Annotated in this window: 50 protein-coding genes, 1 tRNA gene and 1 pseudogene; 38 read left to right on the plus strand and 14 right to left on the minus strand. The window is 71.8% G+C overall.

The window, feature by feature from the left end:
- Positions 1-78: 78 nt before the first annotated feature.
- Positions 79-339, minus strand: a complete 261-nt coding sequence (locus tag ABZ809_RS13610; protein ID WP_357562766.1) for a hypothetical protein — start codon at positions 337-339, stop codon at positions 79-81.
- 459 nt (positions 340-798) lie between these two features.
- On the opposite strand from ABZ809_RS13610, the gene ABZ809_RS13615 reads away from it, so the two are divergent.
- A complete protein-coding gene (locus ABZ809_RS13615; RefSeq protein WP_357562767.1) occupies positions 799-993 on the plus strand; it encodes an AlpA family phage regulatory protein in 195 nt (64 codons plus the stop codon).
- Positions 994-1,095: 102 nt separating this feature from the next.
- On the opposite strand, the gene ABZ809_RS13620 is transcribed toward ABZ809_RS13615, so the two are convergent.
- On the minus strand, positions 1,096-1,785 hold the full coding sequence (locus ABZ809_RS13620; RefSeq protein ID WP_357562768.1) for an HAD-IA family hydrolase: 690 nt from the start codon (positions 1,783-1,785) through the stop codon (positions 1,096-1,098).
- Positions 1,782-2,624, minus strand: a complete 843-nt coding sequence (locus ABZ809_RS13625) for a winged helix-turn-helix domain-containing protein (protein WP_357562769.1) — start codon at positions 2,622-2,624, stop codon at positions 1,782-1,784. Before ABZ809_RS13625 ends, ABZ809_RS13620 begins: the two co-directional genes overlap by 4 nt.
- A gap of 136 nt (positions 2,625-2,760) precedes the next feature.
- Here ABZ809_RS13625 and ABZ809_RS13630 point away from each other — a divergent pair, with 136 nt between their 5' ends.
- The 12 genes from ABZ809_RS13630 (at position 2,761) to ABZ809_RS13685 (ending at position 14,377) form a co-directional block, all read left to right on the plus strand.
- Positions 2,761-3,156: a transcriptional regulator gene (locus ABZ809_RS13630; RefSeq protein ID WP_357562770.1), complete on the plus strand. Its 396-nt coding sequence runs from the start codon at positions 2,761-2,763 to the stop codon at positions 3,154-3,156.
- A gap of 304 nt (positions 3,157-3,460) precedes the next feature.
- On the plus strand, positions 3,461-5,053 hold the full coding sequence (locus ABZ809_RS13635) for a cell division protein FtsK (RefSeq protein ID WP_357562771.1): 1,593 nt from the start codon (positions 3,461-3,463) through the stop codon (positions 5,051-5,053).
- The gene (locus ABZ809_RS13640) at positions 5,050-5,304 is read left to right on the plus strand and encodes a hypothetical protein (protein WP_357562772.1); all 255 of its coding nucleotides are present in this window, start codon (positions 5,050-5,052) and stop codon (positions 5,302-5,304) included. Before ABZ809_RS13635 ends, ABZ809_RS13640 begins: the two co-directional genes overlap by 4 nt.
- A gap of 5 nt (positions 5,305-5,309) precedes the next feature.
- The gene (locus ABZ809_RS13645; RefSeq protein WP_357562773.1) at positions 5,310-5,501 is read left to right on the plus strand and encodes a hypothetical protein; all 192 of its coding nucleotides are present in this window, start codon (positions 5,310-5,312) and stop codon (positions 5,499-5,501) included.
- On the plus strand, positions 5,498-6,055 hold the full coding sequence (locus ABZ809_RS13650) for a DUF2637 domain-containing protein (RefSeq protein ID WP_357562774.1): 558 nt from the start codon (positions 5,498-5,500) through the stop codon (positions 6,053-6,055). The genes ABZ809_RS13645 and ABZ809_RS13650 overlap by 4 nt, the downstream gene beginning before the upstream one ends.
- On the plus strand, positions 6,052-7,806 hold the full coding sequence (locus ABZ809_RS13655) for a replication initiator (protein ID WP_357562775.1): 1,755 nt from the start codon (positions 6,052-6,054) through the stop codon (positions 7,804-7,806). Before ABZ809_RS13650 ends, ABZ809_RS13655 begins: the two co-directional genes overlap by 4 nt.
- Entirely contained in the window at positions 7,803-7,985 is a 183-nt protein-coding gene (locus tag ABZ809_RS13660; RefSeq protein WP_250100979.1) for a helix-turn-helix domain-containing protein, read from the plus strand. The genes ABZ809_RS13655 and ABZ809_RS13660 overlap by 4 nt, the downstream gene beginning before the upstream one ends.
- Positions 7,985-9,187 carry a tyrosine-type recombinase/integrase gene (locus ABZ809_RS13665; RefSeq protein ID WP_357562776.1) on the plus strand — a complete coding sequence of 401 codons (1,203 nt, stop codon included), beginning with the start codon at positions 7,985-7,987 and terminating at the stop codon, positions 9,185-9,187. The genes ABZ809_RS13660 and ABZ809_RS13665 overlap by 1 nt, the downstream gene beginning before the upstream one ends.
- A gap of 216 nt (positions 9,188-9,403) precedes the next feature.
- A complete protein-coding gene (locus ABZ809_RS13670; RefSeq protein WP_357562777.1) occupies positions 9,404-11,104 on the plus strand; it encodes an ATP-binding protein in 1,701 nt (566 codons plus the stop codon).
- A 314-nt stretch (positions 11,105-11,418) separates the two neighbouring features.
- Complete coding sequence (locus ABZ809_RS13675) at positions 11,419-11,973, plus strand: GrpB family protein (RefSeq protein WP_357562778.1); 555 nt, start codon at positions 11,419-11,421, stop codon at positions 11,971-11,973.
- A gap of 358 nt (positions 11,974-12,331) precedes the next feature.
- Positions 12,332-13,816, plus strand: coding sequence for a tagaturonate reductase (locus ABZ809_RS13680; RefSeq protein WP_357562779.1), 1,485 nt, complete (start codon positions 12,332-12,334; stop codon positions 13,814-13,816).
- Between the two features lie 60 nt (positions 13,817-13,876).
- Positions 13,877-14,377 (plus strand): immunity 51 family protein, encoded by a 501-nt coding sequence (locus ABZ809_RS13685; RefSeq protein ID WP_357562780.1) that lies wholly within the window; start codon positions 13,877-13,879, stop codon positions 14,375-14,377.
- A 167-nt stretch (positions 14,378-14,544) separates the two neighbouring features.
- On the opposite strand, the gene ABZ809_RS13690 is transcribed toward ABZ809_RS13685, so the two are convergent.
- Positions 14,545-16,086 carry a hypothetical protein gene (locus ABZ809_RS13690; protein ID WP_357562781.1) on the minus strand — a complete coding sequence of 514 codons (1,542 nt, stop codon included), beginning with the start codon at positions 16,084-16,086 and terminating at the stop codon, positions 14,545-14,547.
- A 122-nt stretch (positions 16,087-16,208) separates the two neighbouring features.
- Here ABZ809_RS13690 and ABZ809_RS13695 point away from each other — a divergent pair.
- The 6 genes from ABZ809_RS13695 (at position 16,209) to ABZ809_RS13720 (ending at position 23,850) form a co-directional block, all read left to right on the plus strand.
- Positions 16,209-16,336: transfer RNA gene (locus ABZ809_RS13695), tRNA-OTHER, on the plus strand.
- Positions 16,337-16,390: 54 nt separating this feature from the next.
- Positions 16,391-18,550: a hypothetical protein gene (locus ABZ809_RS13700; protein WP_357562782.1), complete on the plus strand. Its 2,160-nt coding sequence runs from the start codon at positions 16,391-16,393 to the stop codon at positions 18,548-18,550.
- Between the two features lie 189 nt (positions 18,551-18,739).
- The gene (locus ABZ809_RS13705; protein WP_357562783.1) at positions 18,740-19,150 is read left to right on the plus strand and encodes an SCP2 sterol-binding domain-containing protein; all 411 of its coding nucleotides are present in this window, start codon (positions 18,740-18,742) and stop codon (positions 19,148-19,150) included.
- A 13-nt stretch (positions 19,151-19,163) separates the two neighbouring features.
- The gene (locus tag ABZ809_RS13710) at positions 19,164-21,242 is read left to right on the plus strand and encodes a glycogen debranching N-terminal domain-containing protein (protein WP_357562837.1); all 2,079 of its coding nucleotides are present in this window, start codon (positions 19,164-19,166) and stop codon (positions 21,240-21,242) included.
- Between the two features lie 219 nt (positions 21,243-21,461).
- Positions 21,462-22,805, plus strand: a complete 1,344-nt coding sequence (locus tag ABZ809_RS13715) for an LPXTG cell wall anchor domain-containing protein (protein ID WP_357562784.1) — start codon at positions 21,462-21,464, stop codon at positions 22,803-22,805.
- Positions 22,806-22,983: 178 nt separating this feature from the next.
- On the plus strand, positions 22,984-23,850 hold the full coding sequence (locus tag ABZ809_RS13720) for an AraC family transcriptional regulator (RefSeq protein ID WP_357562785.1): 867 nt from the start codon (positions 22,984-22,986) through the stop codon (positions 23,848-23,850).
- A 30-nt stretch (positions 23,851-23,880) separates the two neighbouring features.
- Here the strand turns inward: ABZ809_RS13720 and ABZ809_RS13725 are convergent, their stop codons facing one another.
- A complete protein-coding gene (locus tag ABZ809_RS13725; RefSeq protein ID WP_357562838.1) occupies positions 23,881-24,771 on the minus strand; it encodes a nucleotidyltransferase domain-containing protein in 891 nt (296 codons plus the stop codon).
- Between the two features lie 374 nt (positions 24,772-25,145).
- On the minus strand, positions 25,146-26,306 hold the full coding sequence (locus tag ABZ809_RS13730; RefSeq protein ID WP_357562786.1) for a hypothetical protein: 1,161 nt from the start codon (positions 26,304-26,306) through the stop codon (positions 25,146-25,148).
- Between the two features lie 18 nt (positions 26,307-26,324).
- Here ABZ809_RS13730 and ABZ809_RS13735 point away from each other — a divergent pair, with 18 nt between their 5' ends.
- The 3 genes from ABZ809_RS13735 to ABZ809_RS13745 all read left to right on the plus strand — a co-directional run bounded on the left by ABZ809_RS13735 (position 26,325) and on the right by ABZ809_RS13745 (position 29,241).
- Positions 26,325-27,758 carry an RNB domain-containing ribonuclease gene (locus tag ABZ809_RS13735; RefSeq protein WP_357562787.1) on the plus strand — a complete coding sequence of 478 codons (1,434 nt, stop codon included), beginning with the start codon at positions 26,325-26,327 and terminating at the stop codon, positions 27,756-27,758.
- A 136-nt stretch (positions 27,759-27,894) separates the two neighbouring features.
- Positions 27,895-28,593 carry an NADPH-dependent F420 reductase gene (gene npdG, locus ABZ809_RS13740; protein WP_357562788.1) on the plus strand — a complete coding sequence of 233 codons (699 nt, stop codon included), beginning with the start codon at positions 27,895-27,897 and terminating at the stop codon, positions 28,591-28,593.
- 396 nt (positions 28,594-28,989) lie between these two features.
- Positions 28,990-29,241: a VOC family protein gene (locus tag ABZ809_RS13745; protein ID WP_357562839.1), complete on the plus strand. Its 252-nt coding sequence runs from the start codon at positions 28,990-28,992 to the stop codon at positions 29,239-29,241.
- Positions 29,242-29,284: 43 nt separating this feature from the next.
- On the opposite strand, the gene panB is transcribed toward ABZ809_RS13745, so the two are convergent.
- Both panB and ABZ809_RS13755 read right to left on the minus strand, forming a co-directional pair.
- Positions 29,285-30,130 carry a 3-methyl-2-oxobutanoate hydroxymethyltransferase gene (gene panB / locus ABZ809_RS13750; RefSeq protein ID WP_357562789.1) on the minus strand — a complete coding sequence of 282 codons (846 nt, stop codon included), beginning with the start codon at positions 30,128-30,130 and terminating at the stop codon, positions 29,285-29,287.
- Between the two features lie 134 nt (positions 30,131-30,264).
- Positions 30,265-32,025 (minus strand): NAD+ synthase, encoded by a 1,761-nt coding sequence (locus ABZ809_RS13755; protein WP_357562790.1) that lies wholly within the window; start codon positions 32,023-32,025, stop codon positions 30,265-30,267.
- A gap of 189 nt (positions 32,026-32,214) precedes the next feature.
- Here ABZ809_RS13755 and glnA (ABZ809_RS13760) point away from each other — a divergent pair, with 189 nt between their 5' ends.
- From glnA (ABZ809_RS13760) to ABZ809_RS13775, 4 genes are all read left to right on the plus strand, one after another.
- Positions 32,215-33,564, plus strand: a complete 1,350-nt coding sequence (gene glnA, locus ABZ809_RS13760) for a type I glutamate--ammonia ligase (RefSeq protein ID WP_357562791.1) — start codon at positions 32,215-32,217, stop codon at positions 33,562-33,564.
- An 89-nt stretch (positions 33,565-33,653) separates the two neighbouring features.
- Positions 33,654-34,079: a DUF350 domain-containing protein gene (locus ABZ809_RS13765; protein WP_357562792.1), complete on the plus strand. Its 426-nt coding sequence runs from the start codon at positions 33,654-33,656 to the stop codon at positions 34,077-34,079.
- 35 nt (positions 34,080-34,114) lie between these two features.
- Positions 34,115-34,810 (plus strand): WYL domain-containing protein, encoded by a 696-nt coding sequence (locus tag ABZ809_RS13770; protein WP_357562793.1) that lies wholly within the window; start codon positions 34,115-34,117, stop codon positions 34,808-34,810.
- Positions 34,811-34,997: 187 nt separating this feature from the next.
- Positions 34,998-35,375: a VOC family protein gene (locus ABZ809_RS13775; protein WP_357562794.1), complete on the plus strand. Its 378-nt coding sequence runs from the start codon at positions 34,998-35,000 to the stop codon at positions 35,373-35,375.
- Between the two features lie 86 nt (positions 35,376-35,461).
- Here the strand turns inward: ABZ809_RS13775 and ABZ809_RS13780 are convergent, their stop codons facing one another.
- A complete protein-coding gene (locus tag ABZ809_RS13780) occupies positions 35,462-35,965 on the minus strand; it encodes a hypothetical protein (RefSeq protein WP_357562795.1) in 504 nt (167 codons plus the stop codon).
- Positions 35,966-36,178: 213 nt separating this feature from the next.
- On the opposite strand from ABZ809_RS13780, the gene ABZ809_RS13785 reads away from it, so the two are divergent.
- Positions 36,179-37,057: a virginiamycin B lyase gene (locus tag ABZ809_RS13785; protein ID WP_357562840.1), complete on the plus strand. Its 879-nt coding sequence runs from the start codon at positions 36,179-36,181 to the stop codon at positions 37,055-37,057.
- Positions 37,058-37,204: 147 nt separating this feature from the next.
- Here the strand turns inward: ABZ809_RS13785 and ABZ809_RS13790 are convergent, their stop codons facing one another.
- On the minus strand, positions 37,205-38,080 hold the full coding sequence (locus tag ABZ809_RS13790; RefSeq protein ID WP_357562841.1) for an LD-carboxypeptidase: 876 nt from the start codon (positions 38,078-38,080) through the stop codon (positions 37,205-37,207).
- 175 nt (positions 38,081-38,255) lie between these two features.
- Here ABZ809_RS13790 and ABZ809_RS13795 point away from each other — a divergent pair.
- Positions 38,256-38,511 (plus strand): annotated as a pseudogene (locus ABZ809_RS13795) (hypothetical protein); the annotation flags it as partial.
- Between the two features lie 3 nt (positions 38,512-38,514).
- Here ABZ809_RS13795 and ABZ809_RS13800 read toward each other — a convergent pair.
- Positions 38,515-39,321 carry a glucose 1-dehydrogenase gene (locus tag ABZ809_RS13800; protein WP_357562796.1) on the minus strand — a complete coding sequence of 269 codons (807 nt, stop codon included), beginning with the start codon at positions 39,319-39,321 and terminating at the stop codon, positions 38,515-38,517.
- Positions 39,322-39,528: 207 nt separating this feature from the next.
- Between ABZ809_RS13800 and ABZ809_RS13805 the strand changes: the two genes are divergently transcribed.
- The 5 genes from ABZ809_RS13805 to ABZ809_RS13825 all read left to right on the plus strand — a co-directional run bounded on the left by ABZ809_RS13805 (position 39,529) and on the right by ABZ809_RS13825 (position 46,593).
- Complete coding sequence (locus ABZ809_RS13805) at positions 39,529-39,969, plus strand: SgcJ/EcaC family oxidoreductase (protein ID WP_357562797.1); 441 nt, start codon at positions 39,529-39,531, stop codon at positions 39,967-39,969.
- 8 nt (positions 39,970-39,977) lie between these two features.
- A complete protein-coding gene (locus ABZ809_RS13810) occupies positions 39,978-41,360 on the plus strand; it encodes an FAD-dependent oxidoreductase (RefSeq protein ID WP_357562798.1) in 1,383 nt (460 codons plus the stop codon).
- A 16-nt stretch (positions 41,361-41,376) separates the two neighbouring features.
- Positions 41,377-42,612, plus strand: a complete 1,236-nt coding sequence (locus ABZ809_RS13815) for a cytochrome P450 (RefSeq protein ID WP_357562799.1) — start codon at positions 41,377-41,379, stop codon at positions 42,610-42,612.
- A gap of 112 nt (positions 42,613-42,724) precedes the next feature.
- Entirely contained in the window at positions 42,725-43,540 is an 816-nt protein-coding gene (locus ABZ809_RS13820; RefSeq protein ID WP_357562800.1) for a type 1 glutamine amidotransferase, read from the plus strand.
- Positions 43,540-46,593, plus strand: coding sequence for a bifunctional [glutamine synthetase] adenylyltransferase/[glutamine synthetase]-adenylyl-L-tyrosine phosphorylase (locus ABZ809_RS13825; protein ID WP_357562801.1), 3,054 nt, complete (start codon positions 43,540-43,542; stop codon positions 46,591-46,593). Before ABZ809_RS13820 ends, ABZ809_RS13825 begins: the two co-directional genes overlap by 1 nt.
- Before the next feature lie 36 nt (positions 46,594-46,629).
- Here ABZ809_RS13825 and ABZ809_RS13830 read toward each other — a convergent pair whose 3' ends face one another.
- Together ABZ809_RS13830 and ABZ809_RS13835 are read right to left on the minus strand one after the other, a co-directional pair.
- Positions 46,630-47,367 carry a methyltransferase domain-containing protein gene (locus ABZ809_RS13830; RefSeq protein WP_357562802.1) on the minus strand — a complete coding sequence of 246 codons (738 nt, stop codon included), beginning with the start codon at positions 47,365-47,367 and terminating at the stop codon, positions 46,630-46,632.
- Between the two features lie 105 nt (positions 47,368-47,472).
- On the minus strand, positions 47,473-49,068 hold the full coding sequence (locus ABZ809_RS13835; RefSeq protein ID WP_357562803.1) for a hypothetical protein: 1,596 nt from the start codon (positions 49,066-49,068) through the stop codon (positions 47,473-47,475).
- A gap of 268 nt (positions 49,069-49,336) precedes the next feature.
- Between ABZ809_RS13835 and ABZ809_RS13840 the strand changes: the two genes are divergently transcribed.
- From ABZ809_RS13840 to mptB (ABZ809_RS13855), 4 genes are all read left to right on the plus strand, one after another.
- Complete coding sequence (locus ABZ809_RS13840; protein ID WP_357562842.1) at positions 49,337-50,386, plus strand: LacI family DNA-binding transcriptional regulator; 1,050 nt, start codon at positions 49,337-49,339, stop codon at positions 50,384-50,386.
- A 102-nt stretch (positions 50,387-50,488) separates the two neighbouring features.
- Positions 50,489-52,135, plus strand: a complete 1,647-nt coding sequence (locus ABZ809_RS13845; RefSeq protein WP_357562804.1) for a DUF4127 family protein — start codon at positions 50,489-50,491, stop codon at positions 52,133-52,135.
- 103 nt (positions 52,136-52,238) lie between these two features.
- Positions 52,239-53,639, plus strand: a complete 1,401-nt coding sequence (gene mptB / locus ABZ809_RS13850; protein WP_357562805.1) for a polyprenol phosphomannose-dependent alpha 1,6 mannosyltransferase MptB — start codon at positions 52,239-52,241, stop codon at positions 53,637-53,639.
- A 14-nt stretch (positions 53,640-53,653) separates the two neighbouring features.
- The gene (gene mptB, locus ABZ809_RS13855) at positions 53,654-55,180 is read left to right on the plus strand and encodes a polyprenol phosphomannose-dependent alpha 1,6 mannosyltransferase MptB (RefSeq protein WP_357562806.1); all 1,527 of its coding nucleotides are present in this window, start codon (positions 53,654-53,656) and stop codon (positions 55,178-55,180) included.
- Between the two features lie 353 nt (positions 55,181-55,533).
- Here the strand turns inward: mptB (ABZ809_RS13855) and glnA (ABZ809_RS13860) are convergent, their stop codons facing one another.
- Entirely contained in the window at positions 55,534-56,958 is a 1,425-nt protein-coding gene (gene glnA / locus ABZ809_RS13860; RefSeq protein ID WP_357562807.1) for a type I glutamate--ammonia ligase, read from the minus strand.
- Between the two features lie 325 nt (positions 56,959-57,283).
- Between glnA (ABZ809_RS13860) and ABZ809_RS13865 the strand changes: the two genes are divergently transcribed.
- Positions 57,284-57,622, plus strand: coding sequence for an RDD family protein (locus tag ABZ809_RS13865; RefSeq protein ID WP_357562843.1), 339 nt, complete (start codon positions 57,284-57,286; stop codon positions 57,620-57,622).
- Positions 57,623-57,671: the final 49 nt, after the last annotated feature.

Below are 57,671 nucleotides of genomic sequence, written 5' to 3' on the forward strand. Positions count from 1 at the left end.
CGGATGCCCTGATGCCGTGACCTGCGTTTTCGTCGGATATCTGACGCATATTCACATGCCTGTTAAATGGTGTAATGCCTAATTCTGAGCTGGCTGTCGTCGCGGCGCTTGTGGCTGTGAGATAGAGGGCGCGTCCACCAGCCTCACTCCTGCTGCAAGGACGTACACCTCTCTGCGAGCTACGGCGTCGCCCCGCGCATCGAGTTGGTAGCCGTCCAGCCACACCCAACCTTCGTAGGTGTGTAGCTCTGTGCGGATCTTGATTAGGCGGAAGGAGATTGGGCGTGTGAACTGAGGGCTTGCCGCACGGGTCAGGTGCAGCACGTCACCGGCCTTCACGTCGGCTCTTCCTGTCTCGCCAGGCGCGTAGGGTCTCGCCGGCCTCTGTCAGGCGTGGGCATCCATCGCCTGAGCACTGCGAGCAGGTAGCGCGGTTGTGGAAGTCGACGACGTTGCCGGCCATCAGAACGAGGAACGGGGGCTCCGGTCGCTGCTGCGGGATCGACATGGCCTACCTCTGGTTGAGGCGCGTCGCGGCGTTCCTGGAGCGCCAGAGTCCTGCCTTGGTCATCAGGGGAGGTTCTGGTGCGGGGACGGCGGCGCGACCAGTCCATCTCTGCGGCTCCCGGCCGTACCTGGATGGGGCTGGCTCGCCGGCCACGTAGTCGACAGGTTGGTCGGGGCGTTGGAACCACTTGAACCTAGTCATGCGTAAAGGGTAAGCGACTAGTGCATCCGCTAACTAGGTGTCCATCAACTTGACTCATGCCTAGTCGGCAGGTGCCTAGCGTCAGCGTCATGGGCAAGAAGCTGCGGTTGGTGGGTTCGGGGGAGATCCGGATCATGCTCGGCGGCGTCTCGCGCCAGCGCGTCTACCAGATCACCAACCGGCGCGACTTCCCGGAACCCGTGGCCACGCTCCAGATGGGCAACGTCTGGCTTGCCGAAGACGTTGAGGCGTGGATCGCTGCCAAGCGCGGGGACCTGGACTAGCTCCAAGGTGGCTCCACCGCGACCCCGGGCCGGGGTGAACCGACGACACGAGAAACGCCCCGGTGATGATCTCCCGGGGCGCTCGCGTGCGAAGTGGTGGTGCTACAGCTCGTCGACGGCGAAGGCGGTCACCAGTTCGGCCATGCTGTCGATGACGACATCAGCGGCGGCGAACCGCTCGCGCTTGCCGGGCTTGTTGGCGTATCCGATGGCGGCGACTCCGGCGGCGTGGGCGGCCTCGATGTCGCTGACCGAGTCACCGACCAGGACGCATTCCGCCGGCTCCGCGCCCAGCTCCCGTACGGCTGCGAGTACAGGGAACGGGTCCGGCTTCATCCGCTCGGGCGCTGCCTCGGGGCGTCCGATGACCGGGTGCACGTAAGAGGTGAGGCGTCGGGTGCTCAGGTAGGCGTGGACGGAGGCGGCCGAGTTGTTGGACACCACGGCGATCCGGCGGCCGGTCTGGTGGGCGGCGACGATGACTTCCCGGCCGTACGGGGTCGGCTCGGCGGTGCGGGCCGCGGTGATTTCCTCGCGGGTCATGGCCTCGTCGACCAGGCGGACGACGGCAGGGCGTCTAAGGGTGGCGGTGAAGCGGAGCACGGCGAGCGGGTCGCGTTCGGCCAGGATCTCGGGCGGCAGGGTGACGGCCTGGTCGACGAGCAGCCGGCGCAACGCATGGGCGACGGTCGACGCGGAGTGTTGGGCGAAGATGCTGCACACAGGGCCGTCGAAGTCGAGCAGGATCACGCGGACGCGATCGATCACCTTGGCCAGGTCGACGGCGGTCACGAGGCGTACTCACGGGCGATGGTCCCCCACATGCTGTCGAACCAGGCGCGGGCCTGCTCGACGTAGAGGGCGTCGTTGCTGGCGTCCTCGTCGCTGGGCGTGAACGGGAAGAGGATCGCGTCCTTGCCCATCGCGTCGTAGATCGCCATCGGCTTGCCCTCGACGGAGACGGTGTGCTCGACGACCGGGTAGAAGCCGAAGAACGCTTCCTGCTCGTTGATGATGAACAGCTTGAACAGCGGGGCGGCCCTGTGGACGCGTACCTCGGTGGTGGCGGTCTTGACCAATCCGAGGTCGGCAAGTTCCTGGACGGCGTCGGTGAGGGCGTGGATCGAGCGATCGGTGATGCGGCGGGCTCGGGCGCGGATGCCGGGGTCGTCGGCCTGGTCCTCGGCGCGGCAGGGGATCGCCATCGGTGACGTCATGTCGGAGATCAGGACCCGCACCCGGATCGACTCCGGGGTGAGGCGCCCGATGCGGACCTTGTCCAAGGTCTCCTGGATCGCGTTGTACATCGTCTCTCCTGAGAAGCCGGCGAAGTCGATCGTGACGTTCGTGGCCTCGAAGGCTCGTTCGATGTGCGGCCGTAGTCCGACCGGGCGTTCCGTGTTGGCGCGGACGAAGGTGCCGCTGCCCTGACGGGTGACGATCAAGCGTTCATCTTGCAGCTTCCGTAGCGCTGCCTTGATCGTCTCGCGGGCGACGCTGAACCGCTCGACGAGGTCGTGTTGCGACGGCAACTTCTCGCCCGGTGTGAACTTCCCTGTCTTGATCTCTGCGCGAAGTGTGGCCGCGATCTGTTGCGACGGCGTGCGCGGGTCGTCTGGGTCAAGAGCCATGAAGGGACGGTACCGCTGACTAGCCAGGCTAGGAAAGTTTCGACACTGTCGTTGACATGACTAGCCAAGCCGGCCTACCTTTGATCCACACCACCTGACTAGTCAGGACAGTCAGGTGAAGTCAGGAGGTTGAGCTATGGCTCTGCGTGGCGGTACGAGGTTCGCCGTGCGTTGTGAGGACGTGTTCCCGGCGGGGTGCGCGTTGGTGCCCGAGTCACTGGGTGAGGTGGAGGACTACGACGAGAAGACGGGCCGTCGCTCGCCGGCGAAGGACAAGCTGACCGGCCAGCGGGTGTGGCAGGTCCGCGTGATGGACCTGGACCCGGAACTCGGGAAGCGGTCGCGGGAGACGACGGTGAAGATCTCGGCGGACTACCAGCCGGTTCCGCCGACGGGGGCGCCGTTCGAGGGCGTCGAGTTCGAGGGCATGACGGTCACGCCGTACGTATCGAACAACGGTCGGATGGCGTACTCGCTGCGGGCGACCGGGATGCGTGCCCCGGCGGGCGTGGCCGGCAAGGCGGCGGCGTAGCTGCTTCGAGTGTGGGCGGGGCTGTCTGATCTTGGCGGACGGCAGCCCCGCCCTTCTCTGTCTCTTCCCCCTGCTCTGTCGAGAGAGGTAGTGACGTGTCCAAGGGTAGGCGTCGGGCTGGCCGTGGCTGGCCCCGGTGTGGTGTGTGTCAGGTCCGAGTCGACCCGGTCAGTGGTGCTGACGGCCGCTGCGGTGTCTGCGTCGGGCAGCTCGTTCTTCCGTTCCCTCCGGTCCGCGACGCATCGGGACGGTTCGTGTCGCTGCGGGGTGCCAAGTGATCGGGCGGCCTCGCGGTGAAGTGGTGATGACCTCGGCCGGGGATCTGCTGGTGATCCGGCCCAAGCGGTTCGAGTTGCCAGTCTGGGCGGCGCTGCTCTGGCTGGTGCTGCGTTGGTCCGGGCGGGTGCTCTGGTGGTGCCTGCGTCACCCGGTGGCCACCGTCTCGGCCGTGCTGGCGCTCTGGCTGTACGTCGAGTTCGGCTGGTCCGGCCTGGTGGTGCCGCTCGTCCTGGCGTCGGCGGTCGCGGCGGTGTGGCGCTGGCGGGATGAGTCGTCCTGGTGGTCTTGGCTGGCGGGTCCGCTGCTCGGCTCGTTCCGGCGGGTGTTCGTCTACCGGCGGGTCTGGCGTGAGGCCATGACGCTGTGCGGGCTCGCCGAGACGTACGACCACCGCAAGGTTCTGCCCGAACTCCTGCGGGTCCGCTCGGACCAGGCGCTCGACGTGCTGACCGTCCGCATGGTGCGGGGGCAGACGCCGGAGCAGTTTCAGAAGGCGAGTGCCCACCTGGCGTACGCCTTCGGCCGGCGGCACGCCCGGGTATACGCGGAACGTCCCGACGAGGCGCCGACCCGGATCGGCCGGGGTGCCTGGCTGCTTCGGCTCGTCGACCGGGTGCGGTACCGGGACCGGCCGACCGTCGTCTACCTGGCGCTGGTGCGTACCGATGCGCTGCGGACGGTGGTTCCGCCGTTCCCGGTGCCGGCGGTGCCGGACTTCACCGCGCTGCCGCTGGCCCGGCGGGAGGACCTGCGTACCTGGTCGCTTCACCTGCTCGCCACTCACGTCCTGGTGGGCGGTGCCACCCGATCGGGGAAGGGCTCGGTGCTCTGGTCGCTCGTCCGGGTCCTCGGTGGCGGGATCGCCTCCGGTCTGGTGCGGCTCTGGGTGATCGACCCCAAGGGCGGCATGGAGTTCGCGCTTGGTCGGCCGATGTTCGCCCGGTTCGCCTGCAAGTCGTTCGAGGCCATGGCGGACCTGCTCGACGAGGCCGTGACCGTTCTGCGCGAGCGTCAGACCCGGTTGGCCGGAACGGTCCGGGTGCACACCCCGACTGAGGCTGACCCCCTGGTCGTGGTCGTCGTCGACGAGATGGCGGCGCTGACGGCGTACCTCCAGGATGCCGACCTGCGGAAGCGCATCGCGTCCTCGCTGGGGCTGTTGCTGTCGCAGGGTGCCGGCGTCGGTGTCCTGGTCGTGGCGGCGTTGCAGGACCCGCGCAAGGAGGTGCTGCCGTTTCGGGACCTGTTCCCGACTCGCATCGCGCTCGGCCTCACTGAGGCGTCGCAAGTCGATCTGGTCCTTGGCGACGGTGCCCGCAACCGGGGCGCGCTGGCCGACCAGATGCCCCGATGGGCCAAGGGCGTCGGGTACGTGATCCTCGACGGTACCCCCGAACCGATGCGGGTCCGGTTCTCGTACGTCAGCGACGACGACATCCGCGACATGGCGCGGCAGTACCCGGCGCCCGTCGACGCGTCGGACATCCTCGCGCAGGTCGGCCGGGAAACCGCCACCGAACCGGTACGCCTTCCGCTGCCCCGCAAGCCGTCCGGGCCGCTGCTGCCCGACGCGTTGCGCAACCTGCTCGACCGGGACGGCGGGGGTGAGCCGCGGTGACCGCCACCCCGACCGGCCGCCGGTTCTATCGACTCCGCACCCCCGAACCGACTACCGCCGTCTCCGTCCGGGTCGACCCCGAACGGCCCGACCCGTATCCGGTCTATCTGGCGGTCGGTGCGGGCCGGCGGCGGATGTCCCTTACCCCCGACGAGGCGTGGGCGCTGTGGCGATGCCTCTCCGAAGCGGTCGCCGCGCTCGGCACCCCTCCCGACTACATCCGCACCGACATCCGACCGGCCCGGAGGTAACCGCTGTGACCCCCCTCATCCGCCTGACCAACCGCCTCCGGCGTCCGCTTCACATCCAGCTCGTCGGGCCGGCCGACCAGACCGCCGCCGCGCTGCGCGGGCTCGCCCACTTCATCAACCGCCGCCGCGACATGGACGGCCGGCGCATCCGGATCGACGTGACCATCCGCGAGAAGCCAAAGGGGGAGCAGCGATGAGCCAACGCACGGAATCCGCCGTACGCCTGGTGATCCTGCTCGCCATCGGCACGATGGCCGGCGCCGCCGCCTTCACCCACGTACATGACCTCTCCGTTGCCCACGGTCAGCCGCACTGGATCGGCTGGGCCAACGCCGTGGCGGTCGAGCTGATGGCGATCTACCTCGGCCTGGAGATCCGCGCCCGGCGGCGTGCCGGTCGCCCCGTCGGCCTGGTCGGCTCGCTCCTGGTGGCGTTTGCGCTCCTGTCGCTCGCGGCCCAGGTCGCGGAAGCCGAACCGTCGGTGTGGGGCTGGATCGTGGCGGCCGTGCCGTCGCTGGCCTTCCTCGCCCTGGTGAAGGTCGTCCTGTCCAACGCCCCGGTCACCCCGCCGGCTGTCGAGCCGGACCAGCCGACCGCGTACCAGTACGAGGAACCAGAACAGACCACCGCCGTCGAACCGGTCCGCCCGGCTGAGCCGACGTCGGCCGTCGTCCCCGCCCCGGCGGCGGTTCTGCCTCCGCGTGGTGTCGTCCAGTCCAACCGGCCGCACGTCGTCGGGATCATTCGATGACTACGCCGACCCTGCCCGGCCTCGCGCCGGCCGCCCCGACTCCGGTTGCTCCTCGGCCGGGGTCGCGGGCGGCCCGCATGGCGCTCCCTCGCTCGGTCGACGTACTCAAAGAGATCGCGGCCGAGTACGGCGTCTGCGTCCGGCCGCTCGCCATGCGGCGCACGGATCTCGACACCGGCCGTACCGAGGTCATCGACCTGCCCTGCGGCGCGACGCGGGAGGACAAGTGCGCGCCGTGTGCCAAGAAGAACCGGCGGTTGCGGCAGGCCCAGATCCGCGAGGGCTGGCACCGGGACGACGAGCCGCTGCCGCCCCCTGAACCCGCGACCGAGGAACAGAAGGCGCTGATCCTGCTGCGCGGGCACCTGGAGTTCTCCCGCGACGAGGCGTCTCGTGCGTGCCAGTGGGACCAGGTCGCCGACCTCGACGAGGCGATCACGGAGGTGGAAGAGGCGATCACCGCCGAAGGTCTGCGGGGCCGGGTCGCGCCGCCGCACTCGACCGGCGACGAGGACCAGGGCGACGAGGACAACGGCCGACGCCGGAAGCGGTCGACCAAGCGGCGTCAGGATGCCCCGGACCTGCCCCGGCGCAAGGTCGAGCGGCGCACGGTCGGCAAGACGTACACCGCCCCGGACGGGTCGACCTACCGGCCGTCGATGTGGCTGACGCTGACGCTCGACTCGTACGGGCCTGTCCGCCCGGATGGAACCCCGGTCAACCCCGACCGGTACGACTACCGGCGGGCCGCCTGGGATGCGGTCCACTTCCCCCGACTGCTCGATCGGTTCTGGCAAAACCTGCGGCGGTGCGAGGGCTGGAACGTCCAGTACGCGGGCTGCGTCGAGCCTCAGCGCCGCTTGGCCCCACACGCTCACTTCGCCATCCGGGGGACCATCCCCCGGGACATCCTGCGCACCGTGGCGGCGGCGACGTACCACCAGGTGTGGTGGCCCTCGGTTGACGTCCAGCGGTACACCGCCGACCGGCCTCCGGTGTGGGACGAGGATGCCTCGGCGTGGGTCGACCCGGACACCGGCCAGCCCTTGACCACCTGGGCCGAAGCGCTCGACGTGATCGACGAGGACCCGGACGCGGAACCGGTGCACGTGGTCCGCTTCGGCGCCCAGGTCGACGCGCGCGGCGTCATGCCCGGCACCGAGGACGCGGAACGCACCATCCGGTACGTCACGAAGTACATCACCAAGCACACCGGCGACTGCCACAAGATCACGAGTGGTCGGCAGCGTGCTCACCTCGACCGGCTGTGGCAGGAACTGCGCGTCACCCCGTGCACCGATCGCTGCGCGAACTGGCTGCTCTACGGCGTCCAGCCGAAGAAGGCGCACGCCAAGCTCAGGCCGGGCCGCTGCAAGGGCAAGGTGCACCAGCGGGACACCCTCGGCATCGGCGGTCGGCGCATCCTCATCTCGCGCGACTGGTCGGGCAAGACGCTGACCGACCACAAGCACGACGTGCGGGCCTGGGTGCGGGCGCTGCTCGGCGTGACCGTCGGCCTGGATGGCGTTGACGACCAGGGCGCCGCCGTCGAACCGGTCCGGCACGCCTGGGAACTCGCCCGGCCCGACGACCCCGACGTGCCGGCCATGGCGCACCGCCTCCTGCGGTCGATCAGTGAACGCGCCCGCTGGCGCTCCGAACTGCTCGCCGCGAAGGACCGGGCCGCACAGCCGCCGTCGAGCACATCACCGGACGGATCGACGCACGACACGGGGGAGGGGCAGCGATGAAGACGGTCGACGAGCTGTGGACGATCCGGGACGTGTCGGCGTACCTGCGGGTGCCCGCTGAGACGCTGTACCGCTGGCGCAAGGTCAAGTACGGTCCGCCGGCAGCCCGGGTCGGTCGACACCTCCGGTACGAGCCGGATTCGGTTCGGGCGTGGGTACGCGAGCAGGCGGCGGCCTGATGGGACACGTAGAAGATCGCTGGTACAAGGTGATCCGACACCCCGGCGGTCGCAAGGAGCGGATCAAGTCGGATCTGTTCGGCAAAGGGATGCGCTACCGGGTGCGGTACATCGGCCCGGACGGCAGGGAACGTAGCCAGTCCTTCCCGGACCGGGCCAAGCGCGACGCTGACGCCTTCCTCGTCTCCACGGAGACGGACAAGCTCCGTGGCTCTTACGTCGACCCGTCCGCCGGCCGGATCACCTTCGCCGAGTACGCCGAGAGCTGGTTGCGTACGCGCTCCTTCGACGAGTCGACCCGGGAGAGCACGGAGTTCCGGGTACGGAAGCACCTGCTGCCGTTCTTCGGCTCTCGGCAACTGGCGTCGATCAAGCCGGGCCACATCCGGGAGTGGGATGCCGGGATGGTCGGCAAGCTAGCCCCGGCGACCCGGGCCGTCGTCTTCGCTCACCTGCGGACCATCCTCGGCGCGGCTGTCGATGACGAGCGCATCGCCAAGAACCCCTGCTCGGCCGCCTCCGTCAAGCCGCCCCGACCGGTGCAACGTCGCGTCGTTCCGTGGCGTGCCGACGAGGTTTCGGCAATCCGCGGTGGCCTCGCTGAGCGGTACCGCCCGATGGTCGACCTGGGCGCCGGCTGCGGGATGCGACAGGGGGAGATCTTCGGGCTCGGCGTCGATGACGTCGACTTCGCGTCGGGCTCCGTCCACGTCGTTCGGCAAGTCAAGGTGGTCCGCTCCCGGCTGGTCTTCGGCCTGCCCAAGAACGATCGGGATCGTCGCGTGCCGCTGCCCAGCTCGGTGGCAAAGTCGCTCAAGGAGCACGCCAAGAAGTACGACCCGCTCTCGATCACCCTGCCGTGGGAGGACCCGTTCAGCGACGAGCGGGTGACTGTACCCCTGATCTTCACCACCACCCGGCGAGGTGCGATCAAGCGGGCCACCTTCGACGGCAAGAGCTGGCGTCCAGCGGTGGAAGCGGCCGGCATCGTCCCGACCCGGGCGACCGGGATGCACGCGCTCCGGCACTTCTACGCCTCGGCGCTGCTCGACGCGGGGGAGAGCATCAAGGCCCTTGCCTCGTACCTCGGGCACTCCGACCCGGGTTTCACTCTCCGCGTGTACACCCACCTGATGCCAGCCAGCGAGGAACGCACCCGCCGGGCTATCGACGATCTATTTAACAATTCAGAAGAACGCTGATGGCCGGGTGACGGCCTAGACAGGCTCAGTCTCCGGCCCGCTCGACACAGGTGAACTGAACTCTGCGCATGACCGCGAGGAAGGCTGTCAGGAACGCGTCAAACATACAAGGTCAAGACCATCCCTTGTAGAGTTTCAGGTGCCACTCCCTGCGTCCCGTCCGCGCGGTGGCCCTCATCTCAGCACCGCTGACCCCACGCCACAATTGGAGATAATGTGAAGTTGACCGGAATGGCAATTCAGAAATATCGGTCAATTAAGCGGACTTCGCGGCTCAATCTTGGAGACCTGACGGTACTTGTCGGCCCCAATAATGAGGGCAAGTCAAACATCCTCCGAGCTTTGGTGATTAGTATGCGGCTGCTGAGGCGATATGGCCTGATGCAGAGTCAGCGGAATCCCGAGAATGCCAAGCTTCGGATCCTCAATGAATATGATTGGGTGGATGACTATCCAAAAGATCTGCAGGCGCGGAGTGTTGCAGGTAACACAATAATAGATTTATGGTTTGAGCTTGACGAGGGGGAGCGGGAGAGATTCCGTCGCCTCACGGGCTCCAGATTGAAGACCGAGTTGCCAATCCGGCTTACGATCGGTAAGACAGTGGAATTCACGGTCCGAAAGCAAGGGCCGGGTCGAGAGGCGCTGACCAGTCAATCCGGTAAGATTGCTCAATTTGTTGGTCGGGCGTTGCGTATTGAATACGTGGAATCAGTTCGGACCGCCTCTAGGGCTGCGGCCGTAGTGAGGGACATGGTTAGCTACGAGCTGGAGGAACTGTCGGAGCGGCCGGAAATTACGGCGGTAATGAAGACGCTATCCTCTGCGCTTAAGCCCGTGGCGAATCGACTCTCCAAGGAGCTTGTGGCAACGCTGCGAGATTTCCTGCCGGATGTCAACAACGTGCAAATAGAGTTTGAGACAGAGAACATCCTTGCGGTGCTTTCCGAGCGGGCGCGGATCATGGTCAACGACGGCGTCTCGACGGAACTCATGCACAAGGGTGATGGAGTTCAAAGCCTGGCGGCGTTGGCGCTTGTTCGGAAAGTTGCAGCTCAACGGCGTGCCGCTCTATTTCTGGCAGTGGAAGAGCCGGAAGCTCATCTGCACCCCCGAGCAATTCATCAGCTCAGGGGAGTCCTAGGCGATATTGCCAGCAAGCAGCAGGTGGCATACACCACCCACAGTCCATTGCTGGTGGACCGCTACAATTTGGCGAGCAATATCATAGTTCGTAGTAATCGGGCTGCCCCAGCCAAGAGTATTGTTGAGTTGAGAGATGCGCTTGGCGTCCGAATCTCGGATAATCTCTCAAATGCCGCGCTCGTGCTACTCGTTGAGGGCGGTTGCGACGCGGCGGCGATTGAAGCGCTCCTCCTCGAATCTTCCAAGGAACTCAGCGGAGCACTGGCAGCTGGTGCTCTTGCGGTTGAGTCCTTGGGCAGCGCCTCGAATTTATCTGCGAGATTGGACTTCCTGAGAAGTCAACTGTGCCTCTATCACGTCCTGCTTGACAATGATGACGCCGGGAAGCTCGCAGCCGGAAAGGCGAGGAGCGACGGTCTTCTGCGGCCCAATGAGGAAAACTTTGTTATCGTCCCGGGTCAGAGTGAATCCGAATTCGAAGATGCGCTCGATCCGGTAATTTATGAGCAAGGAATAATTGATCAGTTCGGAGTTAGGACTTCGGCCAAGGAGTTCAGGAGCGCGAAGGGCAAATGGTCGCACAGGCTTGAGGCGACATTTCGGGCTCAGGGGAAGAACTGGGACGACAAGGTGAAGCTCAAGGCAAAGCAGTTAGTTGCGGAGAAGCTCAAGCAAGCGCCAGCAGTTGCTCTGCATCCCCAGCGATCTTCGAGCATTGAATCGCTAATTCGCGAGCTGGAGCGAAGGCTTGCTAGTGAAGGCCGCCTGTAGATGACCTGCTGCCCGCCGTGGCCCTGACGGCCTGGCGACGGCCTACAGCGGCTGTCGCCAGGCTCCGTCCCTGGTCAGCAGGGGTGATCGGATCTTAATCCGGCGTACAGGTCGACTCGTCCGTCGCCCACCAGCTCAGAGCCGTGATCAAGGCTCTGAGCTGGTTCTATGTCCGGGTCTCCGATGGTCGTCCTTGGCAGAAGAGGGCGCTCCCGGGAGGATCATTCAGACGGCCTGACCCAGTCGTAGCAGGATGGCTGATGCCGTCGAGAAGGCATCACCCGACCCGTACTTGATACTGAAAGGCAGTTCTCTTGGAGGGCACGCCGGTCACCCTCAGCCCGTACGACCCGCAATGGGCTGTGCTGTTCGAGCAGGAGCGGGTCACCCTCGAAGCCGCTCTGGCGCAATGGCTGGTCGGGCCGGTCGAGCACATCGGCTCTACATCGGTTCCCGGGCTGGCAGCAAAGCCGATCATCGACATGATGGCGCCGGTGCGCAGCCTGTCAGAGGCAGTAGCCGCCATCGAGGTGGTGACCGCTCTCGGCTACCGCAACGGCGTGCACCGTCCGGAGGAAGCGCACTACTTCTTCAAGCCGGAGACAGACAACTGGTGGGAGCGCACCTACCAGCTTCATCTCACCGAGCCGGCCTCCCTGCTGTGGCGACGACGAGTCGCGTTTCGCGACGCGCTGCGGTGCCGGGCGGATTACCGGTCCCGGTACGAGTGCCTCAAGCGCGATCTCGCGCACGCTCACGGCGCTGACCTCATGGCCTACGCGCGCAACAAGGACGGCTTCGTCAACGAGGTCCTCGGTGCGTGCGACAAGACGCAAGCTCCAACCGTCAGCTACACCCGGAAACCGTGACGGTCTCTGACGCCCGACGGCTGGCAACAAACGTTTGCAAATTCTAGGCAGATCCGGTCCGGATCCCAGAAGCATCGGGAAGACTTTGACCTAATTATCCCAATGGAAGGGCCTCGAACTGTTCCTTTTGTCCGACTCGTGATCGCCGACGCCCATTGACAACGGTGCAAGGGGTTGCACTATTTTGGGTCATCCACGCTTCACAAGGTCGATCGAGGAGGCTAGGCGTGCTCGTCACCATCCGTGGCGTTGCTCGTGGGTCTGGCATGCACATCCCGGCCGCTTCGCACGAGACGGTGTTGGAGATGGCCTCCAGCAGGTCGACGGCCAGCATGGATCTGCAGTCGGGGGTGGTGCGGTGACCCGCGCGGAACAACGTCTCCGGTCACTCGGCGAGGCCGACCCGAGCCGGGAGGCCCTGCCGATCCGGATCCTCCAGGTCGGCGCCGGCAACTTCCTGCGCGGCTTCGCCGACTGGATGGTGCACCGGGCCAATGACGCAGGCGTCCTGCGGCACGGGATCGCAGTCATGAAAGCCACGCCGCGGCCCGACCAGGTCACCGCGCGGCTCACCGAGCAGGCCGGGATGTACCACGTCCTGCTCGACGGCGTCCGGGACGGACTTCCGTTCACGGAGACCACCCTGGTGACGGCGGTGCAGTCGGTCGTCGACGCGCACCAGGACTGGGACCGCTGTCGTGATCTGGTGCGCGGGGAGGCGCTGGGCCTGGTCATCTCCAACACCACGGAGGCCGGCATCACCTATGCCGCCGACGACCTGGCTGCCGCACCGCCCACGTCGTTCCCCGCCAAGATGACGGCGCTGCTGCACGAACGCTGGAGCCACTTCGCCGGGGACCCCCGGCGGGGCCTGTCGTTCCTGCCCTGTGAGCTCATCGAGAACAACGGTGCGACGCTGCGTTCCCTGGTGGTGCGACATGCCACCGAGGCGGCGCTCGCCCCGGGGTTCATCGACTGGGTCACCCGCCACTGCCACTTCTACGACACTCTCGTCGACCGGATCGTGCCAGGGCTACCAGAGCGCGAGGCCGCCGAACTCCGCGCATCGCTGGGCTTCGACGACCGGTTGATCGTCCGTGGCGAGCACTATGCCGACTGGGCGATCGCCGGCGGACCGGCGATCCGTGACGAGTTCCCGCTCGACCGTGCCGGCCTGCCCGTGCGGTTCATGTCCGACATCCGGCCCTACCGCGAACGGAAGGTACGCGTCCTGAACGGCGCGCACACGGCGATAGCGGCCGTCGGTCCGCTGGTGGACTGCCGCACCGTGCTCGACGCCGTACAACACCCGGCGGTCGGCGCCTACCTGCGGCACCTGCTCCATGACGAGGTGCTGCCATCGCTGCCGGCGGGCTCCGGGGACCGGGCGGAACTGCGGCAGTACGCCGCCGCCATCCTCGACCGGTTCCAGAATCCCGCGCTGCAGCACCGGCTCGCCGACATCCGACTCAACGCGCTCGCCAAGTGGCGGACGAGGAACCTGCCGGTGGTGCTCGACGCGTGGTCGCAAGGGCGGCGGGCTGAACTCGGGGTGTTCGCTTTCGCCTGCCTGCTGACCACCTACGCGGGTGCCTTCGGCGAGGTGGAGGTTCGCGACGACGAGACGCTCCTGACCCGACTGCGGGCCGGCTTCGACGCGGCCCGGCCCGGCCCGTGGATCGCGGACTTCGTCGCATCGCTCGACTGGTCCGAGCTGCATGACACCGCGACGACGGCGCGCCTCACCGCGGAGACCAGTGCCCACGTACGCGCACTGCTCGCGAACGAACCGGCCCGCGTCCTGGCCGCGCTGCTGGCGGAGCGAGAAGCCGGGCCGACCTGACGGCTTGGCGACGAATCGGCCTCGGGAACCGGGCCGGATGCTCTCGCGGCGCACGGTGCCGTGCTTGCCGACGCCGGTCAGCCGCGCGAGCACATCCCGATCTACCTCGCCGCCGTCCGCCCGACCACCTCGAAGAGGATCGCATCCCTGCCCGTCGCGTCGTGGATCGTCATCGGCTGCCAGCTCGTTGCCGCGACCACCGACGGGTGCCAGGATCCTCCGATGACCTTGCTCAATCTGATCGAGACGACCCCAGGGCAGTATTCGTTGTTGCTGGACGCGGGGACCACCCCGGTTGACGCCCTGGTCGAAGAGCTCGGTCACGAGCCCAACGGGTACTTCTGGGAAGGCGTCGCGCAGGTTCTCGTCAGCACCGAGGCTCAGACGCTCGACGGACGGTTCGCCTACGACCCCGAGGGTGGCATGTTCTGCGCCTACGGCACCGATCGAAGCGCGCTGGAAGAGCTGGAGGCTCGGATGAACGTTGTCGCGACCGACGGCGAACGCATGCGGCGGCTGATCACGGAAGCCGAGGCGAGCGGGTTCGAGTTCGACGACTGACAGCCAGGGTGGCCGGGAATTGCTGTCGCTCCTGCTCGTCAGGGCAGGCCGAGGGGTCCGTCAGCGGATGCTGTCGGTGAGGTGGCGCCCGCTCCACTGCGCCCGGTCCGCCCGGTCGCTCACCCGCAGGCAGCAGCGCCCACCGCACGGCGTGCCGGATCGGAGGGTCAGCGCAGGGCGCCGTGGGCGTCGGTGAGGAAGCGGTCGCGGTCGTCGCCGTGCGCGATCGCCGCGTTGTACACGGCGTCGATCGCGGCGACCAGCGGATCGTCGTTGGCCAGGGCGATCAGGGCGGGGAACGCGGCGGCCTGCTGGAGTATCTCGGTGACGCCGCCTCTGCCGAACGCTCCTGGGTCCCGGCGGAGCGGGACGGTGGTGCGCGGCACCTCGGGATCGGACAGGAGCCGGTGGAAGGCGGCGCCGCCCTGCTCGGTGAAGGATCGGGGCAGTGGGCGGTCGGCCTCGGCGGCGGCGAGCGCGTCGGCGATCCACCCGATCTGCTCCAGCCCGGCCACCCGCATCGCGCGGCGGGCCGCCCAGCAGGCTGCCTCGCGCTGGCGGGCGGCGGGCAACGCGTCGAGGCGGTCGAGCAACGGGCGGTCGATCCGGGCCAGGGACCGCGCCTGGCCGAAAAGCCCGCGGACACGGTCGGACGGCGGAGCGCCTCCCCACTCTGCGGCTTCGCGCTCGGCCCGCAGGCGGCGGGTCCGCTCGGCCAGCGCGGTCGCCTCGGCGGCCTGCCCACGCAAGGTTTCCATCCACGGGTACGACCCGGGGTCGTCGAGCAGGTGGTCCCAGATCAGGCCGAGGGCGAAGGCGTGCCGGCCCAGCACTCCCTCGTGCCTGAGCCTGAAGCCGTCGGGGCCGGGCGTCAGGCGTACCGTGCTCGGCTCGCCGTCCGGCAGCGTGGCCAGCGGATGCGGGAAGATCGGCTCGTCGGCGGTGGCCCACGACCACACGAGGGTGTCGCCGTCGACCCGCTCCAGCCGGACCTCGAGGTCGCCGGCGGGCAGCACTCCCGCCGGGACGTCGACCGGCGCGGGCCGGTGGCGGACCACCGCCACCCGGGCCGGGCCGGCGTCGTCCTCGTACGGGTCGGATGGTGGCGGAGGCAGGAGGGCCGCACGGGCGGACGGGCGCGGTACCAGTGACAGCATCGCCCGCTCGGCGGCCCTCGCCGGTTTCTGTTCCCAGTCGTGGCCTCCCGGGTCGGCCAGCACGGTGCGCCACGGCGTCTCCTCGGACACCGCCCAGACGTGCAGCTCGTGCCGCTCGGGCGGGTCGTCGTCGGTGCGTACGGTCTCGTGCAGTCGGTCGCGCGCGTGCACCCGCACCCGGATCAGCCCGCGCGGAACGGCGACGCCGGTGAGGGCCTCCGCCCCGTCGCCCATCAGGCCGACGACCGACAGCCGGCCGCCGGGACTCCAGAGGGTCGCCTCACTGATCGCGTCCCAGCCGTCTTCGGCCTCGGTCGGAGGCTCGGGCCGGACACGGATGCGTGCCTCGATCCAGCCGGTGTGTATGCCGCAGAAGCCGGTGAACCGACTCGGCCCACCGACGTGCAGCAGGTCGTCGCCGAGGGTGTAGATCTCCATGTCGGACACGCCCGGCACTGTGGACACGTCGTACTGGCAGTAGCTGACGAACAGCCGCGCCCACTCGGTGACGGATGCCGGAGTTCGATGATCCGCGCCAGGTGAACCGTCCACTCCCAGATCCTATGGCCGTCGTCGGCGACCTGTGAGGCACGGATTCGACGGGAGGTCCGTGCCCGGCAGCGACTCCGAAATCGATAGCCATGTCGACCCGGCCGGTGCGATGATCGACATCTGGGTCGCTAGCTCAACTGGCAGAGCATTCGGATGAGTAGCGCGTCCGCTCACCGCCTGTGCGGTCATGGAGGCGCTTCCTTCTCCTTGTTTAATCGAATGGTTCGGGGTTCGAGTCCCCGGCGACCCACTGTGCCGCGGCTACATGCCGGCAACTGCCGAAGTCGACCGGAGGTGGGACCACGTGCTCGAAAAGCTGATCATCCAGAAGACACTGCGTGTGCCGGCCAGCACCGGCGCGGCCGGCGACGGCACGTCGGTGGCCCGGCAACTGGACGCGACGCTGCTCGATGTCGGGTTCTCGGCGTCGCGGGCTCTGCTGGAGCACATCGGCACCCTGGCGCCCGCGCCGGCGATGGATCTCGCTGCCACGGTCGTCACGGCGGTGCGCGAGCTGGTGGGCGACCACGTCCAGCACAACGCCTATTTCATCGGCTTTCCGCACGACGTGCCGGACACGATCGAGTTCTGGACGGACCGGCTGCGGGCGGCCGTACTCGCCGGCGGGGGCACGGCCACCGACGCGCAGCTGCGGGCCGCCGTCGCCTCGGGCGGGCTGAACCTGCTCGACCTGCCGGCCTACGGGACCTACCAGCACACCTATGCCGAGCTGTTGGCCGCGCACGACGACCTGGTCAGCGCAGCCGGTGACCGGGTGACCCTGCTGCGCCTCGGTGCCGCCGCCGACGTGGAGGCGGAGCGCCTCTACCTGGCCCTGGCCGAAAGCGCGACACCACACGGCGAGGCGGACCTCGCGATCCTCAGCGAGCTCGCGGTCGCCTGCGTCGACGGCCCGCAACCGGCCGGGATCCCGGTACGCGAGAACCGTGCCGTGCTCAACGGAATCCGGCTCGTCCTCGGCCGGCCGCTGGTCGGCGTGGACACGACGACCGACGTGCTGCGCCTCGCCTGCCAGGTCTCCGGCGGGGACGCCTCACTCGTGACGCCCACGCGGTTCCGCGCCTTCCGACGCCCGGAGCGGCGGATGCTGCTGGCCGCGCTGAACGAGGTCGTCCGTGCGAACCCGGACAAGCTCGGTGACGTCGTGCGCCACGCGGAGCGGTGGAAGCGGCTCGGGGAACGGCTGCACCCGCACGAGTACGGCCAGTGGCCGCATGCGCAGGAGGTGTTCGCGGTCGCGCGCGGTGAGCGGCGGGTACGCAACCTCGCCGGCCGCGCGGAGGCGGCGATCCGTGCCGGGGCCATCGGTCCGGCCGCAGCGGCGCTGTCGGCGGCGCCGGGCCTGCTCCTGCGATCCGCGGACCGGCTGCTGCGGCTGGCGTCGGCGTCGGAGCGGACCACTGTCGTCGAGGCGGTCACCGGTGCGCTCGACTCGGCGTCGGGCCGGGTGCTCCTCTCGCTGCGGGAGCATGTCGACAACCGGCTGGCGCCCGCGTCCGCCCGGATGTACGCGAACCGATCGCGCACCGCGTGGGTCGGGCCCGACGAGCGGCCACCGCTACCGGCCGGGCTGGTGGCCGAGCTGTCGTCGCTGCTCGACGCCGAGATCAGCGCCCGGCTGCCGGCACCGGAGCGACCGCTGGTGGTGGATCCCGAGGTGCTCGACGTCGCCCTGCCGCTGTCCGGCAAGGCGGCCGAGGGCGGTTTCGCGGTTCTGCCGAGGGGCTCGCGGGCGTCGGTGTCCGGTGAACTGCTGCGCTTCTTCATGTACTGGCGCCAGACCAGTCGTCGCACCGACTACGACCTGTCGGTGCTGCTGCTCGATGACGAGTTCCACAGCGCGGGCCAGGTGTCCTGGACGAACTACCAGCACGACGGGATAGTGCATTCCGGCGACATCACCGACGCGCGCAACGGTGCGACCGAGTTCATCGACGTGCCCCTGACAGCCCGCGGGCGCTATGTGGTTCCGCAGGTCAACATCTATTCGGGCGAGTCGTTCGACGAGGTCGCCGAGTCGATGTTCGGGTACCAGACCCGCACGCGGGACCAGCTCGGCGCCCCGTTCGACGCACGGACCGTGCGGGCGCGTTCGCACCTGCGCGGCCAGGGCCGGGTCGCGCTGCCGATGGTGTTCGCCAGGAACGAGCATGGCTGGCAGGCCGTGTGGCTGCACCTGTACCTGCGGGGCAGGCCGTCGTTCAACCGGGTGGAGGGAAACGCGTTCACCACCGCCGACCGGGTACGCGCCCTGATGGAGCGGCGTCACCTCACCATGTCCTACCTTGTCGACCGGTGGCGGACGCGGGCCGAGGTGCTGACGTGGAACGGCCGGCTGCCGGACGAGCCGGTCACCTTCGTCGGCATCGAGGCGCCCGCCGGCCTGCCGGACGGATCGGAGGCGTACACCCTGGACCGGCTCAGTGAGCTGATACCCGGCTAGCGACGACAACCGAGGCCATGTGGGCGCTTCCTGCTGTTCCGTTCGACTCGGTACCTCCGCGCGAGCGGAGGATCTGGTATTCAGCGCCCGCGCTCTCCTCGGCCCTCGCCAGCGAGCCACAGGAAGAAGTTAGCACCCCTGTCCGGTGGGTAGTCGGCGTGCGCTCCTATCAGTGGCCGGGGAGGTCGGATGACGGCGACCAGCGCCTTCTTCGAGCAGTTGACGGCTGTTGGCCACGACCCACGGTTGTGCAAGGTGCGTGGCAGCGTCCGGTTCGACATCCGGGACGGGGAGCAGGTGGAGCAGTGGCTGCTCGACATCGACCACGGGCAGATGCGGGTGACACAGGGTGCCGGTCCCGCCGGCACCGTCATCACGGTGTCCGCGGAGGTCGCGGAGGCGATGACGCGGGGTGAGATGAACGGTCTCGCTGCGATCATCCGGGGCGACATCCTGGTCGACGGGGACATCGGCCTGGCCATGCGGGTCGGGCGGTTGTTCCCGAAGGCGTCCGAGTCGCAGGAGCAGGCCGGTTCAGGTTCGCGGGCGCAGGCGGACTCCGGTTCGCGGGAGCAGGCCGACCCCGGGCGCGGGAAGTGATCTGATGAAGGACATCGCGGGCACCGTGTCGTGCATCGACGGCAACACCTTCATCGTGTCGGACACCAGCGGGGACGTGGAGTCGTCACCCGCCGCCCCGGTCGGGCTGTTCGCCGCCGACACCCGGTTCCTGTCCCGATGGGTGCTCACCGTCAACGGCGAGCGGTTGACCGCGCTGTCGGTGGACGACAGCCAGTACTACGAGGTGGCGTTCTTCGTGGTGCCGGGTGGGCCGGTCGACTACGTGCAGGCCGACGTGTCGGCGATCCGGCGGCGGCGGATCGGGGCGGACCTGACCGAGTCGCTGACGCTGTTCAACTACGGCGATCGGGACGTCGACCTCGACGTACGCCTGGAGGTGGCGTCCGACTTCGCCGACATCTTCGAGATCAAGTTCGCCGTCGGTGACAAGGCCGGCAGCCACTACACCCATGTCGGTCCGAGCGAGTTGCGGCTGGGCTACCGGCGCGGCACGTTCCAGCGGGAGGTGTCCGTGTCGGCGAGCGAGCCGGCCACCTTCGAGCCGGGTGGCCTCCGGTTCACGCCCCGGCTGCGGCCCGGAGACCGGTGGTCCACGCAGTTGCGGGTGGAGATGCGGGCGCTGCGTCCCGACGGCGTCGACCTCCGGGCCGCGGCGCGGGCGCTGCGCCCGGACGAGACCACCCTGCCGGAGAGCGTGCGGGCGTGGGTCGCGCAGGCCCCGACGCTGGACACCGAGAGCGCCGCGCTCCAGCAGGTGTACCACCGCAGCCTGGTGGACCTGGCGGCGCTGCGCTTCGCGCCGCTCTCGCTCGGCGGCGCGACCGTGCCCGCGGCCGGCCTGCCCTGGTTCATGACCCTGTTCGGCCGGGACAGCCTGCTGACCTGCCTGCAGGCCCTGCCCGTCATGCCGTCGATGACCCCGCCGACGCTGCGGATCCTCGCCTCGCTCCAGGGCGCCCGCAACGACGACGTCCTGGAGGAGGATCCCGGCCGGATTCTGCACGAACTGCGCTACGGCGAGTCGGCGGCGTTCGAGGAACAGCCGCACTCGCCGTACTACGGCACCGCGGACGCCTCACAGTTGTTCGTGGTGCTGCTCGACGAGTACGAGCGGTGGAGCGGCGACGCGGCGTTGGTCATGGAGTTGGAGCAGGAGGTCCGGGCGATCCTGGCGTGGATCGACCAGTACGCGGACCTGACGTCCACCGGCTACGTCTGGTACGAGCGACGCAACCGGGCCACCGGCCTGGAGAACCAGTGCTGGAAGGACTCCTGGGACAGCATCTCCTATGCCGACGGCAGGCTGCCGGGCTTTCCCCGGGCCACCTGCGAGTTGCAGGGGTACGCATACGACGCCAAGATCCGCGCGGCGCGGCTGGCCCGTACGTTCTGGGGTGACCCGGGCTACGCCGACCGGCTGGAACGCGAGGCGGCGGCGCTGTACGAACGTTTCAACCGGGACTTCTGGCTCGACGACCGCGGCTACTACGCCCTCGCGCTCGACCACGACGGCACTCCCGTCGACAGCCTGTCCTCCAACATCGGGCACCTGCTGTGGAGCGGGATCGTGCCGCCGGAGCGTGCCGCGCGGGTCGTCGAGCACCTGATGGGTCCGGCGCTCTTCTCCGGCTGGGGCGTGCGCACCCTCGCCGAGGGGCAGGGCCGCTACAACCCGCTCGGGTACCACAACGGCACGGTCTGGCCGTTCGACAACTCGTTCATCGCCTGGGGCCTGCGCCGGTACGGGTTCGCCGCCGAGGCGGGCCGCATCGCCGAGGGCATCCTCGACGCCGCCACCTACTTCCAGGGCCGGCTTCCCGAGGCCTTCGGCGGATTCGAGCGGCACGTCACGCGCTACCCGGTCCGGTATCCGACCGCCGGTAGCCCGCAGGCCTGGTCCAGCGGGACGTCGCTGCTGCTCATCCGGACCATGCTCGGCCTCGAGCCGCACCAGGACCACCTCGCCGTGGCCCCCGCGCTGCCGCCCGCCTTCGACCGGATCGCGCTGATGGACATCCCCGGCCGCTGGGGCAGGGTCGACGCCTTCGCCCGCCACCGCCCGGACGAGCCGTCCGACCGCGGGCACCATCCCGCATCCTCCATCGAGTAGCGCGGCGTCCGCGCTCGCTTCGGGATCGACGGCGGGCCGCTCGCCGTCAGCCCGCGGTGCTGACCCCGCCGAGGGCGCCGTGCGGGACGGCCCCGCAGGGCTGTGACCAGGAAACACCCGCGACATCCACCGAGCGGGGGATTCCTGGTCACCCTGAGTGACGCGTGCCACTACCTCTCGTTTTCCCCTATGTCAACCATCCACTTCACGGGGGATTACATGAGAGAGACCTCTTCGCCGCCCAGACGGGGCGGCATCTACGCACGGGTGGCGGCGTTCGCGCTGCTCGTCGGTGCCCTGGTGCTCACGGGCGGTTCGCCGGCGGCTGCCGCGTCGACGATCAACATCAACCCGGGGAACGTGCCGACGACGGCGGACCAGGCCACCCAGAACTGCGATCCCAACCTCGGTGGCGGGCCCTTCGCCAACGAGGACGTGTGGGTGTTCAACCTGCCGGGCAACCCGCAGACCAGCGGTGTCTTCCAGACGATCACGGCGACGTTCAGCACGCCGCAGGGCAACGTCACGAGGACGATCCCCACCGACCCCAACAGCGCCATCGTCAACGACATGGGCACCAGCAAGGCGTGGATCCGGCTCCCGGCCGGCTGGACGCTGACCGGCGCCACCGCGGTGATCTCCGGTACCGCGAACTTCTTCGTGCTCACCCACACCTGCGCGGCGTCGAACCCGCAGGTGAACCCGGAGTTGCACCTGACCAAGACCGGCTCCCCGGCCAAGGGCCTGAAGGCCGGCGACGAGGTCACCTACACCTACACGGTGACGAACCAGAGCACGGGCACGACCGGCCCGATCACCGACATCACCGTCACGGACGACAAGGCCACCGGCATCATCTGCGAGGACGACTCGCTCACGCCGGGGGAGAGCACCACCTGCACCGGCAAGTACACGGTCACGAAGGCCGACGTGAAGAACGGCAAGATCGTCAACACCGCCGAGGCGACCGGGTTGTTCTTCCAGCAGACGGTGCCGTCCAACGAGGCGACCTTCACCGTCACCACCAAGCCGGCCCCGCCGAAGCAGGCCAGCCTGTCGATCGACAAGAAGGCCCGGGTCGAGTCGGACTGCCACAAGAAGTGTGCGGACGACGGCCACGCCGCCAAGGGCGACAAGATCTTCTACACCTACCGGGTGGCGAACACCGGCACGGTCACCATCACCAACGTCGGCGTCAAGGACCCGAAGGCCGGAAAGGTGGTCTGCAAGAGCACCACCCTGGCGCGGGGCACGAGCACCGACTGCCACGCCGTCAAGCCGCACGTGGTGACGAAGGCCGACGTCAAGGCCGGGAAGGTGGTCAACACGGCCCGGGCGTTCGGCAAGTACTACGGCCGCCTCGTGATCTCCGCCCCGGACACGGTCACCGTCTGCGTCCGTGACGGCAAGCACGACCACAAGCACGACAAGGACCAGGACGAGCTGCCGGTCACCGGCGACAGCTCCACCACGGCCCTCTCCCTGGGTGGCGGCCTGCTGGCCGCCGGCGGTCTCCTGATCGGGGCCAGCCGGATCCGCCGCAGGGCGTACATCCAGGCCTGACCGGCACAAAAGACACTCCGGGCACCGCACCTGGTGCCCGGAGTGTCTTTCTGCGTCCCTCCCTCCGGCTCTCGTGGAGCAGCCTGCCGCGGCAACCTGACCGATCCGGGCACAGCATGTCGGGTCGGGAACATGGCGTCGCGCCTAGCGTCATTGCTCGAAAGGGAAGGAGAACCGGGTGCTGGAGCGGCTCAACCAGGCCATGGAGCACATCGAGCGGCACCTCGACCAGCCGATCGAGGTGGACGAGCTGGCGCGGATCGCGGTGACGTCGGAATACCACCTCCGGCGGATCTTCTCCGCGCTGGCGGGCGTGGGGCTGTCCGAGTACATCCGGCGCCGGCGGCTGACCGTCGCGGGCGCGGAGGTGCTCGCGGGGGAGCGGACGCTGCTCGACATCGCCGTCCGCTACGGCTACGGCTCCACCGAGGCGTTCGCCCGGGCGTTCCACGCAGTGCACGGCGTGGGCCCCGGCGACGCCCGGCGTACGGGGGCGGCGCTGCGCTCCCAGCCCCGGATGTCCTTCCGACTCGTCATCGAAGGGAGCAGCAGTATGCGATACCGGATCGTACGCAAGGACGGGTTCCGCCTGGTGGGCCGCAAGGCGCGGCTGCCGCTCGTGCACGAGGGCATGAACCCGGCGATCGTCGCCTTCGTCAGGAGCATCGGCCCCGAGACGGTGAGCCGGATCGAGGCGCTGTCCGACCAGGAGCCGCAGGGCGTCGTCAATGTCAGCGACAAGGTGGCCGACAGCCGCGCGGAGGGCACCGAGCTGGACTACTGGTACGGCGTGGTGACGGGCGCGGAGGTGCCGGAGGACCTGGACGCGCTGGAGGTGCCGGCGGGCACCTGGGCGGTGTTCGAGGCCTCCGGGGCGTTCCCGCAGGCGGTGCAGTACCTGTGGCGGGACGTGTTCACCCAGTGGTTCCCGTCCAACCCGTACCGCAGCCGGCCGGGACCGGAGATCTCCCGTACGCGGGTGTCGGCGGACGGCACGGAGGCGGACGCCGAGCTGTGGATCCCGGTGGAGCCGGTGCCGGCCTGATCCCGGTGGAGCACGGCCGCCCGACCGCCGTCATGCCGCCCCGGCGCGGATCTCTGTCAGGACCCGGCGCTGGAAGGCGCGCGCCTCCAGGCCGCCGGGCGGCGTCCCACCCGCCCGCGCCGCGATCGACCGTTCGATCAGGCCGCCCGGCCAACCGTCGACGTGTGGACCGCTCGTCCGGTCGGTCGCGGCCCGGCCGGCTGCGATCGGGTCGCCCGCGGACCGGCCGGGCGAGACCGGATCGGCGGCGATCGGCTCGGCCGGCCAGCCGTCGGCGATCAGCCGGCGGCCGGCGTCGACCTTCGACAGCCAGCCGCCGTGGCGGACCTTGACCAGGGCGCGGCAGGCGCCGAGCACCGCGTCCTCGGCGCCGGGGGCGGGGTCGTCGCCGGGCGGGGTCGGCAGTGCCAGCCACCAGCACAGCGCTTCGGTCAGCAGGCGACGCAGGTCGGCGGGGGAGAGGTCGGCGAAAGTCGCGGCGGCCGGTGGCCCGAGCAGGGCGTGGCCGCACTGGTGCAGGATGCTGCGGTCGAGGCCGTACCAGAACAGGCCGTCCCCGGCCGGTCGGTCGGCGGCGGCCCACGTCGCCCGGAAGGGCATCCGCGCCCCGGTGTTCAGCTCGACCTCGAACCCGGGCTCCGGCGTGCCGGACCGGGCGACCTCGCACCGGTAGACGACCAGTTCCAGCCCGCGTGCGGGGCAGGGCAACGCCTCGTGCCGCAACCGGGCCACGAGCTCCTGCCTGCGCGCGAGGTCGAGGGCATCCGCGCAGACCAGCGCCACGTCCACGTCGCTGCGTCCCGGCTCGTACGCGCCCAGCCCGACCGAACCGGCCGCGTACGCCCCGACCAGCTCGGCGCCGAGGACGTCCCGGGCGGCGGCGAGCAGGCCGGCGAGGTAGCGACGCAGGGGAGGGTCCAGCTCGGTCATCGGACCCGGCCGAGGACGTGCCGGTGGAGGGATCCGCGAGGTGGGCGGTCCACGACGTTCATCGGGCGACTCTAACCCGCCCCGTGTCACGACCCGCGTGGCTGTCCGGCGGGGCCTCCAACGGCGTCGGCGAGACCTCTGTGACCCTGTTTTCGCAGTTCCAGCCCCTGCCGCCGGGATCACGTCTACTGTGGAGATCATCGGTGACTTGTGGTGTTCCGGTGGCGGCTGGGTGATTCGCGGTGCACAGTGATCCCATGAGCGACAGCGGAAGTGGTGGGCACTACTACTGGTGCACCCGACACCACCGGGTCGAGACCGATGCCGACGTGTGCCCCGCCCGGCACGTTCTCGGCCCGTACGCCTCAGCCGCCGACGCGGAGAACGCCCTGCAACAGGTGCGGGAGCGTAACGAAGCGTGGGAGGCCGAGGACGCCCGCTGGGCCGGGGAGGGCAGATAGGCGGCGCGGGACGGCCCGCGTCGAGATACCCCGTGCTCCGCGAGGGCGGAAGCACGTCCCCAGAAAGGGAACCGAGATGGCCGAAGCACAGCAGGCCACCACCCGCCCGGCCGCCAGACGTCCGACCGCGAGGAAGACCGCCGCGACGGAGCGGACCGCGGGCATGACACGGACCGCACGCCCGTCCGCCACCACCGCGGCGGCGAAGAAGGCGTCGACCGCGAAGGCGACGGGCGGTGCGGGGCGGGCCCCGGCGAGCAAGACCACCGCTGCCAAGGCCCCGGCGAAGAAGGCTCCGGCGAAGAAGGCCGCGACGGCGAAGAAGGCTCCGGCGAAGAAGGCCGCGACCAAGGCCGCCGCCCCGGCGAGGAAGACGGCGACGGCGGCGAAGAAGGCGCCGGCCACGGCGAAGAAGACGGCAGCCACGGCGGCCAGGAAGACGCCCGCCACGGCCAAACGGACGACGACCGCGAAGAGCACGGCAGCGAAGAGCACGGCGGCGAAGAGCACGGCGGCGAAGAAGGCTCCGGCGAAGGAGACCGCCTCGGCGAGGACCGCCACCCGCCAGGCTGCGGCGAAGGCCACCACGGCGAAGGCCACCACGGCGGCGAAGGCGCCGGCGCGGAAGGCCGCCGCCAAGACCACCACCACGGCCCGCAAGGTCACTTCGGCGGCGCGGAAGACCACGGCGGCGGCGAAGGCCCCGGCGCGGAAGGCCGCCGCCAAGAAGACGACCCCGGCCAAGAAGGCGACGCCGGCCCGGAAGACGGCCGCCACCCGGCCCACCGGCGGTGCCCGCAAGGCCGCCGCGAAGAAGGCCCCGGCCAAGAAGGCCACAACGGCCTCCTCGGCCACCGCCCGCAAGGCGGCGGCGAAGAAGGCCCCGGCGAAGAAGACGACAGCCGCCAAGGCGCCGGCCAAGAAGGTCACCGCCCGCAAGGCACCCGCCCGGACCACCGCCGCCCGGGCCACCCCTCCCCGGGGCGCACGGGCGAGCGCACGCAGGGCGACCGGCTGATCCCGGCACGCTGACCGGCGCTCGCCGGGAGGCGGATCGTCGGCCACACTGTCAGGATCGACCCTGTGGTGATCCGACGCGTACTCGCGCCCCGTATCGACTTCGGTGCGCTGCGCCGCGAGCTGGGACTGCCCGAGAGCTTCCCGGCCGCGGCGCAGCGCGAGGCCGACGAGGCGGCGTCCACGCCGCCCCGGCCGGCCGCCGACCGCACCGATGTCCCGTTCGTCACCGTCGACCCCGCCGGCTCGCGCGACCTCGACCAGGCGATGCACCTCGCCCGTCGCGCCGGCGGCGGCTACCGGGTGTCGTACGCGATCGCGGACGTCGCCGCGCACGTCCGGCCCGGCGGGGCGCTGGAGGAGGAGACCTGGCGGCGGGGACAGACCGTCTACCTGCCCGACGGCACCGTGCCGCTGCACCCCGAGACGCTCAGCGAGGGCGCGGCGAGCCTCCTGCCGGACGTGGACCGGGCCGCCGTGGTGTGGACGATCGACCTGGACCCCGACGGCGAGACCGCCGGCGTCACGCTGGAACGCGCGCTGGTCCGCAGCCGGGCCAAGCTGGACTACGTCGGCGTCCAGACCGCCGCCGGGGCCAACCGGCTGCCCGACCCGATCGCCCTGTTGCCCGAGATCGGGGCCCTGCTCACCGCCCGTGGCCTGCGCCGGGGCGCGATCAACCTGCCGCTGCCGGAGCAGGACGTGGAGGCCGACGGCGACGGCTGGCGGCTGGTGCTGCGCGGGCCGGTGCCGATGGAGGAGCACAACGCCCAGATCTCCCTGCTGACGGGGATGGCCGCCGCCGACATCATGCTGGCCGGGCGGATCGGCCTGCTGCGTACGATGCCGGCGCCGAAGCCCGAGGCGGTGGCGCGGCTGCGGGCCGCCGCCGCACCGCTGGGCGTGCACTGGCCGGACGGGGCGAGCCCGGGCGAGGTGATCGCCGGCCTGGACCCGTCGCGGCCCCGCGCTGCGGCCTTCGTCGACCAGGCCGCCGAGCTGATGCGGGGCGCCGCGTACACGGCCTTCGACGGCGCGTTGCCCGAGCAGCGGGAGCACGGCGGGGTCGCGGCCGCGTACGCCCATGTCACCGCGCCGTTGCGGCGACTGGCCGACCGGTACGCCACCGAGGTCTGCCTGGCCCTGCACGAGGGCCGGCCGGTGCCCGACTGGGCCCGCGCGGCGCTGCCCCGGCTGCCGGAGGTGATGGCCGGCACCGACCGGACCGCCTCGGCGGCCACCCGGGGGGCGATCGAGCTGACCGAGGCGGTGCTGCTCCAGCACCGGGTGGGGGAGGTCTTCGACGCGGCGGTGCTCGACGTCGACACGCCCCCGGACGGCCGGGCCCGCCCGGGGCGCCGGCCGGGCGGGACCGTGGCGCTCGACGACCCGCCGGTGCGCGCCCGGTGCCTCGGTGAGCTGCCGCTCGGGGAACGGGTCCGGGTCCGGCTGGTCACCGCCGACCCGGCCGCCCGGGCGGTGGCCTTCGAACGGTCCTGACCCGCCGCACGCCGGAAGCGCGACGTCGCGGCCGACCGGCAGGTGCGGCGTCGCGGCCGGCCTCCCGGCCGGGCAGCGGGGATTGTCACAGCTCCCGCCGCTGCTGCGGGCGCCGCCGGTTTGCGAGGATGACGGCATGGCTTACGACGCGAGCACGCTGCCCGACGTTTCCGGGCTGACCGTTGGGATCATCGGCGGCACCGGCGACCAGGGGCGGGGCCTCGCCTACCGGTTCGCCCGGGCCGGCCAGACCGTGCTGATCGGGTCCCGCAACGCCGAGCGGGCCGCGCAGTCCGCCGAGGAGATCGCCGCCCTGCCCGGCGTACCCGCCGGGGCCCGGGTCACCGGTGCCGGCAACGAGGAGGTGGCCCGCGACAGTGACGTGGTCGTCATCGCGGTGCCGTGGGACGGGCACGCCGCCACCGTCGCCGCGCTCGCCGAGCCGCTCGCCGGCAAGATCGTCGTCGACTGTGTCAACCCGCTCGGCTTCGACAAGCAGGGCCCGTACGCGCTCCCGGTGGCGGAGGGCAGCGCCGTCCAGCAGGCCGCCGGGCTGCTGCCCGACTCCCGGGTCTGCGCCGCGTTCAACCACGTCAGCGCGCCGCTGCTCGCCGACCCGGAGGTCGAGCGGATCGACCTCGACGTGCTGATCTGCACCGAGGACCGGGAGTTGGTCGGGGTGGTCGCCGCGCTCGCCGCCCGGATTCCCGGCATGCGCGGCATCTACGCCGGCCGGCTGCGCAACGCCCACCAGATCGAGGCGTTCACCGCCAACCTGATCGCCATCAACAAGCGCTACAAGGCGCACGCCGGCATCCGCGTCACCGACCTCTGACAGCCCTCACCCACCCCGGTTGTCCCGCCCGCCTGCTCCTCCCGCCCGCCTGACCGCCCCGGCCCGCCTGGCCGCCCCGCCCTGCCTGGCCGCCCCGCCCTGCCTGGCCGCCCCGCCCCACTTGAGATCTTGGTAGGAAACGGCCCCTGGAGGGGCCGTACGGTGCCAAGATCGGCGACCGGCGACCGGCGACCGGCGACGGGCGACGGGCGACGGGCGACGGGCGGCGGGCGACGGGGCGCTGCGTTACCGGCGCCAGCCGCCCCCGGACGGGCACGGACCTGGCGCGACTGGTACCTGGCGAACGGCGTCCCACCGGACGACCTCGGCGAGGGTGACTGCCTCGACCGGCTGGAGGACCCGACCGGTGCGGGGCCGCGGATCTGGTTCCAGCCGATGCCCGAGTCGAAGTCGATCAAGAATCGGCTGCACATCGACCTGACGGTCGGCGGCGGCCGATCGCGAAGCGCCGCTCGCGGGTCGACGCGGAGGCGGCCCGGTTCACGCGGAGGCGGCCCGGTTCACACGGAGGCGGCCCGGTTGGCGCGGCTGGGGGCGCGGGTGCTGGGCACGATGGACGCCCCGGGGAGCGGCCACTACTCGGTGCAGCTCGCCGAACCGGAGGGCAACGAGTTCTGCGTGGTCTGACCGGGGTGGCGCGGCCCGCCGAGCCGCACCACCCCCGTGGCGCTCAGAAGGTGTGCTCCGCGGCGGGGAAGTCGCCGCCCCGGACCTCGTCGGCGAACCGCCGGGTCGCGTCGGTCAGGGCGCCCGCCAGGTCGGCGTACCGCTTCACGAAGCGCGGCGCCTGCCCGGTGCGCAGACCGGCCATGTCCTGCCAGACCAGCACCTGGGCGTCGGTGTCGGCGCCGGCGCCGATGCCCACGGTCGGGATCGGCAGCTCCGCCGTGATCCGCTTGGCCACCTCGCCGGGCACCATCTCCAGTACCACGGCGAAGGCTCCCGCCTCGGCCACGGCACGGGCGTCGGCGAGCACGTCGTCGGCCGCGTCACCCCGGCCCTGGACCCGGTAGCCGCCGATGGCGTGCTCGCTCTGCGGGGTGAAACCGATGTGCGCCATCACCGGGATGCCGGCGCCGGTGATGGCGGCGATCTGCGCCGCGCAGCGCCGGCCGCCCTCCAGCTTCACCGCGTGGCAGCCGCCCTCCTTCATGAACCGCACGGCGGTACGCAGCGCCTGCGCCGGACCCTCCTCGTAGGAGCCGAACGGCAGGTCGCCGACGACAAGCGTGTGCCGGGTCGCCCGGACCACCGCGCGGACCAGCGGGAGCAGTTCCTCGGTGGTCACCGGCACCGTCGTCTCGTAGCCGAAGACGTTGTTCGCCGCCGAGTCGCCGACCAGCAGCACCGGGATGCCGGCCTGGTCGAAGATCGAGGCGGTGTACTGGTCGTACGAGGTCAGCATCGGCCACCGCTCGCCGCGCTCCTTGGCGGCGAGCAGGTCGCGGGTGCGGATCCGCCGGGTGGCCGGGCCGCCGTAGAGGGCGGTCACCTCGGACGGGGTGGACTCCACCATGACTCTCTCCTTCCTCGAGGCCGCGTACGCGGTCCCCGGGTCACCGCGATCGTCGCACCCGACGACCGGGCGGCGGCAGAGCGCAGTGCAGGATGTCACTCCCGGGCCGGCGCCGGCCCGGGAGCGGCCCCGGCTCAACCGTCCTCGCGCCACCGGTTCGTGATCGGCAGCCGCCGGTCCCGCCCGAACGCCTTCATCGAGATCTTCGTGCCCGGCGCGGACTGGCGTCGCTTGTACTCGGCGGTATCCACCATCCGCAGCACCCGGTCGACGACGGCCGGGTCATGGCCGGACTCGACCAGCCCGTCCCGGCCCAGGTCGCCGTCGACGTAGCCGATCAGGACCGGGTCGAGCACGTCGTAGTCGGGCAGCGTGTCGCTGTCGAGCTGGCCCGGGCTCAGCTCGGCGCTCGGCGGCTTGCCGATCGAGTTCTCCGGGATGGGCGGGGTCTCGCCGCGGCGGGTGGCGTCGGCGTTGCGCCACTTCGCCAGCCGCCAGATCAGCGTCTTCCAGACGTCCTTGACCGGGTTGAAGCCGCCGACCGAGTCGCCGTAGAGGGTGGAGTAGCCGACCGCCAGCTCGCTCTTGTTGCCGGTGGTCAGCACCAGGTGCCCCTCCTGGTTCGACAGCGCCATCAGGATCACGCCGCGTACCCGCGCCTGGAGGTTCTCCACGGAGACCCCGGAGAGCGACATGTTCGCCAGGAAGGTGTCCACCATCGGCTGGATCGGCTCGACCCGGTAGTCCAGCCCGGTGCGCTTGGCCAGGTCGGCCGCGTCCTCCCGGCTGTGCTCTGACGAGTGCTGGCTGGGCAGGGAGACACCGACCACCCGGTCGGACCCGAGCGCGTCGACGGCCAGCGCGGCCACCACCGCCGAGTCGATGCCGCCGGAGAGGCCGAGCACCACCGAGGGGAACCGGTTCTTGTTGACGTAGTCGCGCAGGCCGAGCACGAGCGCCTGCCACACCTCGGCCTCGTCGGCCACGGGTGCGATGGTGCCGCCCGTGGCGGCGGGACCGCCGGGCGGCGGCGGGATGTCGCCGGCCTCGGCGCGGACCACCCGCAGCTCGTCCGCCAGCACCTCACCGCCGCCGGCCGGTCGTCCGGCCGCCGGCAGTTCCACGTCGTGCACCAGCAGGTGCTCGACGAACTGCGGGGCCCGGGCCAGCAGCGCGCCGTCGGCGCCCACGACCATCGAGTCGCCCTCGAAGACCAGCTCGTCCTGGCCGCCGACCATGTTGACGTACGCCACGGTCGCCCCGGCCTCGGCGGCCCGGCGGCGGACCAGCGGCAGCCGGACGTCGTCCTTGTTCAGCTCGTACGGCGAGCCGTTGATGGTCAGGACCAGGCCGACCCCGGCCTGCCGGGCGGCGGCGAACGGGCCGCCGGCCTGCCACAGGTCCTCGCAGATGGTCAGCGCGACGTCCACCCCGCCGACGCGGACGACGGTCAGCGTGTCGCCGGGGACGAAGTAGCGGTCCTCGTCGAAGACGCCGTAGTTGGGCAGGTGGTGCTTGAAGTAGGTGGCGACGATTCCACCCTGGTGCAGCAGGGCGGCCGCGTTGCGGGCGCCGCGACCGGGCTGCGCGTCGCCGCTGACCTGCGGCGGGCCGTCGGCGTCGAGGTAGCCGACCAGCACCGGCACCGCGCCCAGCCCGTCGGCGGCGAGATCGGCGGCGAGGCGTTCCAGCCCGGCCTTCGACGCGGCGACGAAGGACCGGCGGAAGACCAGGTCCTCGACCGGATAGCCGGTGAGCATCATCTCCGGGAACGCGACGATCTGGGCGCCGGCGTCGGCAGCCCGGCGGGTCCAGTCACGGACCAGGCCGGCGTTGCCGGCGAGGTCGCCGACGGTCGGGTTGACCTGGCACAGGGCGAGGCGCAGGGTGGGCATGTCCTCATCTTGCCCCAGCCGCCCGGGACCGACACGGCGGGCGGGGCGAGACGGCACGAGCCACGGGACACGGCGGGACGCCCGCCAGGCGGTCAAGTAACGTCGGCGTAACGAGGCCGGTGGAAACTGGTCGGTCAGGCCGGGGTGGCCCCGGTCGCAAGGCGAGCAACCGTGTCGCGAGGGGTGGAAGTGGACCGTCAGCAGGAGTTTGTCCTCCGTACGCTGGAAGAGCGGGACATCCGGTTCGTCCGGCTGTGGTTCACCGACGTGCTGGGCACGCTCAAGAGCGTGTCGGTGGCCCCCGCCGAGCTGGAGTCCGCCTTCGAGGAGGGCATCGGGTTCGACGGCTCGGCGATCGAGGGCTTCGCCCGGGTCTTCGAGTCGGACATGGTCGCCATGCCCGACCCGACGACCTTCCAGGTCTTCCCGTTCGAGGGCGGGGTCAGCGGCGAGAGCGCCCGGATGTTCTGCGACATCCTGCTCCCCGACGGCGGTCCCTCCTGGGCCGACCCCCGGCACGTGCTGCGCCGGGCGCTGTCCCGGGCCGCCGAGAAGGGCTTCACCTTCTACACCCACCCGGAGATCGAGTTCTTCCTGCTGGAGAACGGCCCGATGGACGGCTCGGTGCCGACTCCGGTCGACACCGGCGGCTACTTCGAGCACACCACCCACGCGGTGGCCCGCGACTTCCGGCGGCAGGCCGTCCTGGCCCTGGAACGGATCGGCATCTCGGTGGAGTTCAGCCACCACGAGGTGGCCCCCGGCCAGCAGGAGATCGACCTGCGCTACGCCGACGCGCTGACCACCGCCGACAACATCATGACCTTCCGGCACGTGGTCAAGGAGGTGGCGCTCTCCACCGGCGTGCAGGCCACCTTCATGCCGAAGCCGTTCACCGACCAGCCCGGCAGCGGCATGCACACCCACCTGTCGCTGTTCGAGGGCGAGCGCAACGCGTTCCACGACGCCGGCGACCCGATGAAGCTGTCCAAGGTCGCCCGGGCGTTCATCGCCGGGCTGCTGGTGCACGCCCGGGAATACACGGCCGTCACCAACCAGTGGGTCAACTCCTACAAGCGGCTCTTCCCGCAGGCGCTGCCGGACCGGGTCACCGAGAGCCCGGCGTACGTCTGCTGGGGTCACCTCAACCGGTCCGCGCTGGTCCGGGTCCCGGCCTACGGCAAGCCGAACTCGGCCCGGGTGGAGGTCCGCTCGCCGGACTCGGCGGCCAACCCCTACCTGGCCTTCGCCGTGATGCTCGGCGCCGGGATGAAGGGCATCGAGGAGGGCTACGAGCTGCCACCGGGCGCCGAGGACGACGTCTGGTCGCTGACCAGCGCCGAGCGGCGCGCGATGGGCTACGAGCCGCTGCCGGAGAACCTGGCCGAGGCGATCGACGTGATGGCCGGCTCCGAGCTGGTCGCCGAGGTTCTCGGCGAGCACGTCTTCGACTTCTTCCTGCGCAACAAGCGCGCCGAGTGGGAGCAGTACCGCCGCGAGGTCACCCCCTATGAGCGGCAGCGCTACCTGTCGCTGTAGGGCGAGGGCTGCCGTGCTGGCGCGGTGCCGCTATCGTCTCGGTCACCGCGCCGGCACCCCCGCCGGGCGCTGAGTTCGGGAGGCAGTCGGTGCTGGAGGATCTGCTCAGCGGAGCCTGGCAGAGCGTCGTGTTCGGGGTCGTCGGGGTGGCCCTGATGGCGGCAGGGTTCGGGCTGGTCGACGTGCTGACTCCCGGAAAGCTGCGGGAGTTGATCTGGGTGCGGCGCAACGGCAACGCCGCGTTGCTGCTCGCCGCCAACCAGCTCGGCATCGCCGGGATCGTGTTCACCGCGATCCTGACCAGCTACAGCGACTTCGCCAAGGGGCTCGCCTCGACGGTCGTCTTCGGGCTGCTCGGGCTGGGCATCATGGCGCTGGCGTTCTTCGTGCTGGACCTGCTCACCCCGGGCAAGCTCGGTGAGATCATCTGCTCGGACGAGCCGCACCCGGCGGCCCGGGTCAGCGCCGCGACGCACTTCGGCGCGGCGCTGATCGTCTGCGCCTGCATCGCCTGACCTGTCCCGTCGTACCCCCGTCGTAGCGTGCGGGGGTGAACCGGACGGACCGTCTCTACGCCCTGGTCGAGGAGCTGCGCGCCGTGTCCCCACGGCCGCGCAGCGCCCGCTGGCTCGCCGGCCGCTTCGAGGTGAGCACCCGCACCATCGAGCGCGACATCGGCGCCCTCCAGGAGTCGGGGGTGCCGATCTGGGCCGAGCCGGGCCGCACCGGCGGCTACGCGCTCGACCGGGCGCGCACCCTGCCGCCGGTCAACCTCACCCCCGTCGAGGCGGTCGCCATGGCGGTGGCGTTGCACCGGATGCGCGGGACGCCGTTCGCCGCCGCGGCCGGCACCGCCCTGCGCAAGCTGATCTCCGTGATGCCCGCCGCCGACGCCGCCGAGGCGCACCGGCTCGCCACCCGGGTGCACCTGATCGGCGACGGGCCGGTGACGCCCGTCCCGGCCGCCGTGGCCGACGCGGTGCGCGCGCGACGTGTGCTGCGCATCCGCTACGCCGACCGCGCGGGCGCCGGCTCGCTGCGCGACGTGGAGCCGCTGGGCTACCTCGGCAACCCCCGGCACTGGTACCTGCTGGGCTGGTGCCGGCTGCGTGACGGCATCCGGGCCTTCCGCACCGACCGGATCACGTCGGTCACCGTGCTGGCCGAGCGGGCGCCGGAGCGCGAGCTGGCCGCCGACGACATCGACATTCCCCGGGAACGGGTCCGCCGGCTCAGTCTGGTCTGAGGCGGGGGCAGCACGCACGGTGCGTGTCTTCTATGGACGGATCTCCGGCGGCCACGGCTCCGCCCGATGGTACGGAATTTCGCTGAACCGCCCGGGAAACACCGACAGGACGGTGTCGCGGGCGAGGCCGAGGCTGGCTCCTGACGACGCCGGCCGACTGGCCGGCGCGGCGAACGGGAGGCCCCACATGAGCATCGACAACGCCGTGACCTGGTTCGAGATCGGCACCGAGCGGCCGGACGAGGCCCAGCGGTTCTACGGCGACCTGTTCGGCTGGAGTTTCACCGAGGAGGGCAGCGCGGAGGCGTCCTACCGGACGACCGAGGGGGGTGCCGGCGCGGGGATCGGCGGGGCGGTCCGGGGGACCGGCGGGACGAGCCCGAACTATGCCATCTTCTACGTGCAGGTGGCCGACGTGGCGGAGGCCTGCCGGCGGGCGGAGGCGGCCGGCGGCAAGGTGCTGGTGCCGCGCAAGGAGAACGACAACGGGCTCACCCACGCCCACCTGCTCGACCCGGACGGCAACCACTTCGGCGTCTTCGCCCCGCCGCCCGCCGGCGCGTGACCGGCTGACGATCCCGCCCGCCGGTGTGGCGGTGTCCACGACCGTGGCACCGCCACACCGGCGGAACGGGACTGGTCAGCCAGCCGTCACTTGTCAGCCGGGCCGGCCGGTCCGCCGTGCCCGCCCCGACCGCCCGGGCCGGGGAAGACGCCCGCCTCGGCGGCTGCGGTGATCGCGTCGGCCTGCTCCTGGGTGAGCTTGCCGTCCTCGACGGCCTTCGCCAGGCGTTCCTTGAACGCGGCCTGCCGGTCGGCGGCGTCACCCCGCTCGCCGCGCTTGCCCGGCCCGCCCTTCTCGCCCCGCTCGGGCCGGTCGGCCGGCTTGTGCTCCTCGCGCAGCTTCTCCAGCGCTGCCGTCACCTTGTCGGCGGGGACGCCCAGCTCCCCGGCCAGCTTCTCGGCGAACTCCGCCTGCCGGTCGGTCCGCTGCTGCTGCCGCTCGTCGGCCCCGCCCTCGCTCGCGCTGGCGCTCGGCGTCGGGGTGGCGCCGTCCGCGGCGAGCGCGACGGTCGGGACCGCGATCCCCACGCCGAGTACGCCGGCCGCGGCCAGGCCGGCCAGCAGGTGCTTCTTCGTCATGGTGCGGGACATGTCGTCCTCCAGCTCGTCGGTGGATGGTGCGATGACCTCACCGACAGTGACGACCCGGGCTGGAGGTCGGCCGTGGCGAACCTGTCAGCGAGCTGTCAATCCGGGCCGGCACGCCGGACAAATCGGTTGCTCCGGCGCGCGCGGGCGGTGATGATCGTCGGTCGGCGGGCCCCGCCGGGGCGGAGCAGGCGACGAAAGGTGACCCTCGTGACGATGTCCGCGAAGATCCGGGAGGTCCCGTTGACCGGGGCGGGCGCCGGCCCGTACGCCATCACGGTCGGTCCCGACGGCGCGCTCTGGCTGACGCTGGTCCACGCGGGCGAGATCGCCCGAATGGGTGCGGACGGCGACCCGCGCACCTGGCCGGTGGCGGCCGGCAGCCGCCCGTTGATCATCACCTCGGGCCCCGACGGCGCCCTCTGGTTCACCCGCTCCGGCGACGACCGGATCGGCCGGATCACCACCGACGGGGTGCAGAGCGCCGTCGCGCTCGCGCCCGGTACCGGCCCCTGCGGCATCGCCGCCGGTCCCGACGGCGCCCTCTGGTACGCGGGGATGAGCTCCGACACGATCGGCCGGGTCACGACCGGCGGGGAGGTGACGACGTTCCCGCTGCCGGTGACCGGCGGCTTCGCCTCGATGGTCGCGGCCGGCCCGGACGAGGCCGTCTGGTTCACGCTCAACCAGGCGAACGCGGTCGGCCGGATCGACATGGCGGGCGAGGTGACCGTGCACCCCCTGCCGACCGCGGGCGCCGCCCCGGTGGGCATCACCGCCGGCACCGACGGCGCGCTCTGGTTCGTCGAGATCGGCGCCGGCCAGCTCGGCCGGATCACCCCGGACGGGCTGATCGCGGAGTTCCCGTTGCCGGACCGGCAGGCCCGGCCGCACGCGATCGTCGCCGACCCGGCGGGTGGCTGCTGGTACACCGAGTGGGGTGGCAACCGGATCGGCCACGTCACGCCGGACGGGGTGATCGAGACCCATGACCTCCCCACCCCGGCCTCGGAACCCCATGGCCTCACGGTCGCCCCGGACAACACGGTCTGGGCCGCCCTGGAAACAGGCCCCCTGGCCCACCTGACCCCCTAAACCCCACCCTCCCACCCCTCTCACCCCTCCCGCCTGCCCGGCCCCGCCGTTCTCGTTGATCATGAGGTTGGCGGTGCGAAATGCCGGAATCCGCGCTGTCAACGTCATGATCAACGGGGGTGGGGCGGGCGGGAGAGGGGGTGGGGGTTAGTGGACGGCGGGGGTGGTCGTCAGGGTGCCGGCTTGGGTGTCCAGGGTCGCCTCGGTGCCGATCGGGACGGTGAGCTGGCCCACGCCGTGGCCGATCGGGAGGCCGCCGAGGACGGGGACGCCGAGGTCGCCGAGCCGCTCGGTCAGCACGTCGGCGACGCCCACCGACCAGCCGTCCGCGCAGTCGGTGAACTGTCCCACCGCCACTCCGGCCAGCCCGTCCAGCACCCCGGCGCGGCGGAGCTGGGTGAGCATCCGGTCCACCTTGTAGGGCGGCTCCTGCACGTCCTCGACGAGGAGGATCGCCCCGGTCAGGTCCGGCATGTCCGGGGTGCCCAGCGACGCCACGATCAGGCAGAGGTTGCCGCCCAGCAGCGGGCCGGTGGCCCGGCCGGGCACGCGTACTCCGAAGGTCTCCTCCTCGGCGACGGCGCTCAGCGTCACCGGCTCGGTGGTCATCAGGGCGGCGTGCAGCGACTCGGCCGAGCGCAGCGGCGTCCGCTCGTCCAGCCAGGCCGCCCCCGGGCCGTGCACGCCGGCCAACCGGGCGCCCCGCCAGAGCGCGAACTGCAACGCCGTGATGTCGGAGAACCCGGCGACCACCTTCGGATCCCGGCGTACGGCGGCCATGTCGATCGCGTCGACGATCCGCTGGGCGCCGTAGCCGCCCCGGGTGCAGATCACCCCGCGCACCTCGGGATCGGCGAACGCCGTGTTCAGGTCGGCGGCGCGCAGCTCGTCCGCGCCGGCGAGGTAGCCCTGCCGGGCGTACGCGTTGGGCGCCAGCACCGGGCGCAGCCCCCAACCGGTGAGCAGCTCGATGCCCCGGGCCACCCGCTCCGGCCGGGTCGGCCCGGAGGGCGACACCAGCATCACCGTGTCGCCGGGGCGCAGCACCGGCGGGCGTACGGCGGTGCTGGGAGGGGTCGTGCTGGTGCGGTCGGACACAGCGGCAGAGCCTAGTGCCTCGTCCCTTCGCCGAGGCGCTGGCCGGGCGAACGGGTCGTGGCGACGCTGTCGAACTTGTTCGTCAGCGACATCAGGGGGTGGGCCGCAGACCCAGGACTTCGTCTGGCTGGACTGTGGCAGGGGTGCCGACCGGCTGGCCCGGGAGTGGGACCTGGGACCGGACGGTGTCCACCGCAGCCGTGGCTGGACCTGCTCGGTACGGCGGTCCGCTCGGCCGCCAGCGGTTCCGGCGGTCGATGACCGCGTTGAGCTCGGGCGCGGTGCCTCAGGTCGAGCTCGCGGGCGAGGACCACACGTACGGCCGCCCCGCCCGCCGCTCCGCGAGCCTGCCTGGGGGCCTAGATCGGCACCCGGCCGACGTCCAACATGTCGATCATCGCGGGACCGGTGTCGTACGCGGTCACCCCGCCGTCCACCGTCAGGCAGGCGCCGGTGACCATCCGGGACGCGTCGCTGGCCAGGTAGACCGCCGCGCCGACGAGGTCGTCCGGTTCACCCCACCGACCCATCGGCACGCTGCGGATCAACCCCTCGGCCAGTTCCGGGTTCCCGGCGAAGCTGCTGGTCAACTGGGTCCGCGTCCAGCCCGGCGCGATCACGTTGACCCGCACTCCACGGGCCGCCCATTCCACTGCGAGGGTTCGGCTCAGCGAGATGACTCCGGCCTTCGCCACCGCGTACGGCGAAAGCATGGGGACTCCGTTGTAACCGCCTACCGAGGCGACGTTGATGACCGATCCCCGTCCCACTCCGGTCATGTGTCCGCCCACCGCCCGGCACATGTGCGCGACCGAATCCAGATTGGTGCGCATCATCTGCGTCCAGTCCTCCGGCGTCATCTCGAGGAACGGTCCGACGTGGCTGAAACCGCCGGCGTTGTTGACCACGACGTCGATGCCGCCGAACTCGTCCCGGGCTGCGGCTACCGCCTGGTCGATCTCGTCCGGCCGGTCGATGTCGCAGGTGAGCACAAGGGCCCTGCGCCCGGACGACTCGATCTCCTTCGCCACCTCGGCCAGCGCGGATGTGCCGCGGGCCAGTACCGCCACGTTCGCCCCGGCCCTGGCCAGGCCGAGCGCGATGGCCCGGCCGATGCCCCGTGACGCGCCGGTGACCACGGCGCTCTTACCGTCCAAACCAAACAATTCGGGCCTCCCTCGGGCGGTGCGGACCATTTCGTCGACCGATTGTCGCGAGCTGCGGCCGGCGTCGCGTCTTCGTGGTTGCGCACCAGCCGCACACCAGGAGATGCGTGGCTGTTCGGCCCGGCACGACGATTCTGAGGTACCGGCGGCCGCTGAGCCCCTCCGGTGCGCACACTTCCGCCGTTGATCCACCGAAGGGAAAGCGCAATGACCAACGCCGTCACCCCCGTCCGTCCGGAAGACGAAAAAGCGGTACGCGACATCGTCGCGCGCATCACCCTGGCGTGGCACGACAACGACGCCGACACATTGGCCACGGTCTACAGCGAGGACGCCTCGATCGTGCTGCCCGGCGCCCATCTGAAGGGGCGTCCGGCCATCCGCGCCTGGATGGCGGAGGCCTTCGACGGCAAGTGGAAGGGGACCAACGTCCTCGGCGCACCGCTGGAGCTGCGGTACATCCGGGACGACGTTCTGCTGCTCCTCTCCCAGGGCGGCGCCTACCCGCCGGGCGCGGCCGAGGTCCCGGTCGAGCACGCGATCCGCGGCATCTGGGTGTTCGTCAAACAGGACGGCGAGTGGACCATCACCGGGTACGGGAACACGCCGGTCCAGCGCCCGATCCCCCTGCCGGACGGGCCGAGGTGAATCCGCCGGTGGACGGCGTCCACCTCGGTGAACGCGCCGTGGTCCTGGGGGGCAGCATCGCCGGACTCTTCGCCGGTCGCGTCCTCGCCGAGGCGTACCGAGAGGTCGTCATCGTGGACCGGGACCGCCTGCGCGGCGTGACCGGGACCCGGCGTGCCACCCCCCAGGCGTTCCACGCGCACGCGCTGCTCGCCCGCGGGCAGCGCGCCATCGAGGAGCTGTTCCCCGGCATCACCGAGGAGTCCCGGGCGGCCGGGGTGCCGACCGGCGACGTGGGAGCCGACCTGCGCTGGGTGATCAACGGCCGGCGGCTGCCGAAGATGCGGACCGGACTGGTCTGCCTCGCACTACCCCGGACCGCGCTGGAGCAACGCGTCCGCGAACGCGTCCGGGCACTGCCCAACGTGACCTTTCAAGAAGGCTGCGACGTGCAGGAGTTGGTCACCACGCCGGATCGCCGCCGGGTGACCGGTGCCCGGATTCGCCACCAGCGCGACGGGCGGTCGGAGGTGCTCCCCGCCGAAATCGTCGTGGATGCGACCGGCCGGGGCTCGCGGCTGCCGGTCTGGTTGGCGGAGCTGGGCTACCAGCCTCCGGCGGAGGAGCGGATAAAGATCCGGCTCAGCTACACCACCCGGCACTACCGGCTGCCGCTGGGCGTGCTCGGCACGGACCTGGCGTACATCGTCGCGCAGACGCCGAGCCACCCACGCGGTGCCGTGTTCGCCCGGGAGCGGGCCCTGCCGGACGGAGGCGAACGGTACGTCCTGTCGCTCAACGCCCACCTCGGCGACCAGGCGCCGACGGACCCGGACGGCTTCCTCGCGTACGCGCGGACAGTGCCGGTGCCGGAGATCCACGACGCGCTGCGGATCGCCGAGCCACTGGACGAGATCCGGGCGTACCAGTTTCCGGCGAGCCGGTGGCGGCACTACGAGAAGCTGGCCCGGTTCCCCGACGGCCTGCTGGTGCTGGGGGACGCGATGGCCAGCCCCAACCCGGTCTACGCACAGGGCAACACGATCACCGCCGTCGAGGCGCTGGTGCTCCGCGACCACCTGCGCCGCGGTGCCGAACCCCGCCCCGTCGAGTTCTTCGCCGACGTCGCCCCGACCGTCCGGGCCGCCTGGGACGCCAACGTCCTCGGCGACCTGGCGTACCCGGGAGTCGCCGGTACACGGACCCCGAGAATCCGGTTGGCGAGCGCGTACCTGGCCCGGGTGCATCGCGCGGCGGCGGACGATCCGGCGGTGGCGGAGTCCTTCCTGCGGGTGGCCGGCCTGATCGACGGGCCGCAGGCGCTCCTGCGGCCCGGCATGGTGGCGCGGGTACTGGGCCGGCGGCCCTCAGCGCGGAGGACGGCGGCGACCCCCGCCGCGACCCCCTCATGATTCCGGGAGACGAGCCATGGAAAGCGACCGCTGCCCCTACGTCATCGACCGCACCGGGGGCGACATCCTGACCGAGGCGGCACGGCTACGCGAACTCGGCCCCGCGGTCCGGGTCGAGCTGCCCGGCGGGGTGCCGGCCTGGTCGATCACCAGCTACGCGCTGGTCAAACGGCTGTTCGCCGATCCACGGGTGGTCAAGGATCCCCGCCGGTACTGGCCGGCGTTCATCGACGGCGAGATCGGTGACGACTGGCCGCTGATCAGTTGGGTCAAGATGGACAGCATGACCCTGGTCGACGGTGACGACCACCGTCGCCTGCGCGGACTGGTCGCACCGGACTTCGGCCCGCGCCGGATCGAGGCGCAGCGCCCGCTCGTCGAGCGCATCGTCGGCGACCTGCTGGACGGGCTCGCCGGACATCCCGCGGACCAGCCGGTCGACCTCCGCGCGAACTACGCCGCACCGCTGCCGGCGCAGATGATCTGCGAGTTGTTCGGGGTGCCGGAGGAGGCCCGTCCGGAGGTGCTGCGCGGCCTTGAACTCGCCGTCGACACCACCCTGCCGCCCGAACAGGCCGCGACCAACGTGGCGCACTGGCAGGTGGCGCTGCGGGAGTTGGTCGCGGCCAAGCGGGCGGCCCCGGCCGACGACATGACCAGCCGACTGGTGCGGGCCCACGACCAGCAGGGACTGCTCAGCGAATCCGAACTCGTCGGTTCGCTGTTCAACGTTCTCGGCGCCGGCTCCGAGACGGTGATGAACCTGCTGACCAAGGCCGTCGTCGCCCTGCTCACCCATCCGGACCAGCGCGAGCTGGTGGCGACGGGCAGGACGTCCTGGTCCGACGTGATCGAGGAGACGTTGCGTGCGGAGGCACCGATCGCCCAACTCCCGCTGCGCTTCGCGGCCGAGGACATCGAGCTGGACGGCGTCACGATCGGCAAGGGGAGCCCGATCCTGATGTGCCTCGCCGCCGCCGGTCGCGATCCTGCGCGATACGGCGCGAGCGCAGAGACGTTCGACCTCAACCGGCCGGACAAGGACCACCTGTCGTTCGGCTACGGGGCGCACTTCTGCATCGGCGCCTCGCTGGCCCGACTGGAGGCGTCGGTGGCGCTGCCGGCGCTCTTCGAGCGGTTTCCGGACCTGACCCTCGCGGTCCCGCCGGCCGAACTGGAGCCACCCGGCACCTTCATCATGAACGGGCTCCGCTCGCTGCCCGTGTATCTGGCCGGACGGCCGACCGGTTGACATCTCGGCCGACGGGGCTACGCCGCTCGCAATCCGGGGTGCGACCGCGCGGACCTTCACCCTTCGCGGGTGGACCCTCCTACGGCGCGCGAACATCGTCCCGCCGCGCCCGATGGAGTCGTTCCGGGGTCGGTCGGGGCCACCGGATAGCCTCGACGTCGTGGCTACCGCGCTGGTGATCGAGAACGACCCGACCGACGACGCCCGCCGCCTGGGCGAGTGGCTGACCGAGGCCGGCCTCGACCTGGTGGTGGTGCGCCCGCACGCCGGCGACGAGCTTCCCGCCGACCTGGCGGGACACGCCGCGCTGGTGGTGCTCGGCGGCGAGCAGCAGGCCTACCCGCTGCCCGACGGCTCGCCCGGCGCACCGTGGTTTCCCGCCCTGGAGGGGCTGCTGCGCAAGGCCGTCCGGCACGGGGTGCCCACCCTGGGCGTCTGCCTCGGCGCGCAGTTGCTGGCCACCGCCCACGCCGGGCAGGTCGAGCGCAGCGCCGCCGGGCCGGAGGTCGGCCCCGGCGTGGTCGGCAAGCGGGACGCCGCCGACGCCGACCCGCTCTTCCGCTACGTCCCGCTGATCCCCGACGTGCTCCAGTGGCACTCCGACGAGATCACCGAGCTGCCCCGGGCCGCCATCCTGCTGGCCGCCTCCACCCGCTACCCGCACCAGGCGTTCCGTCTCGGCGACCGGGCCTGGGGGTTGCAGTTCCACATCGAGTGCGACACCGCGATGATCGCCGACTGGGCCATCGGCTCGACGTTGCTCGCCGAGCTGGGCTACGAGCCGGACCTGGTGGTGGCGGCCTGCGACGCGGTGATGGTCGACGTGGAGGAGGTCTGGCAGCCGTTCGCCGCCCGGTTCGCCGCGCTGGCGCTCGGCGAGCTGGACGACAGCTCCCCCCGCCGCAGCCTGCCGCTGCTCGGCCAGTGATGAGCCGGCCGACCAGCGCCACGGGACGCCTCGCCCGCTACGGGTTCGGCACCGACGGCGGCGACGGTTCCACCCGCGCCGCCGACCTGCTCGGCCCCGGCGGGCTCGGGCTGTGGCGGCCGGACGTGCAGGAGCCGGCCGACGACCGCGCGGCGGAGCTGCTCGCCGCGCTCTCCCGGGCCGCCGATCCGGACCTGGCCCTGCGCCAGCTGCACCGCCTCGTCGAGGCCGAGCGTCGGGCCGCGGGGCCCGCGGCCGCCGGTTCGGCGGTGCTCGACGGGCTGGCAGCCGCCGGTTCGGCCGTGCTGGACGGGCTCGCGGAGGATCCGGGCCTGCGTCGCCGGCTGCTCGCCGTTCTCGGTGCCTCCGCCGCGCTCGGCGACCACCTGGTCGCCAACCCCGACCAGTGGCCGGCCTTGCGCACCGCACCGGACGGGCTGGCGCCCACGGCCGAGGGGCGGCTCGACCTGTCCGGCGACGGGCCGCCGGTCGCGGTGCTGCGCAGGGCGTACCGGCTGGCGCTGCTGCGGATCGCGGCGGCCGACCTGACCGGCGGCCGGGGCCTGGAGCAGACGATGGCCGCGCTCTCCGCGTTGGCCGACGCGACCCTGGCGGCGGCGTACGAGATCGCGGCCGGCGAGCTGCCGGAGGGCACGCCACGGCCCCGGCTCGCCGTCGTGGCCATGGGCAAGTGCGGCGGCGACGAGCTGAACTACGTCTCCGACGTCGACGTGATCTTCGTGGCCGCCGAGGACGACGACCTGGCCGCGGCCACCACGATCGCCACCCGGTTGATCCACATCTGCGGGCTGGTCGCCTGGCCGGTCGACGCCGCCCTGCGTCCCGAGGGCAGCCGTGGGCCGCTGGTGCGCACGCTCGCCAGCCACCTCGCCTACTACCGGCGCTGGGCGCGCACCTGGGAGTTCCAGGCGCTGCTCAAGGCCCGGCCGGCCGCCGGCGACCTGGCGCTGGGCCGGGAATGGATCGACCAGCTCGCCCCGCTGGTGTGGCGGGCCGCCGAGCGGCCCGAGGCCGTCGAGGACGTCCGCGCCATGCGGCGCAAGATCATCGACAACATCCCGCCCAAGGAGCTGGAACGCGAGATCAAGCGCGGCCCGGGTGGGCTGCGCGACATCGAGTTCGCCGTGCAGCTGCTGCAACTGGTGCACGGCAGGGGCGACGAGGCGCTGCGGGTGCCGGGCACCATTCCGGCGCTGCGTGCGCTGGTCGCCGGAGGTTACGTCGGCCGGGCCGACGGCGAGGCACTGCTGCGCGGCTACCGCTTCCTGCGCGGCGTCGAGCACCGCCTCCAGCTCCAGGGGCTGCGCCGCACGCACACCGTACCGACCGAGCCGGCCGCGCTGCGCTGGCTGGCCGCCGCGCTGGGCCATGCGGCCTCACCGGGCCGCAGCGCCGTCGAGGAGTTCCGCGCCGAGTGGGTCACCCATGCCACCGAGGTACGCCGGCTGCACGCCAAACTGCTCTACCGGCCGCTGCTGGAGTCGGTGGCCCGGGTGCCGGCCGACGGGCTGCGGCTGACCCCGGAGGCGGCCCGGCACCGGCTGGAGATCCTCGGCTTCGCCGACCCCGCCGGGGCGCTGCGTCACCTCCAGGCCCTCACCGGCGGGGTGAGCCGCACCGCCGCCATCCAGCGCACCCTGCTGCCGGTGCTGCTCAGCGAGTTCGCCGACGCTCCCGAGCCGGACCGTGGCCTGCTCAACTACCGGCAGGTCTCCGACAAACTCGGCAGCACCCCCTGGTACCTGCGCCTGCTGCGCGACTCCGGTCCGGTGGCGCGCCGGCTGGCCCGGGTGCTCTCCTCCTCCCGGTACGCCGCCGACCTGCTCGCCCGGGAGCCGGAGGCGCTGCGGCTGCTGGCGGAGGAGAACGAGCTGACGCCCCGGCCGAGGGAGGTCCTCTGCGAGGGCTTCGGCGCCGCTGCGGCCCGGCATGCCGACCCCGTCGAGGCGACCCGGGCGATCCGCGCGCTGCGCCGTCGGGAACTGGTCCGGATCGCCTGCGCCGACCTGCTGAGCCGGGCCGGCTCGCTGGCCCCGTCGCCACCCCGGCCCACCGGCGGGCGGGGGGCGCTCGGCCTCGCCGACGTGACCGCCGTCGGCGGGGCGCTGGCGGACGTCACCGACGCCACGCTGGCCGCCGCGCTGCGCGCCGCCCGGTCGGCCCAGCCGCCACTGCCGGGGCTGCGCTTCGCCGTGATCGGCATGGGCCGGCTCGGCGGGTACGAGTCGAACTACCTCTCCGACGCCGACGTGCTCTTCGTCTACGACCCGCCGGCCGGCGCCAGCGACAGCGCGGCCAGCGCCGCCGCCCGCGCGATCGCCGAGGAGCTGCGCCGGCTGCTCGGCATGCCCGCGCCCGACCCGCCGCTGGGCGTCGACGCCGACCTGCGCCCGGAGGGCCGGCAGGGCCCGCTGGTACGCAGCCTCGCCGCGTACGCCCAGTACTACGCCCGCTGGTCCAAGGTGTGGGAGGCGCAGGCACTGCTGCGTGCCCGGTTCGTCTGCGGCGACGCGGATCTCGGCGCCGAGTTCGAGGCGATGGTCGACCCGGTCCGCTACCCGGCCGACGGGCTGACCCGCGAGCAGGTGGTGGAGATCCGCCGGATCAAGGCGCGGGTGGAGCACGAGCGGCTGCCCCGGGGCGCCGACCCGGCCACCCACACGAAGCTCGGGCGGGGTGGCCTCGCCGACGTCGAGTGGGCGGTGCAGGTGCTCCAGCTCCGGCACGCCGGGACGATCCCGGCGCTGCGCGGCACGCGTACGCTCGACGCCCTCGCGGCGGCCCGGGACGCGGGCCTGGTGGACCCGGCGGACGCCACCGAGATGGCGGCCGGCTGGACGCTGGCCGCGCAGGTCCGCAACGCGCTGATGCTGGTCCGGGGCCGGGCGGGCGACCAACTGCCCCGGCACGGCGTCGAGCTGGCCGGGGTGGTCCGGCTGCTGGGCCGCGACGATCCCGGCGAGTTCCTCGACGAGTACCTGCGCACCGGCCGCCGCTCCCGGGCGGCGATGGAACGCGTGCTCGACTCCTGAGCCGGCCGCGTCCCCGGGTGGTCCGGGCCGGCCGGGCTACCGGGTGCGGCGCACCAATATCACGTTGTCGACCAGGATCCCGGTCTCGCCGTCCGGGCCGGTGGCCTGGCGGCTCGCCGCGTCGAGCCGCTCGGTGTGCCACCGGTCCGGGTCGAGTTCGAGCGACGCGAAGGTCTCCTGCGGGGTGGGGAAGCGCACGTCCGGGTGGTCGGCGCGCCCCCACGGCGGCATCTCGCCGTGCTCGACGACGAGCAGGTGGCCGCCGGGCGCCACGGCCCGTGCCGCCGCCTGGAGCAGTTGCGCCCGGGGAAACTCCAGCGGCGACTGGAGGAACTGCGCGGAGACCAGGTCGTACTCGCCCGGCGGGAAGGTCCGGGTGAGGTCGTGCCGGCGGAACTCGATGCGGGAGGCGACCCCGGCGGCGGACGCCGCCTCGGTCGCCCGGGCGAGGGCGGTCTCGGCGACGTCGACCGCGGTCACCCGCCAGCCCCGGCCGGCCAGCCAGATCGCGTCGCCGCCCTCGCCGCAGCCGAGGTCGAGCACGGTGCCGGCCGGGAGCGCCCCGGCGACCTCGACGAGGACCGGGTTCGCCCGGCCGCTCCAGACCCGGTCGCGCCGCTGGTAGAGCTCCTCCCAGAAGAGCGCGGTCTCGTCGTCCACGTCGGGATGCGGGCGCGGGGCGACCACCGGCGCCGCCGGAGTGTCCTGCTGCTGGTGGTGATGGTGGTGACCATGGCCCTGCCGGGGGTCCCCGGCCGTCGCGTCGTGCTGCACGTCTCGTCCTCCTGTGCGGTGACCTGTCGACCCGATCGTGCGCGCCGCCGCCCAAGGGAGCAAGGAACATTGCCGAGGTGGCAAAAAGAACGGTGTACGCCCTGGTCAGCTACCGAGGCGGTACTGCCCTGGGCGGGGCACCGTCACCGCCGTCCAGTCGCCGTCGGCGGCGATCGTGGCCCCGCCCGAGACGGTCAGCCAGCGGCTGTGCCGCACCCGGACCGGCACCGTGCCGGCGGCCGGTGCCCGGAACGTCACCGCGGCGCCGTCCCCCGTGACCAGCTCGGCCGGCGCGCCGACGATCGGGGTCGGGTCGGCGACCGCCCAGACCCGCCAGTGCGGGCCGGACCAGACCGGCGTCAGGTACGCCAGCCCGCCCGTGACCAGCTCCGCCTCGGCCCGCCCCACCCAGGACAGCGGGGCGTCCGGCACCGCGACGAACTGCACCGCGTTGTCGGCGAGCCAGTCCCGGTAGCTCGCCGCGGTCAGCGCCACCCCGGTGCCGGCGGCCCCCGGCACGGTGGTGAAGAAGAGCGGATTGCGGTCGATGTCGGCCTGCCGCAGCCAGCCCCGCGCCAGCGGCACCTCGCCCAGCCTCGCCGCCTCCCAGTAGTTGCGGGTCGGCGGGATCTCCACCCGGCCGGTCAGCCGCTGGCCGTCGAGGAACGCCCGCAGCGGCGCGAAGTAGGCCGCCCGGCTGGTCGGGTCGTCGACGCTGCGCAGGTCGGCGGGGGGCACCGGCGGCTGCCACCAGCACACCGCCACCAGCAGCCCGGCCAGCCCGACGCCGCCCCGCGCCCCGGCCAGCCACCGCGTCAGCCGGGCCGGGGGGCGGGCGGCGGCGGCCAGCAGGGGCAGGGCGAACATGACGGCCAGCCGGGTGGCGTTCAGCCCGACCGGGGTGTGCACCAGCGCCGCCGCCAGTACCCCGGCCGCCGAGAGCAGCGCGCCCACCCGCACCGGCCGGTATCCGACCAGCGCGGCGACCAGCAGGCTGGTCAGCACGGCGCGGACCGTGTCGGTGCGGCTGATGTTCATCCAGCCGCCGTCGCCGAAGAGCAGGGCGGTCAGCGTGAGCGGCAGCGCGGCGGCGACGCCGAGCACCAGGCCGTCGGCGTACCGGCGGGTCAGCAGCAGCGCCGCCCCGGCCAGGCCGACGAAGAGACCCGCCACCGGGCTCGTCGCCGAGGCAAGCAGCGCCCCGGCCGCCGCCAGCCCGAGCCGCCCGAGCCGCCGTCGCCGCGCGCGCCCGTCCGGGCCGGGGCCGGCCGGGCCGCCGGGGAGGGTGAGGGCGAGCAGCGCACCGAGGCCGAAGGCCACCCCGAGGCCGTACGTCACCCGCCCCGAGACCAGGTTGCCGGCGATCGTGAGCACCCCGAGCAGGCTGCCGAGCAGCGGGCGGGGCACGCCGGTGCGCACCAGCAGCGCCGCGAACGCGGTCGCCGCCGCCACCAGGGCCAGCGCGCCGGTGACCCGCACCCCGAGCAGCGCCATCACCGGCTGGGAGAGCAGGCTGTAGCCGAACTGCTGCACCCCGCCGTACCAGCGCAGGTCCACCGGGGCGAAGCCGTGGGCGGCGAAGAAGTCGGACCGGGCGACCTGCGCGGCGAGGTCGGACCCCGTCGGCGGGAGCGCGAGACAGAGCACCCCGAGCAGCACGGCGGACGCGGCGGTCACCGCCACCACCCGACTGCGCCGCATGCCCACCTCCGTACCGCGACCACCGTACTGGCAACGGATCCGCGCCTCGCGGAGGCCCGCGGCCGGCGCCAACTGTCGTCACACAAAGTAATGACGCGCCGAATTTGGAGCGTCGAGTCGTCGCCCGGTGACAGAGCGCCGATGATGGCGGCCCCGCTCGGCAGGCAATACGAATTACTGGCGTATTAGCCCTTGACTGGCTTCCTGTGACCTCGGCAAACTCCTCGCCAACACGTCGGGGCAATACGAATTAACGATGGGATCCGGCATGGCGGGAGCGCCGACCAGGCAAGGCGGCAGAATCACCCAGCGTGACATCGCCCGCCGTGCCGGGGTGAGCCAGACGACCGTGTCCCTCGTGCTGACCAACAACTCCGAGGCGGCGTCGCGGATCGCGCCGGCGACCCGGGAACGGGTGCTCCAGGTGATCCGGGAGACGGGCTACGTCGCCGACCCGCTGGCCCGCAGCCTGCTGCGGCGGCGCAACCAGATCCTCGGCATCTTCACCTACGAGCCGGTCTTCCCGGCGGGCAGCGCCGACTTCTACCACCCGTTCCTGGGCGGCATCGAGGCGTGCGCCGAAACCCTCGGCTGCGACCTGCTGCTGTTCACCAGCGCGCCGGTCACCGACGGCACCCGGCGCATCTTCCACGAGAACAACCGGCTCCGCCTGGCCGACGGATGCGTCCTGCTGGGCCGCGAGATCCCGCGGGAGGAGCTGACCCGGCTGGTGCGGGAGGGCCACGCCATCGTCTCGGTCGGCCGGCGCGACGACGTCGACACCGACGGAACCACGCCGGGCCGGGTGCCGTTCGTCGGCGCCGACTACGCCGGCGCCACCAGCGAACTCGCCCGTCGCGCCGTCGCACTGGGGCACCGCCGGATCGCGTACGTCGGCGCGGGCTCCGGTGTCGAGTCCGCGGTCGACCGGCTCGACGGGCTGCGGGCGGTGGCGCCCGACACGCTGCACGAGCGCGGCGCCGACCGGGAACCGGCGGAACTCCTCGCGGCACTGCTCGCGGCCGGCGTCACCGCCGTGTTCTGCGAGCAGCCGGCGGTCGCGGTGGCCCTGTCCGGGGCGGCGCTGGCGCGCGGGCTGCGGGTGCCCGAGGACCTCTCGCTGGTCGGGCTCGGCGAGGAGGACGGGCCCGGCACGCGCGACCTGCCCCTCACCCGCCTGCGGATCCCCCGCCGTGAGATGGGCTGGCAGTCGGTCGAGGTGCTGACCGAGATCCTGCACGGCACCAGCGACAACCACCAGCGACTGCTGCCCTGCGCCCTGGTCCCGGGGCAGACGCTCGCGCCACCTCGAACCTGATCCGCCCCGGGTCGGCAGCACCGTCCCCCGCCCCCGTGGATCACCCGTCAGCTCGTCCCGGCTGTCCCGCCGGGACGGTCATCGCCCTGGAAAGGAAACCCCGTGAGAAGACGTACCCTTCTCGCCGCCGGTGCCGGTGGTCTCGCCGCCGTGGCGCTCGGCGCACCCGCCCGCGCCACCACCGGCGAGCAGCAGGCCCGGGCCACCCGCATCGCCCTCGTGCCCCTGGACGACCGGCCCGTCAACACGTACTGCGCCGAGATGACCGCGGCCAGCGCCGGAGTGGCGCTGCACCAGCCTCCGCGCGAGCTGCTCGGCCGGTTCTTCGTACCTGGTGACGGTGCCGCCATCGCCAGGTGGCTCGGCACCGTCGACGCCGACGCCTACGTCATCTCGGTGAGCATGCTCGCGTACGGCGGCCTGATCGCGTCGCGGACGGCCACCCCGACGCCGGAGCAGGCCCGCGCCAACGTCGCCGCGATCAGGGCGCTGCGCGCCGCGCGGCCCGACGCCGTGATCGAGATCCACGACACCATCCAGCGGCTGGCCCTCACCTCGACCGGCACCCCGCTCGACGCCTACATCACCGCGCTGGTCAACTGGGCCAAGCTGTACGACCAGGTGGAGAACCTGGGCCAGGAACAACTGCGGGCGCAACTGGACGCGGCCCGCGCCGGGATCCCGGACGAGATCGTCACGGACTACCTGGCCGCGCGCGCCCGCAACCACGAGATCAACCGCCTGATGGTCGAGTGGGTGGCCGACGGCACCATCAGCCACCTCGTCCTGTCCGAGGACGACACCGCACCGGTCGGCCTGGCCCGGGCCGAACGGGTGGCGCTGGAACAGCTCGCCGTCGAACTCGGGGTCACCGACCGGGTGGAGATCTTCCCCGGCGCGGACGAGGTCGACGCGCTGCTGGTGGCCCGGGTGATCGCCACCGGCACGGCGCCCACCTACCGCATCGAGTACGCCGGCGTCTCCGGCGAGACCTGGACCGCCGCGCTGGAGGGCATCCCGTTCGCCGAGAACATCCGGCGACACGTGCGCTCGGTGGGCGGCACGGTGGTCGAGGGTCGCGCCGACATCGTGCTCGCGGTCAACACGCCGTCGGCGGGGGGCGCGGACCGCGGTGCCGACCTCGACGCCTTCGTGACGCGCGTCGGCGCGCTGCTGGCGTCGGGCGAACAGGTCGTCGTGGTGGACCCCCTGATCGTCAACAAGGCCGACCACGAACTGGTCGCGCGGATGGAGGGCGGTCTCGACCTGGCCGCGCTGCTGTCCTACTCGGGCTGGAACACCGGCGGCAACGCGCTCGGGCTGGCGCTGGGGCACGGCACCGCGCGGTGGGCGTACCTGCGCCGCTCGGGCGCCGGCTTCGGCGTACCGGAGCTGGCCGGGCCGGGCCGGGCACACGCGGCGTACCTGCTCTACCGGTTCGTCAAGGACGACCCGTGGAAGAACGTCGTGCAGACGGAGGCGTACGCGCACGCCCGCGCCCAGGGCTGGAACCCGTTGAGCCTCACCGCCGAACAGAAGACCTACTTCGACGGCTGGGTACGGCAGCAGCTCGAACCGGTCACCCGGCGCTACTTCGCCGAGCACTTCGCCGGCCACCGGATCGTGCTCGGGCGACGTGGCGCGCGAACCTTCACGGCCAGGCTGTCCGCGCTGGAGAGCGTCCGCATCGACCTGCCCTGGGACCGGCTGTTCGAGGTCACGCTGGAGCCGACCGTCAGCTTCGCGTAACCGCTCCGTCGGGGCCCGGCACAGGCGTCACGCCGGGCCCCACCCGACCGCTCCGCAGGCCCACCCCGCGTACCGCGACCTCCGTACTGGCAGCATGTCCGGCGTGCCCCACCACCTCGCGCGCTGGATCGGCCTCGCCGGCTCGACGCTGCTCGCCGTGGCCGCGTTCCTCGGCGGCGCGTTCCCCGACGGCGACCTGCGCCCCACGCCGGTCAGCATCTGGCAGGGCCCGCACGGCCCGCTGATCATCGCCACCTGGGCGGTCGGCACCGGCCTGCTGTCGTACGCCTGGTGGGCGCTGCGCGACCGGGTGCCGTCGACCCGCTGGGCCCTGGTCACCGTCGGGCTCTGGCTGCTGCCGCTGCTTCTCACGCCGCCGATGGGCAGCCGCGACGTCTACGCGTACGCCTGCCAGGGCGCCAGCTTCTCCGCCGGGCTCAACCCGTACGAGCAGGGCGTCTCGGCGCTGCCGTGCCCGTGGCTGGACACCATCTCGTACATCTGGCGGGACACCTCGGCCCCGTACGGCCCGCTGTTCGTGCTGATCGCCGGGGCGGTGGTGGAGGCGACCGGGTCGTTGTACGGCAGCATCGTGCTGTTCCGGCTGCTCGCCCTGGCCGGGGTGGGGCTGACCGCGGCCTGCCTGCCGGTGCTCGCCCGGCGCTGCGGCGTGCCGGCCGGCCGGGCGGTCTGGCTGGCGCTGGGCTCGCCGCTGATCGGCGTGCACCTGGTCTCCGGGGCACACAACGACGCGCTGATGGTGGGGCTGCTCGTGGCCGGGCTGGCGGTCGTGGTGTCCCGGCCGGGCCGCCCCGGTCCACTGCTGGCCGGGGGAGCGCTGCTCGGCCTCGCCGTCGCCATCAAGGTCACCGCGCTGGTGGTGGTGCCGTTCGCGGCGCTCGTCGCGATCGTCGGGGCGTACTCGATCAGGGCGCTGGTCCGCGACGGCGGGTGGGTGGTCGGCGGCGCGCTCGCGGCGGTCGTCGGCGCGACCCTCGCCACCGGCCTGGGCTTCGGCTGGGTCACCGGGCTGGAGCAGGGCGGCCTGGTGATCGCCTGGACCTCGCCGCCGACGGCGGTGGGGCAGACCGTCGCCTACCTCGCCGCGCCGTTCGGCTGGCACGGCGACCCGCTGCCGGCCACCCGGGGGATCGGGATGGCGGTCCTCGCGCTGGTGCTGATCTGGCTGTGGTGGCGGGCCCGCACCCGGGAGCCGCTGTGGCACGCCGGCCTGGCGCTCGCCGCCACCGTCGCGCTCGCCCCGCTCTTCCACCCCTGGTACTGGACCTGGCCGCTGGCCGTACTCGCGGCCACGGCGCGGCGCACGGGCTGGTTCGCGGTGGTCGCGATCGTCTCGTCGTTCCTGGTGCTCGCCGACGGCACGGGGCTCGCCCGGTACACCAAGACGGTCGGGGCGCCGCTGATGACGCTGTTCGTGATCGTGGTGGTGGTCCGCTTGGTACGGTCGGCCCGGGCGGCCCGTCGACCTGCCGCCGTGAACTGAGGAGAGGGCCGCCGGTGACCACTCCCGGCGCCCCGCCGGCCCCGCCCGACACCCCGCCGCCTGATACTCCGCCGCCGTCGCCCCGGGTCGCCCGGTGGGCCCGGTACGCCGGCCTGGCCGGGGCGGTGCTGCTCGCCGTCGCCGGCTGGCTCGGCGGCGCGCTGCCCTCGGCCCCGCTGGACGCCACCCCGGCGAGCGTCTGGCGCTCGGACGCCGGGCCGCTGACGCTCGGCGCCTGGCTGGTCGGCACGGGCCTGCTGGTGGGCGCCTGGTGGGCGCTGCGCGGCGGCGCGCCGTCGACCCGGTGGGCGTACCTGACCGCCGGGCTGTGGGCGCTGCCGCTGCTGGTCACCCCGCCGCTGGGCAGCCGGGACGTCTACTCGTACGCCTGCCAGGGCTGGGCGTACGCGCACGGCGTCGACCCGTACGCCACCGGGGTGGCCGAGGCCGGTTGTCCCTGGGTGGACGCGGTCGCGCCGATCTGGCGGGACACGCCGGCGCCGTACGGGCCGGTCTTCGTGCTGCTCGCCGCGCTCGCGGTGACCCTCGGCGGTGGCCTGGTGGGCGCGGTCGTGGCGTTCCGGCTGCTCGCGGTCGCCGGGGTGCTGCTGGTCGCACTCTGCCTGCCGGGCCTGGCCCGGGCCGCCGGCGTGCCCACCCGCCGGGCGGCCTGGCTGGTGCTGGCCTGCCCGCTGGTCGGGGTGCACCTGGTGGCCGGCGCGCACAACGACGCGGTGATGCTCGGCCTCCTGCTGCTGGGCCTGCTGGTGCTGGTGCGCCGGCCCGGCAGGCCACGACCGTTGCTGCTCGCCGGGGCGCTGCTCGGGCTGGCGGTGACCGTGAAGGCGACCGCCGCCGTGGTGCTTCCCTTCGCGGCCCTGGCCGCCGTCCTCGGCCGCTACACCCTCCGGGCGCTGCTGCGCGACGCCGGTTGGCTGGCCGGCGGGACGATCGGCGCGGTGGCGGTCACCTCGCTGCTGTCCGGCCTCGGGCTGGGCTGGGTCGGCGGGCTGACCCGCAGCGGGGACTCCGAGCAGTGGACGTCGCCGCCGACGGCGGTGGGCTTCGTCGTCGACTACGCGGGCGGGCTCGCCGGCCGGGAGCCGGGCGCGGTGCCGGTGACCCGCGCGGCGGGACTGCTGCTGCTCACCGTGCTGGTGGCGGCGCTGTGGTGGCGGGCCTGGTCGGGGCTGCGCCGGCTGAACGACGTCCGCCAGCGGGTGGCCCGCCTGGACGCCGCCCGCCCCCGGGTCGCCCTGCTCGGCGCGGGACTGGCGCTCGCCGCCACCGTCGCCCTGTCCCCGGTCTTCCACCCCTGGTACGCCACCTGGCCGCTGGCCCTGCTCGGGGTCGCCGCGAGGCGGACCACCTGGTTCGTGGCGCCCTGCGCGGCGGCGGCCTTCCTCACCCTGCCCGACGGCGCCAACCTGGCCCGGTTCACCAAGGCCCCGGGGGCGCTGGCGATGACCGCGCTGGTGGCCGGGCTGGCGGTGTGGGCCCTGCTCCGCCTGCGCCGGCCCCGATCCGCACACCCGACCTGACGGGTCCGTCCCCTGCTGCCGCCCTCCCGCCGCTGCGAGATCTTGGTACGAAAGGGCCCCTGGAAGGGCCGTTTCGCACCAAGGTCCATACGCGACTCTGTGCGTGACAGCGCGGCTGCGGAGGACCCGGGCGGGCGGTGCGGACTCCGAGCACCGGATCGGTCGCGTCGAGCGGAACACCATGGCTGTCCAAACCCTCCGGTGACAGCCATGGTGTTCCACCCACCCGCGAGTCGCGGAGCGGGCCCGGCCGGTGCGGGTGGGAGTGGAACGGGTGGGTTCAGGCGGCGATCGCCCGCCGGCAGCAAAGAAGGCCCCGGGCGAACCCGGGGCCTTCTTGTCGATCTCTCAGGTCAGCAGTCGAAGTACATGGCGAACTCGTGCGGGGTCGGGCGCAGGCGCACCGGGTCGACCTCGTTGGCCCGCTTCCACTCGATCCACGTCGAGATCAGGTCGGGGGTGAAGACACCACCGTCGAGCAGGTAGTCGTGGTCGGCCTCCAGCGAGTCGAGCACCGCCGACAGCGAGCCCGGCACCTGCTTGACGTCGCCCCACTCCTCCGGCGGCAGGTCGTAGAGGTCCTTGTCGATCGGCGCCGGCGGCTCGATCTTGCTCTTGATGCCGTCCAGGCCGGCCATCATCATCGCCGAGAAGGCGAGGTAGACGTTGGCCGACGGGTCCGGCACGCGGAACTCGACCCGCTTGGCCTTCGGGTTGCTGCCCGTAACCGGGATGCGGGTGCAGGCGGAGCGGTTGCGCTGCGAGTAGACCAGGTTGACCGGCGCTTCGAAGCCCGGCACCAGCCGGCGGTACGAGTTGACCGTCGGGTTGGTGAAGGCCAGCAGCGACGGGGCGTGGTGCAGCAGGCCGCCGATGTACCAGCGGGCGGTGTCCGACAGGCCGGCGTAGCCGGTCTCGTCGTAGAAGAGCGGCTCGCCGTTGAGCCAGAGGCTCTGGTGGGTGTGCATGCCGGAGCCGTTGTCACCGAAGAGCGGCTTCGGCATGAACGTCGCGGTCTTGCCGTTGGCCCACGTCTCGTTCTTCACGATGTACTTGAAGAGCTGGAGCTGGTCGGCCGCGTGCAGCAACGTCGAGAACCGGTAGTTGATCTCGGACTGGCCGGCGGTGCCCACCTCGTGGTGCGAGCGCTCGACGGTGAACCCGGAGTCGACGAGCCGGCGCACGATGCTGTCACGCAGGTCGGCGTAGTGGTCCACCGGCGGCACCGGGAAGTAGCCGCCCTTGTAGGCCGTCTTGTAGCCGCGGTTGCCGCCCGGCTCCTCGCGGCCGGTGTTCCAGGCGCCCTCGATCGAGTCGATGTAGTAGAACGACTGGTGCGCCGAGGTCTCGTGGCGGATGGAGTCGAAGATGTAGAACTCCGCCTCCGCGCCGAAGTAGGCGGTGTCGGCGATGCCGCTGGCGGCCAGGTAGGCCTCGGCCTTCTTCGCCACGTTGCGCGGGTCCCGGCTGTAGGCCTCGCGGGTGAACGGGTCGTGGATGAAGAAGTTGAGCGCGAGGGTCTTCTGCGCCCGGAAGGGGTCGATGAAGGCGGTGGCGACGTCCGGGAGCAGGAGCATGTCCGACTCGTGGATCGCCTGGAAACCGCGGATCGACGACCCGTCGAAGGCCAGGCCTTCGGTGAAGAAGGCATCGTCGACAGACTCGACCGGCAGGTTGAAGTGCTGCATCACGCCGGGCAGGTCACAGAAACGTACGTCGACGAACTTCACGTCCTCGTTCTTGAGGTATCGCAGGAGTTCCTCGGGATTGGCGAACACACGTCCTCCTGGCACGTCCACGGGTGGCTAGGCTCTTGGCGACGCTATGGCCGCGCGATTGCTCGGCCATGTCTTGAGTGTTTCTGCCGTGTTACGTCCCTCGCGGAGTGTCATCCGCGCCGCTCAGGCGGCCTGGAGCGCGCGACGGGACGCCGCCGGCTGTGCCATTGTATTGACATCTGAATGCTTTGGTCCTGTTTTGCTGCCCGGGTGCGGCCACCATCCCCGATCCGTCCATGTGACCTGGATACCCTTGACCGCTGTGACCAACCCGCATGATCGCCCCGTACCGCCCGCCTCCGATCCCACCTTCACCCCGCCCAGCCTGGGCCGCCGGTTCGGCGCGCTGGTGATCGACTGGGTGCTCTGCATCCTGATCGCGAGGGGCTTCGCCGACCCGGTCCGCGACGGGTGGGCACCCGTGCTGGTGCTGATCCTGGAGTACGGCTTCTTCCTCGGGCTGTTCGCGCAGACGCCCGGCATGTTCATCACCAAGATCCGCTGTGTCGCCTGGGCCGACGGCGGTCGCATCGGGGTGGCCCGGGCCCTGCTGCGCGGCCTGTTGCTCGCCCTCGTCGTCCCGGCCCTGCTGATGGACAACCACCGCCGCGGCATCCACGACCGCCTGACCGGCTCCGTGATCACCCAAACCCCCCACCCCTAGCCCCCTCCCGCCCCTTCCGCCCCTCCCGCCCGCGCTCGCCCCCTCCCGC

Source organism: Micromonospora sp. NPDC047074, assembly GCF_040643815.1.
Taxonomy (GTDB): domain Bacteria; phylum Actinomycetota; class Actinomycetes; order Mycobacteriales; family Micromonosporaceae; genus Micromonospora.

Bases quoted from the DNA above. Each gene is read 5' to 3' on its own strand.
- ABZ809_RS13615 (WP_357562767.1), top strand. From the start codon at position 799: ATGGGCAAGAAGCTGCGGTTGGTGGGTTCGGGGGAGATCCGGATCATG.
- ABZ809_RS13625 (WP_357562769.1), bottom strand. From the start codon at position 2,624: ATGGCTCTTGACCCAGACGACCCGCGCACGCCGTCGCAACAGATCGCG.
- ABZ809_RS13630 (WP_357562770.1), top strand. From the start codon at position 2,761: ATGGCTCTGCGTGGCGGTACGAGGTTCGCCGTGCGTTGTGAGGACGTG.
- ABZ809_RS13635 (WP_357562771.1), top strand. From the start codon at position 3,461: ATGACCTCGGCCGGGGATCTGCTGGTGATCCGGCCCAAGCGGTTCGAG.
- ABZ809_RS13650 (WP_357562774.1), top strand. From the start codon at position 5,498: ATGAGCCAACGCACGGAATCCGCCGTACGCCTGGTGATCCTGCTCGCC.
- ABZ809_RS13655 (WP_357562775.1), top strand. From the start codon at position 6,052: ATGACTACGCCGACCCTGCCCGGCCTCGCGCCGGCCGCCCCGACTCCG.
- ABZ809_RS13660 (WP_250100979.1), top strand. From the start codon at position 7,803: ATGAAGACGGTCGACGAGCTGTGGACGATCCGGGACGTGTCGGCGTAC.
- ABZ809_RS13665 (WP_357562776.1), top strand. From the start codon at position 7,985: ATGGGACACGTAGAAGATCGCTGGTACAAGGTGATCCGACACCCCGGC.
- ABZ809_RS13705 (WP_357562783.1), top strand. From the start codon at position 18,740: ATGACGGCGACCAGCGCCTTCTTCGAGCAGTTGACGGCTGTTGGCCAC.
- ABZ809_RS13715 (WP_357562784.1), top strand. From the start codon at position 21,462: ATGAGAGAGACCTCTTCGCCGCCCAGACGGGGCGGCATCTACGCACGG.
- npdG (WP_357562788.1), top strand. From the start codon at position 27,895: ATGGCTTACGACGCGAGCACGCTGCCCGACGTTTCCGGGCTGACCGTT.
- ABZ809_RS13745 (WP_357562839.1), top strand. From the start codon at position 28,990: ATGCCCGAGTCGAAGTCGATCAAGAATCGGCTGCACATCGACCTGACG.
- panB (WP_357562789.1), bottom strand. From the start codon at position 30,130: ATGGTGGAGTCCACCCCGTCCGAGGTGACCGCCCTCTACGGCGGCCCG.
- ABZ809_RS13755 (WP_357562790.1), bottom strand. From the start codon at position 32,025: ATGCCCACCCTGCGCCTCGCCCTGTGCCAGGTCAACCCGACCGTCGGC.
- ABZ809_RS13775 (WP_357562794.1), top strand. From the start codon at position 34,998: ATGAGCATCGACAACGCCGTGACCTGGTTCGAGATCGGCACCGAGCGG.
- ABZ809_RS13780 (WP_357562795.1), bottom strand. From the start codon at position 35,965: ATGTCCCGCACCATGACGAAGAAGCACCTGCTGGCCGGCCTGGCCGCG.
- ABZ809_RS13785 (WP_357562840.1), top strand. From the start codon at position 36,179: ATGTCCGCGAAGATCCGGGAGGTCCCGTTGACCGGGGCGGGCGCCGGC.
- ABZ809_RS13790 (WP_357562841.1), bottom strand. From the start codon at position 38,080: ATGCTGGTGTCGCCCTCCGGGCCGACCCGGCCGGAGCGGGTGGCCCGG.
- ABZ809_RS13805 (WP_357562797.1), top strand. From the start codon at position 39,529: ATGACCAACGCCGTCACCCCCGTCCGTCCGGAAGACGAAAAAGCGGTA.
- ABZ809_RS13815 (WP_357562799.1), top strand. From the start codon at position 41,377: ATGGAAAGCGACCGCTGCCCCTACGTCATCGACCGCACCGGGGGCGAC.
- ABZ809_RS13820 (WP_357562800.1), top strand. From the start codon at position 42,725: ATGGAGTCGTTCCGGGGTCGGTCGGGGCCACCGGATAGCCTCGACGTC.
- ABZ809_RS13825 (WP_357562801.1), top strand. From the start codon at position 43,540: ATGAGCCGGCCGACCAGCGCCACGGGACGCCTCGCCCGCTACGGGTTC.
- ABZ809_RS13835 (WP_357562803.1), bottom strand. From the start codon at position 49,068: ATGCGGCGCAGTCGGGTGGTGGCGGTGACCGCCGCGTCCGCCGTGCTG.
- ABZ809_RS13840 (WP_357562842.1), top strand. From the start codon at position 49,337: ATGGCGGGAGCGCCGACCAGGCAAGGCGGCAGAATCACCCAGCGTGAC.